Source organism: Streptomyces sp. NPDC042259, assembly GCF_055582085.1.
In genome coordinates this window covers 244,221-298,498 of sequence record NZ_JBVJDW010000011.1, presented here as the reverse complement: position 1 = coordinate 298,498, position 54,278 = coordinate 244,221, and the positions used below count along the sequence as shown (strand labels likewise).

Here is a 54,278-nt window from a genome sequence, read left to right as displayed (position 1 = left end):
CCCGCGGAGCGGGTACCATATCGCTGCGCGATATGCAAGCGAACACTCGCGCTGCGCGCGAGTGTTGCGCTCCCGCTCCGCGGGAGCGCTGGCGGGACGCTGCGCGTCCCGCTCAACCCGAGCGCTGCGCGCTCGGGTTGACGCTCCGTTCGCTGCGCTCCCGGAGCTGCGGGACGTTGTCCCGCAGCCGGTCCTGCGCTGCGCTTCGGACCGGCTCATGACGGGGCCGGCCTCCGGCCGCCCGGTGGCCTCCGCTGCGCTCCAGCCACCCAGCACGCTCCGCGTGCCTAGACGTGCCGAGCTCCGCGCGGCACGCCGACGGGCCTGACGGCCCGAGCTGCAGCGGCGGGAGGGGGTGGCGGGAGTCGAGCGAGTGACGGGCCGCGGGGGGCTCCGGAGAGAGTGAGCCGGACTGAGGGGGCGTCAAGGCTTCGGATTGGGTTGCGATAAGGCAAGACTAACGGCTTTCATCCACGCTAGGGGAATTTCGGCATTCTGTGTGCTTCATTTTTAAGAGCGGGATAGACTCTGGACTCAGAGCACACCACCCCGGACAGCTCCGGAGGGTCATCGACATCCATCACAGGGCCTTGCCGGTGCTCCGGTGAGGCAGAGATTCAGCCGACCATGTCAGTTCAACCGTAGCTCTTGTGGATCTCTCTACGTGCAGGTTCCCGTTTCCCGCCGCCCGAATCGACCCGACGGTACCCCAGGAGAAGGCAGGCGAATATGTCGAGCACAAACCGCGCTGACCAGCGCGAGGCAGCCCAGCGAGAAGCCATTGACGCGGTCGTACGCGCCCTCGAATTGCCTGCAAGATCACTTGTGCCCGAACGAGGGCTTCGAACACAGGTGATCATGGCGACCGGGTCCGGGAAGACCCGGGTGGCGGTCCGCAGCGCGGAGGAGCTCCACGCGGGCCGTGTCCTGGTGCTCGTGCCCTCGCTGGACCTGCTCGCCCAGACCGAGGCCGCGTGGCGCGAGGGAGGCCGCCAGGGCCCGATGATCGGGGTGTCCTCCCTGCGGGGGGAGGAGGTGTCCTTCCCCAACACAACGGCCGTGGACGAGCTGGTGGAGTGGGCGCGGGGCCTGGAGAAGGTGACGGTGTACGCCACGTACGCGAGCCTCGGTCTGGGCACGCTGGAACGGGCGCACGCCGCCGGCCTTTCGGCTTGGGACCTGATCGTGGTGGACGAGGCCCACCGGGTTTCGGGCCGGATCGGGAAGCCCTGGGCGGTTGTCCACGACAACCAGAAGATCCCCTCCCTGCGCCGTCTGTACATGACGGCCACGCCGCGGCTGTGGCAGCTCGGGGACGAGGATGAAGCCGGCGCACCCGGCGAGCTGGTCGCGAGCATGGACGACGACCCCGACGGCCCCTTCGGCAGCAGGGCGTTCACGCTGACCCTCTCGGAGGCCACCGACCGGGGAATCTGCGCCCCCTACCAGGTCGTATGCGTGGACATCACCGACACTGCCCTCCAGGCCGCGCAGCTCCTGGGCGCGGAGGGCCGCTCGGACCAGGTGCGCGGGGCGCGGCTCGCCGCTCTGCAGACCGCCCTGGTGAAGGCGTCGGCCGAAGAGGGCTTCCGCCGCACGCTGGTCTTCCACCATCAGATCCGCGAGGCCGAGGCGTTCGCGGCCGGCCTTCCCGACGTCGCCGCGCAGCTGCACGCCGCCGACCCCGAGCTGTACCCGAAGACGATCTGGGCGGACTGGCTGTGCGGCGACCACAAGCCGCTCCACCGCCGCCGGCTTCTCGGGGAGTTCGCGGCCGGGATCGCCACGGACGGCACCGTGGTGGAGAAGTGCTTCCTGTGCTCGGTGAAGGTCCTGGGCGAGGGCGTCGACACCAAGAACTGCGACTCCGTGTACTGGGCGGAGGTACGCGGGTCCATGCCCGACCTGGTCCAGGCCGTGGGGCGGGCGCTGCGCATGCAGCCCGGCGAGGGCAAGGTGGCCTCCCTCGTCGTCCCGGTGCTGCTCGGGCCGGGCGAGACAGCGGACAACATGCTCACCTCCCGTGCCTTCGGCGGGCTGGCCAAGCTGCTAGAGGCGCTGCGGGCGCACGACGCCAGGATCGTGGAGAGCCTCGCGGAGCAGCAGGCCCCGAGCCGCTACAAGCCCGTAGCCAAGGACGAGCGCGGAAAGGGCACCGGCGGGAGCGGCGAGGGTTCCGGGGGCGTCAGCGCCCCGGCCAAGGCCCTGTTGAAGTTCTCCACGCCGCGCGACCCGGCCGCCCTCGCCGCGTTCATCAACCTGCGCGTCCTCAACCCTGAGCATGAGCACTGGAGGCGGGGGGTGGAGGCCGCGGTCATCTTCGCCCGTGTGCACGGCGACCTGCGGGTGCCGTGCACGTACCGCGTGCCGGAGGGCGAGGAGGCCGAGGGGGTCGGGTGGCCGGCCTCGCTGGCGAACTTCCCGCTGGGGCAGTGGACCGCCGACGCGCGCCGGTTCTATGCCCGCGGCGACATGGACGAAGACCGCATCGCCCAGCTGGAAAAGCTCGGCATGATCTGGTCGCACTACGACGTCGCATGGGAGGAAGGCCTGTCCGCCGCGCGCGGGTGGGCCGCCGAACACGGCCACCTCCTGGCCCCGCTGGACGCCGCCCACCAGGGCTACAAGGTCGGCATCTGGCTAAAGAACGCCCGCGCCGCCGCCCGGCGCGCCCAGGAGCTCGAACAGCGCCAGGCCGAAGGACTCCCCGTCGACTCGTGGGCCAGCGCCCTGTCGCCGGAACGGCGCGAGCAGCTGGAGGACATCGACCCGTCCTGGTGCCCGAACCGGCCGGTCACCTGGCAGCGCTGCTTCCACCTCGTCCGGATGCACCTGGACGCCGGCGAGGCGCTGCCCACCAAGACGGGCGACGTCGTCCGCCAGGGCGAAGACCTCGGACGATGGGTCAAGGCGCAGCGGCTGGGCTGGGAGAAGCTGACGACCGTGCAGCAGTGGATGTGCGAACACATCCTCGGGATCCAGCCCGCCAGCGAGGACGAGAAGCCGAAGCCCCGCCCTACGCAGGCCGACAAGTGGACCGCCAACCTCGCGGCCGCCCGGCAGTTCTTCGAACGCGAAGGACACCTCCAGGTCCCCCGCAAGCACGTCGAGACCGTGCTCTCCGAGGACGGCTGGGAGCTCCAGTTCCGTCTCGGGGCATGGATCAGCAACCAGCGGAGCAGGGCCGCCACGCTGTCCCCGGAACGGGTGGAGCAACTGTCCGCGATCGGGATGCGGTGGTCGTGATGGGCATCGTCGTCACCGCGGCCGCCGCGCTCGCCGCCGGCTATCTCCTCGGGCGACTGCGCCCCTGGCGGCGTGCGGGTGACTGGGCGGCCGATCAGGTCCGCTACATCGGGCCGTGGGTCCGCGGCGGCGCCGCCCGCCAGGCCGTCGTCGTCCTGGTCCACGCCGTCACCGCGCCGCGCACCAGCTGACGCATCATGCGCACCCCAGCCACCAAGACCCGAGCACCCACGCCCAAAGAGAAGACCAATCCGACGCACCCTACGGCACCCGCAGCGGCCCTGGGACGCTCCGACGGGGTGGGGCCGCGAAGGTCAGCTCCAGCGCTGGTGCTTGATGCCGCCGTCGAAGTCTGCGTAAACAGATCCGTCCGGCCTCGCTCCGAGGGTGAAACGCGTGGCCTTGTTCACCAGCCGCCAGCCTGAAGAGTCCTTGACCTCACGCCACCTCTGGTTCTTTCCGCCGTTGCACTTAAGGGTGTAGACGGTGTGGTCCCGCTTGCTGTCGAGACACCACCCGTCGGTGCTGTTCGTGAGGGTATAAGTCCCGTCGGAGTGCTTCGTCTCGCGCCAGTTCGTAACCCGGAAGTGGCACCCATCTGTCTCGACCACATCATGGATCGAGGAAAGGCACTTGCCGGTTTTCTTGTTCTTCCACTGAACGGTCCTGCTGGCGGCCTGCGCCTGCCCAGAGCCCGTGACGATGAACGTCGGGGCAAGGACTGCCGTAGCTAAGAACATGCCTATCAGACGCTTCTTCACAAGTTGCTCCTTTGCATGGTGAGACGCGAGAAAATCTATGGTGCGTGCACCGAAACGTCAACGACATAAGTACGAAGCTCGCACGAACGTGCAGATTGGTGTGCGAAAGCGTCGCAATGAGCCCAACAGCACTGCCGTTCCGACGAGTTGAGCGTGAACGCGCACAGCACGTGGCCTGGTCGCAGGCCGCCGGAATCGGACACGAGCAGGCCGACGACATCGTGGTTCGTCGGTGAAGGCTGGGGCCAGAAGGGGTGGCGGCGTGCCGTCGCTTAAGCAGGACACGCGGCCGCCTAGGGTGTGGCGTACGGGCTGGGACGGTCCGAAGGCTGGCAATCCTGCTGCGCACGCACGGGCCGGGCAGCAGGCCCGCCTCGCACGGCCGGTACGCGCTGATCGGACAGCCCGAGACCCTGGTCATCATCGAGCGGATGAAGAACGCCCCGTTCCTCCTGCGCGGCCAATGGGAGAAGGAGCTGGAGACCGTCTTCCTGGACGACCTCGAGTTCGTGTGGGGGCCGCGCATCCGCCTCAGCCAGTGAGCAGCCGGGAACAACAGCGGGGCCGGACAGGGTGATCCTGGCCGGCCCCGCTGTCATCTGGTCAGAAGTGCCGTTCCCGAGACAGTGGAGCGGGGTGGGGTGTACCGGCCTGTGACAGCTATGGCCGTCGCATGCACCGCGCCACGACAGTCACCCCTCCCTCACTCAAAGCCCAACCAGAGAAAACACACCCATCTGGCATGCCGTCACCGACACCCACCCACTGACACCAAACCGGCACATCGCAGAGAACCCTGAGGGGCCGGTGCGGTGAGGCAGCCGTTGATGAGGTGGCTGCGGTACTGGATCCTGCGGAGGCCGCACCCAGCGTCAGCGGAGGCGGCGGAATACCGCGAGGGGAGCACCCCCAGGCAAGCCCCTTGTCAGACCCTGGTGCGAGACTTCTGGCGTGAGATGGGCAGTGGCGGCGGGGTCAGACGGTGCGGGTGTCCAGCTCTGTCCGCTCGACGGTGCCGGGCGTGCCGCCGGCCCTCTGGTGGTCGAGCGGAGCCTGGCCGAGGCCGTGCGCTCGCGGCCAGAGGTGTATCGGTGGGTATGGAGGTCCACCACGCAGGTGTATGAGGAGTTGCTCTCGGCTGGTGTGCGCGTGGAGCGGTGTTATGACGTGGAGGCTGCCGAAGCGCTGTTGATCGGCCACGAGGAAGGCCAGTCCGGTCAGCCGCGTTCTCTGGCGGCCGCTTGGGCGCGCTTACGCGGGCTGCCGGTACCGGCGGATCCGCCGCTGAGGGCGGCGGATCCGCAGCCGTCACTGTTCGAACCAGGACCGGTTCCCTTGCCGCCCGGGGTCGATGGGTTGGAAGCACTCCTGGAGGTCTACCAGGGCCAGCTGGCCCGTACGGAGCGGCTGGAGCATTCCGGGCGGATGCGGCTGCTACTCGCCGCGGAGTCGGCAGGCATGTTGGTGGCGGCCGAGATGGGGCGGGCTGGGGTGCCATGGCGTGCGGACGTGCATCGCCAGTTGTTGGACGAACTGTTGGGGGAACGATATCCGGGTGGTCAGGAGCCGCGGCGGCTGTCCGAGCTGGCGCAGGAGATATCGCGGGCGTTCGGCGAGCGTGTGCGGCCTGATCTGCCAGCCGACATCGTCAGGGCCTTCGCGCGTGCAGGGGTTTCTTTGTCCTCGACGCGTGCCTGGGAGCTGCGGCGGGTCGATCATCCGGCCGTGCCGGCGCTGCTGGAGTACAAGAAGCTCTACCGGATATACACAGCCCATGGTTGGTCGTGGCTGCAGTCCTGGGTCCGTGACGGGCGGTTCCGGCCGGAGTACTTGCCTGGTGGCGCGGTCTCGGGGCGATGGACCACCAATGGTGGCGGGGCGTTGCAAATTCCCCGGGTGATCCGTCGGGCGGTGATCGCTGATCCGGGATGGCGGCTGGTTGTGGCGGACGCCGACCAGATGGAACCGCGCGTCCTGGCGGCAGTCTCGCGTGACCGGGGGCTCATGGACGTCGCGAGCAGTGGCCGTGATCTGTACGCGGATCTGGCCGAGCACGCCTTCGCCGGTGACCGAGACAAGGCCAAGCTCGCCATGCTGGGAGCGATCTATGGTCAGACTTCTGGGAACGGTCTCAAACACATGGCCGACCTGCGCCGACGCTTTCCCCTGGCCGTCGCCTGCGTGGACGACGCAGCTCGAGCAGGCGAGGAGGGTGGGTTGGTTCGTACATGGTTGGGCCGCACGTCCCCTCCCTCATCCACCGCTGACCACGACGAAGCAGGGCTCCCCCAGGAAGAAGACTCCACAGTTCCTGGCCTCACAGCCGGCGTTCGCGCCCGCGGCCGGTTCACCCGCAATTTCGTCATTCAGGGAAGCGCCGCCGACTGGGCACTGATCGTGCTCGCCGCGCTGCGGCAGTCGCTGGCCGGGCTGTGCGCCGAGTTGGTCTTCTTCCAGCACGACGAGGTGATCGTCCACTGTCCAGAGGAGGAAGTAGAAGCGGTAGCGGAAGCGATACGGATGGCTGGTGACCATGCCGGACGGATCGTCTTCGGCGAAACACCCGTGCGGTTCCCCTTCACCACAGCCGTGGTCGAGTGCTACGCGCACGCCAAGGCCTAACTGCTGAGCTTGGCGCATAAAGTCAACTTCATCCGCCTCCGGTCGCTGTCGGCTGATTCACGGATGATGGAATCGTGGTGCGGAAGAGAGAGGTGTCTGCGCTCGATGGGGGCGGAGGGGTTACAGATGAGATGAGGGGTGGCTCGTTCTTGTCTCACCCCAAGATGCTCGGCTTTCACATCTGTGTGCTTCGTCGCCGTCGCTGCACGCCTGGGCGCATTCGGTTCGCGGCGGTACGCGATGCAATGGCGAAGGGACACCCGTATCCTCGCGGGCACGCCACTCACATTCACTCACCTCTTGGTGGGCAGGGGCTCAACATTGGCCTCGGCGACGCCGTGAACCTGGGTGGAAGCTCGCGGCGGCCGTGAACGACTACGCACCATTTGATCTTGGTCGTCGCATCGCGCCCGGGTCAACGACGGTGGTGCGCGATGCGGGGCTGCGGCAATCGTCACAAGGTGCGGGCGCTGCGAGACCCGGCGCAGCACCTCGCGGGGGTTTCCGTCACCCTGTCGAATCCTGAAGGCGCCACTCGGTGAGGCTGTCTTCCCACCCACCGGGCGCAGAGCTACGCAGCCTTCCTTCGGGTCTGCTGCGGGCTACGCCATTCAATGCCAGGTCCCACACGGCTTCCAGTCGACCCGCGATCTGGCTGTACGGCATACCGCTCCAGGCGTCGGCCTCGGTTCCGGCGATGAAAGCTGCTACCAGGGCTTCGAAGGCCTGGTCCGTTAGCTGGTCTTGCAGTAGCCGCTCTGCTCGGGCTTGGCGGATTAGGTTGCGCGCCGCCATGACACAGAACAGGTGGTAGTCAATGAAGTGGGATTCGTGCCCAACCCGCTCACGGCCGATTCGGATGCTTGCTCGGACTGTGGGTTCGAAGGACACCCAGTACGCCAGCGCGTGCGTCACGTCGATCAGCGTCTGCAGTACTGACTGTTCACGGCGACAAAGTTCGCCGATCGTGACGTTCAGCAATGTACAACCCCGCTTTTGCACCGCTGTCGCCAGTTCGCTCTTCGAGGAGAAGTGAAAATAGACGGCTCCTTTCGTTGCCTCCGCCGCTGCGCTGATGTCACTGAGGCGTGCTTCTGCGTAGCCGACCTTGTCGATCACTTCGGCTGCCGCTGACACCAGCTTCCGGCGTGTCCGCTCTGACCTGTCTTGCATATTGATCACCCAGCCATTAGCGGTTGCCTCTGGTGCTGCTGTGTTGTTTCTTCGTACAGAATCGGTGAAGCGGTGAGCACCGCGTGCTGGAGTTCGCGAAGCTGCATGGACGGTTCGAGCCCGAGGTCGGTGACGAGTCTGCTGCGCAGGCGCTGGTATGCCTCTAGCGCTTCCGTTCGTCTTCCGGACCGGTAGAGGGCGACCATGTACTGGGCGTAGAGGCTCTCGTGGGTGCTGTGTTGCTGGACCAGCACGGAGAGTTCGCCGAGGAGTTCGCGGTGGCGCCCCTGTCTGAGGTCGAGCCCTATCCGCCGGTCGAGGGCGCAGAGCCGCGCTTCCTTAAGTCTGTGTGCTTCCATCTCGAGCAGCGGGCCGACTTGGACGTCCGAGAAGGCGGGGCCGCGCCAGAGGGCGAGTGCTTCTCTCAGCCGGCACGCTGCGCCTGCGGCGTCACCGTCGTTGAGGGCCTTGTATCCAGCAGCGGCGAGGTCTTCGAACTCCTGGACGTCCTGAGTTCCGCCCTGTATGTCGAGGAGGTAGCCGCCGGGGCGGGTGACGAGCACCTGCTTGACGTCCGTCGTCACTCCAGCCTGGCGCAGGGCTGCGGCGACCGCGGCCCGCAGCTGCATGACGTAGGTCTGCAGAGTGGCCTGGGCGCTACGCGGCGGGTTGTCGCCCCAGAGCTCCCTGATCAGTGACTGGGTGGGGACCACCTGCCCGGCGTGGATCGCGAGGATGGCCAAGAGTTGGCGGGGCTTCGCGGCGCTCGGCACCACAGAGGCTCCGCGTTCGCTCGCCTCGAGCGGCCCGAGCACTTGAACATCCATCGTCTCTCCCGTTTCGAACAGCCCCTGGTGTGCGTGACCGCAACCGCCTCTATTAAAAAACCATACAACCGGTTTTTCAAGTCGCACCACGGTACCCGTGGCTCGATCCGACCATCCATTGCGCCCAAGTCGTGCGGAGTACCACAAGCCATGCGAACACGGCATTTCATAGAAAGACGGGCGGAGCGCATGGCATGACAAGGCGCCTGGGAGGCGCCGAACGTCCCGGGGAGTGCGGGTAGAGGTAGGACTTACTTATGCCCACCTGCCGGCCCAGGCCCTTAGCGCCTGGGGGCCGGGCCCGTGCGGGTTGAGCTGGCTGCAGACCTTCTCCACTGCGAGCCGCGGCAGGATCAACTCCCAGAATCTTCCAAGAGTTTCCCGGGAGAGCCACTGCCGGTCCTTGCGCCCGAGTAGCTCGAATCCCAGCGTGGAGGCGACCAGCGTTGACGTGACGTCTCGAGGAGAGATGCCTTCGGTCAGGGCCCCTTCGACGTCCGCACGGGTCGAGACGGCTTCGACCCAGTCCCGCCAGCGTCTCTGAAAGTCGGTGCCGTCCTTGCGCGTCACGTCGCTCGAGAGCTCGAAGCCCGCTCGCACGACGATGTCCTCACGCAGAACGACGGCCAGAGCGTGAGTGGTGTCGATGAGCCGCTGCATGGCGGACTGCGCCTGGTATGGAGGGTGGCTGGTGAGGGACTGCAACACCTCTTCGGTGTAGCCCTCTATGGCCTCGGCCAGGTCGCTCTTGTTGGCGAAGTGAAAGTGCAATGCCCCGTTGCTCACGCCCGCTTGGGAACTGATTGCGGCAAGGGTGGCCGGAGCGAACCCGTCCCGCACGAAGACCACCGCGGCAGCGTTGATCAGTGCCCGCCTGGTTCGGATGGCGCGTTCCTGCTTAGGCACTGCGCACTCCCGCCTTACGGCGGACGCGCAGCTGGACGACCGAGGTGTCGGCTTCGCTACTGAAAGTCCCGGCGGGGTGCTGGACGCGCGGGGACGCCACCTCCAGAGATCTGGACATATGACCTGATACCATCACGAAACGTCCGTTCAAGAGATCAGCGGCGACCCTACGACCCCCCAAAGTCGTTCAGCTGATTACTGTAACAAACCAATGGACCGGTTTTTGAGTGGGTCAGACTGGTGGACTACTGACCGGTGAGAGCCGGCAGGAGCCTCGGCAGCAGGACTCGAAGCAAGGCCGTCAAATCAACTGTAGGGCGGCAGCGCGCGAGCGCTGCCGCCCTACAGTTGATTGCACGTCAGTCGACGACTAACGAAAGTATGCCCGGTGATCGCTGGCCCAGGTGTGAAACACGCGCGGCGCGCAGCCGGTGACCGTCTCGACGTCGTGCTCCACTCGCTCTTTGCTGCCGAGGAGTTGACGTTCGGCACTGTCCAGCAGCGCCTGGACCACAGGCTCCGGGTATCGCTCCAGCATGCTGCTGCGGGCTTGACGATAGGTCAGCTCCTTAAAGCGAAGGGGGCGCCCGAGCACACGCGCCAGCTGTTCGGTCTGCTCATATGGCGAGACGGACTCCGGCCCGGTGAGGCGGTAGACCTTTCCTTCATGTCCCGGTGCCGTCAGGGTTCGCACCGCGACGTCGGCGATGTCGCGGGGGTCGACGCACGCGTTGCGCGCTTCCCCGTGCAATGACCACACCGTCCCGCTGGTCCGGATCGAGGGAGCCCAGGCCAAGGTGTTGGACATGAAGGCGCGAGGGCGAAGCACCGTCCATGCGAGTCCCGAGGCCTGGAGCCTGTCCTCGCACTCCCTGTGCCAGCGTGTGATCAAGTCGTCCGCTTCCGGATCCTCGACCGCCAGGGCGGAGAGGCGCACCACTCGGTGGACTCCGCTCTCGCGGGCTGCTTCGATCAGACGCTCGTCACATTCCGGGTGAAAGGGGTCAGGCACTACCGCGAAGAGGGCCGCGACTCCCTCCAGAGCTCTCTTGAGGACTTCCCTGTCCTTGAAATCTGTTTCGACTACCTGTCCCGGCAGTCCCATGCGGGCGGCTTTGGCCGACTGCCTGGTGAGCACTCGGACAGGATGATTCTCGGCCAGGCGCCGTGTGACCTCACGTCCCACGGTCCCTGTGGCCCCCGTTACTGCGATCACGCTTTCCCCTTTGAGAGCGCTCAGGCGACTCGGACGGTTGCCGGCTTCAGAACGACGGGAAGGGAGGTGTAGCCGTTGGTGATGAACGATTCCAAGGGTTCCAGGGCGCCTTGCGGGCGGGCGAGCGTCATCTGCGGGAAGCGGGCGAAGAGAGCAGGCAGAGCGATGGCCGCCTCCATGCGGGCCAGCGGCGCTCCGATGCAGTGATGGGCTCCGTATCCGAAGGCGACGTGGTCCCTGCGTGTCGCTCGCGTGATGTCGAATGCTTGAGCAGTGGGCCCGTGACGGTCTTCATCGTGGCCGGCGGCGGCGTAGGAAATCATGATCGGGTCGCCCGCACGGATCAGCAGCCCGTCGAGGTCGATGTCTTCGACCGCGTACCGCAGGGGCAGGTGGGCGATCGGTGCCCGGGCCCGCAGCGTCTCTTCCACGGCGTCCTGCCATGACGCCCGCCCGTCTTTGATCAGTTCCAGCTGATCGGGATGGGTGAGGAGTTCGACGATCGTGTTGGCCAGGAGATTCACGGTCGTCTCGTGGCCGGCGCCGATCACCAGCAAGAGGGTGTCGACGAGTTCCTGTTCGCCGAGCCGCGAGCCGTCCTCGGCCTGGGCTGCGGTCAGGGCTGAGGTCAGGTCGTCCGCGGCTTCCGCACGCTTGGCCCCGACCAGGTCGGCCAGGACTGCATACACGGACCTTTGTGCGGCTTGCGCTTCCTCGGCGGTTGCCGATGTACGCATGAACTCGTCGACTCCGGCACACAGGACGGGACGGCTTTCCTCAGGGACGCCGAAGAGTTCGCAGATGACGTGGATGGGGAGCGGGTGGGCAAAACCTGTGCGGAGATCCGTTTCCCTGCCAGCCGGAACCTCCCCCAGGCGAGTCAGCAGGTGCTCCGTAATGGTTTCGACGCGCGGCCGCATGGCTTCTGTCCGGCGTGCGGTGAAGGCTCCCGCGATCAGGCGGCGGAGCCGGGCGTGGTTCTCGCCGTATGCAGTCAGCATGTTCTCGACGGAGACCCAGTGGTACAGCGCCCAGTCGGGGCCAATGCGCCCGTCGGTGAAGGCAGGCCAGTGTTGCTTGGGGTCCTTGGACACTCTGGGGTCACGCAGCACCCGCTTGACGTAGTCGTGGCGGGTGACCGACCAGGCCGTGACACCGCCAGGCAGTTCCACGAGGGCGGCCGGTCCCTGCCGGCGCAAGATCTCGGCTTCGCCTGCCATGTCACGTCCTGCCAGGTCAAGAAGGTGTGGGCAGCGAGAAGAGTTCATGAGCCTGCTCCGATCCTTATGCGTTGCACATTCGGCGCAGGGGAGGTCTCGGCGTAGAGGCGTCAGGTTTTGGCCCGCCCCCCCCTGCGTCAATCGCTCGGGCCTCCACCTGCTCCGGTTCAGAGAACGGGATCGCTCCTACGTGATCTCAGTCTGCGGCGCGACGGCCCGCCTCTTCATCGCCGCCTCGTAGACACGTGCGCCACGGTCGGGGGCGATGTCCAGTTGCACGAGGACCCCCGGCGTGGCGATGGCAGTCATCACGAGTCTGTAGAGCACTGACAGGCGTACGTCGAGGTCTTCGCGGTTCGTCATGGCCTGGGACATCAGCTGGACTCCGCCGAAAGCGCCAACGAAGAGGGCGGCGACCTCCTGCGTGTCGACGTGGGGAAGCAGTTCACCATTGCGCTTGGCGGCTTCGAAGAGCTGGACGCTTTCGTGCGTCCAGGCACGGTAGGGCTCGCTGCGGTCCACGCCCTCGCGTGTGCCCTGCTCCACTGTCAGGCTCACGCTTCCCCGGAGCACCGGCTCGCGCGGGAGGAGGTAGCCGAGCAGCAAGCCGCGGTCTACGGCTTCTTGGAGCACCAGCCCCTGCGGCGGCACCTCGGGGACTGCGTGGACCTGCTCCTCCAGGACGGCTTGGGCGAGCTGTTCCTTGGACGCGAAGTGGAAGTACAGGGCTCCGCGGGTCATGCCCGACCGGGCAATGATGTCGGAGATCGTCGCTGCTTCGTACCCGCACTCGTCGAACACTGCGGCGGCGGCGTTCACGATCGCCTTGCGCGTTCGTACCGCTCGTTCTTGACGCGCCATCGACATACACTCTCATCTCCCCCCAAAATCGGACTTACGTGGCATTAAGCAAACTGGCCACATTGGCTTGATAAGCATACCGGTGAGTACGTATCTTATCGACACGGCGGGACACTCCGCCGCCACCTACGCACTGGGGATTGCGAGAGGTTTATGGCCCTGCTGACGCTTCAGTCCGGCACGACATCCACGCTCATGGGACCGGCCGGGGGGCCGTCAGGTCTTCCCGCGACGCGCGGACTTACGGCCACAGTCCCGAGGGAACTCGTCCATCGCGCCTGCCATGCTGAGGTCTTTCTCAGCAGCTGCACCCGACGAGACGCCGCACACTTCTCCCTGACCGGCCAGTGGCCCAGAGCCCACACCTTCTTCACCTCGGTCGACGGGACGCGGCACGACCCCCTTCAGGCCGCGGAGACCATCAGACAGACCGGGCTCTACCTGGCCCATGCAGAGTTCGGCGTGCCCCTTGGGCACCAGTTCTTGATGTGGGACCTCCACTTCACCGCGTTCGAGGAGCACCTCGCGATCGGGAGCACGCCGAGTGACCTCGACCTGGAGGCCCACTGCACCGATCTGCGCTGGAAGGGGAACCGGCTGGCTGAGTTCCGGATGGAGATCACGATCTACCGGCGCGGGCAGGTTGCCGCCACCGGCGGTGGCCGGTTCAGTTGCCTCACGCCAACTACCTACCGACGCATCCGCGGTGACCTCTTCACCGCCGACTTCACGGCCATGACCCCGCACAAGCCCGTCACTCCCGCGAGCGTCGGGCGCACCCTGCCCGTCGACATCGTGCTCGCGCCCGGTGACGGTCCCAGGCGCTGGCTGCTCAGCCCTGACCCCCGGCACCCGATCCTCTTCGACCACGGCGGGGACCACATCCCCGGCATGGTCCTCCTGGAGGCCTCACGTCAGGCCGCTACCGCGTTGACGGCTCCCCTGCCCGTGACCGTCCACACGGCGTCCACCGTCTTCCACAAATACGCCGAATTCGCCAGCCCCTGCTGGATCGAGGCCGGGCTCTCACCGACGGATGAAGCGGGGAGTCTCCAGGTCAAGGTGACGGGCATACAGGACGGAAGTCCCGTCTTCACCAGCGACCTCGTCGTGCGGGCTTCCCTCTCCTGAATGCACATCCGCCGTTCAGCGCGAGAGCAAGACCGGGCTCGATGACGCCACCCCAGCAAAAAAGAGCGGGGCGGAAGCCCATCAATGCTTCAGCCCCGCTCTTTTGACGCATCCCAGTGCACCACCACCGGGACGTCAGCCCCGGGCTGTCGACAGCAGTAACCAACCAGGCCCCGAGGACCACATAGGGCACCATCCCAGTGGGTCTCACAGAGTTTCAGGGGCTTTGTTTTTCCTGAAGAGAAGACGCCATCCATCATGCAGTACCCAACTATCACCGGCCAGCCCAGGTCGCTTGACGGACGGATCCTTTCCCGTTCGTTTACCGCACCATCTACTTCTGCCGCGCCCCAGCCACCGTCCGGTACACCGGTTCGCAGGCAACGCGTGAAGGTCCCTCTGCGCCTTGTGACCCAGCCGTCCTCATCCGACGTGGCGTTGAGCGTCTACATGAAGGTCGCGGCTCTCGCGCAGCAAAGCGGCGCCTGCACGGCGAAGATAGAAACGATCGCCCGCTACTTGGGCGTGAGTACGTCGTCGGTGGAGCGTGGCTGTGCCGAGCTCTCACGGCCTGGTCCGGACAACGTGGTGGAGCTGACCTCGCAACGCCGTTCGCTTCGTGGTGGGCACGGCACGAGTGCCCTGCGTACGGTTCGCCCGCTCAAATCCGGCGAGCGGTTCGTCTGGCTTCCCGTCATGGCCTGCGAGCGGCTGACACCGCGCCAGCTGCGTGCTTACGCGGTCATCAGCTATGCCGTGACGCGTCGGCTTCCCCTGTCCGAGGCCGAGATAGCCCGGCACCTGCCCCACCACAGGGGCCGGCAAGCCGGCAGACCGGTGACGGCGCACACGGCAGGGCGACTGGTCGACCAGTTGGAAGAGATGCAGTGGATCACGGTCAGCCGTCGTTCCGGCGCCCGAGGACGGCATGTGTTCACCGCCCATTCCAGCCCTCTCGCCGGCGACGCCCCCGTGGGGGAAACCGCAGCGGAGGCGGCGTCTCCTGACCGGCCGACTCCGGTGGTGGATGAGGGGTCGGCTTCCGTCATTCGTGACGGATCGCTCGTGTATAAGGAAGACCCAGGAGATACATCACCTGAAGAGCCGGGGGCCGTCTCGCCATCCGCCGGAGGCGAGACACAGCTCGTAGCGCGCGAGCAGCCTGTGGACGACCGCACAGGTCTAGACCAAAAACAAACCGACCATCCGACCTGTAACGTGAAGCCGAGGTCGCACGGCGCACCCGCGTCGCCGTCTGCCGCGACAAGCCGGCCCTACCGCGGACCTGCTCTGAGTTTCAGCGGGCGCGTCCACCTGGTGCTGGAACCGGTCCGCTGGCTGATGGCGCGTGTCACCAACGTTTTCGTGGCCCGCAAGATCGCTCGGGAGATCGGCCGACAGCTCGACGAACAGGGCGCGACCCCGCAGCGGCTGCGCCACCGCCTGCAGGCGAGGTGGGCCACCACCGACATCCAGGAGATCCGGGACCCCGGACGCTGGATCCTCGGCGCAGCGCTGCGGCGCTGGGGCTGCCCCAATCCCGACTGCGAGTCAGGGATCCTGTGGTCGTCCGGCAACCGGTGTGAGATCTGCGAGGAGCTGCGGAGCCGCCGCAGGCGCGCTGAGGCCCGGCAGGAGCGCTCTCCAGAAGCCTTCCAGCAACGCTCCAGGCCGCGGGATGCCCATGCGACGGCGGCCAGGCAGACTACGAAACCCGAACTGAGGGGAGTGTTCCTATGAAGGTGACCCAGGCCCAGGTGCTGGCGTGGAGGCTCCGGCAGCAGAGCCTGACGCCACGCACCACCGCGACGGTGGAGCAGCTTGTCGGACAGCTAGCAGGCGTGCAGGCGCAGGTCGCCTCATCCGCGGAGCTTGCCGTCTTCACTCGTCAGCGCAAGCCCCGGGCGAGCGCGGTCCGCGATGCCCTGGAAGCACGCTCGGTCGTCAAGACCTGGGCGATGCGTGGCACCCTTCATCTCCTCACGGCGGACCACATGGGGTCCTACCTCTCGCTGATGGCCGCGGCCCGCACGTGGGAGAAGCCTTCGTGGCAGAAGACGTTCGGCGTGACTCCCAACCAGATGAAGGATCTGGGCGCGGCTGTCGATGAGGCTCTGGACGGCCAGGTGCTCACGCGCCAGGAGCTGACCACCGCACTGATCGAGCGCGGTGGCTTTGAGGCCCTGCGCCCGCAGCTCACATCGGGCTGGGGCACGGTCTTGAAGCCTCTGGCTTGGATGGGGCGTCTGTGCCACGGGCCCAGTCAGGGCAATAAGATCACGTTCGTTTCCCCGCGGTCGTGGCTGCCCGGATGGAGCGGCATACCCGACCCGGAGGAGGCGGCCCGCATCGTCATCCCCGCCTACCTGGGATCGCAGGGTCCGGCTACTGCGGAGACGTTCGATGCGTGGCTGACGCGCAACTCGTCCCGCAAGGCGGCTTTGAGGGGCTGGTTCGCTTCGCTGGGCGGCCAGCTGACGCAGGTCGAGGTGGACGGCGTCCCCTGTTACGCGCGGACGGAGGATGTCGAGGCGCTTGGCAAGACCAAGCCCTCTGAGGAGGTCCGGCTGCTGGCCGGCTTCGACCAGTACGTCCTGGGGCCGGGGACCGGTGACACCCGGATCGTGTCCGCCGACCGGCGCAAGGCTGTCAGCAGGACGTCGGGGTGGATCTCCCCCATCGTCGTCCACCGCGGGCGCGTCGTGGGTGTGTGGGAGCTGGAGGACGGCAAGGTCGACGTCCAGCTCTTCGGCGAGGAGACCGAGGTGCCGAAGAAGGCCCTGGAAGCCGAGGTCCAGCACCTGGAACTGTGCACGGGCGTGGTGCGCAACCTTTCCGTACGGACCGTATGACCGGCCGACCCGGGCAGGCTCGCCGGGCGAGGGCGGTCGGGCCGGTGCGTGCGCGGGGACATCATCGGCCCCGGGTCCGGCCTTGGCGGAACGGTTGCCGTCGGTCGCTGATGCGGCTAATGCAGCGTTTTGACCCGCCTCTCGATCCAGCGGCACCGCGCTCCGGGGACTGACCCAGTGGACGCGTGGAGAGGGCAGCGGGGTGGTACGGAGCAACGCGCCGTACCACCCCATCCCGGTCCCTCAGCCGAGGTCGAACGCGGACAGCGGAGTGTCGGCCCCTGTTCCGGTGAGTGCCTGACCCAGGATCGCGAGCACGTCGTCGATCCGGCGCAGTCCGGTCTTCTTCTCCCACAGTTCCGTGTTGAGCTCCACCGCCACGCTCAGCCGGTCCGGGTGGGCCTGTCCGTGGAAGGCCATGTCGTAGCGGGCGGTGCCGTGAGAGACGAGCTCGTACTCGGCGGTGACGCTGGGCAGGTCCAGCGGCATCCACGTGGCCAGTTGCAGCTCGCAGGTGATCTGGAAGAGCGGAAGCCTGTTGTCCGCTCGTTCCGGGCGGACGGCGTCGACGATCTCCGCGAGGGGCAGTCGCTGGTGGTCGTACGCCTCCAGCAGGCGTTCGCCGACGCGGCGCTGGAGTTCCCGGAACGTCGGGTCGCCCGAGCAGTCCACCCGCAAGGGCAGGACGTTGAGGAAGCAGCCGATGAGCTGGTCGGCGCCGGGCTGAGTGCGGTTCTCGCACGGGATGCCGATGACGATGTCGTCCTCACCGCTCATGCGGTGCAAGAGGGTGGTGACGGCCGTGAGGAAGACGCTAAAAGCCGTCGTGCGGTCCTTGCGCGCCGTTGCCGCCATGCGGTCGAAGAGCTCGCCGGGGCCCCAGCCCTGCAGGAACTCCCCCTCGTGGGAGGGCTTGAGGGGCCTGGGCCGGTCGGTGGGCAGGGTCAGCTCCCGCGCTCCGGTTAGCTCACGGGTCCAATAGCGGCGCAACCGGTCGCCCTCGGCACCGTCGAGCAGCGCCTGCTCGTCGGCGACCAGGCCAGCGATGTCCGTGGACAAGGGCGGCAGCCGGTGATCACGACCTTCGGCCCTGGCCCGGTAGAATTCGGACAGTTCTCGCATAAAGACGGTCATGGCCACCTCGTCCGTCACCAGATGGTGGAAGAGCAGGTGCAGTACGTGCTCCTGCTCGCCCAGCTTGACCAGGCGTGCCTGGAACAGCGGGCCCTCGGCGAGATCGATGGGGGTGTGCGCCGTCTGCTGCCGCATCTCAGCCGCGGCTTGAAGCTGTAGGGCCGGCGCGAGGCCGGAGAAGTCCACCACGGGGACTTCGGTCTCCAGGTGGGGGACGATGCGCTGGCGGGGCTCGGCGTCCACCTCGACGAAGGTGGTGCGCAGGGCCTCCTGCCGGTCGACGACATCGGCGACGGCGGCACACAGCGCTTCGGCGTCGAGCGGGCCCCGGAGCGTGAGGAGCATGGGCACGGTGTGGGTGAGGGAGCCGGGTGCCATCTGCTCCGCCAGCCAGATCTGCAGCTGGGACGCGGTGAGGGGGACGAGGCGCGGGCCGGCGGGCTGCTCGCTGGTGCCAGTGGGGGTCTGCGGGGTCTCAGTGGTGTGCAGGGGGTCTGCCTGGGCGTCGGCGATGGCCTGGACGAGTTCGCCGAGCCCGGGATTGAGCCGTTCGAGCTCAGAGTTCAGGAGGGCGGGGGTGGGGTTTTCGAAGAGGGTGCGCAAGGGAACGTCGACGGCCAGGACTTCGCGCAGCCGGCCGACGAGGCGGGCGGAGAGCATTGAGTGCCCGCCGAGCACGAAGAAGTCGTCGTCCGGGTCGGCGGCGTCGAGATCCAGGGTCTGTGCCCACATTTCACAGATGAGGCTCAGGAGTGCCGAGTCGTTGTCGCCCTCGGTCCGGAGGGCCGTCTCCTCGTGCGCGGGAACAGGAGTTTCCACGGTCGTGACGGGAAGCTCGGACATCGGCAGCCGCGGATCGGTTACCCAGGTGCGCAGCACGTCGGCGTACTGGCTGAACAGCTCGGTAACCGCGGTGTGCTCGAACAGTGCGGTGTCGTACTCCACCCAGGCTCGGACGGCTCCGGCGGAGACGGTGATTTCGGTGATGGTGTCGAGTCGGCCGCGGGTGCGGTCGACCTCGACCGGTTCGGCGTGGAGGCCGCCGAAGGCATCGGTCTCCATGGGGGACAGTCGAGGCAGGAACAGGTGCTGCACCAGGGCGTTGCGGGCCGGGGACCGGCCGCCGCCGGGCACGGCGAGCTCGATGATGCGGCCGAGGCTGAGGCGACCGTGACCTGCGGCTTCCATGACGGCGTGGGAGCAGCGGCGGATCAGTTCGTCGTAGGTGGGGTTGCCCGTGGTGTCCAGGCGCATGGGCACCGTGTTGGCGAACTGCCCGACGACGCGCTCCAGCTCGGCGGCGTCCCGGCCGGGAACCATGGTGCCGAGCACGAAGTCGTGCTGGTCCGTGCGGCGTGCGATGAACGCGCTGAATGCTGCGAGCGCCACGACGTAGGTGGAGGTCCGGTGTCTGCGGGCCAGGGCCTGGAGCGGTTCGGCGAGGTCGTCGCCGAGGGAGCATTCGACGCGTGTGCCGTCCGTGCGCTTGACCGCGGGGCGGGTTGTTGCAGGGCTCAGGTCCAGGACGGTCGGTACGTCCTGGAGGACCTTTCGCCAGTGGTCGGCCTCGGCCGGCTCTGCTGCCTCGCGGGTCTCTCGCTCCCACACGGCGTAGTCGCCGTACTGGAGCTCGGGCTCGTCGATGCCGGAGGGCAGACCGTGGGTGAAGGCGGTGTAGTCACGGATGACCTCGTCGAGGACGATCGCTGCGGAGGCGGCGTCGCACACCAGGTGGTGGCAGGCGAGGACGAACAGGAAGTCGTCGTCGGCCAGCCGCACCAGCAGGGCACGGAAGAGCGGGCCGGCGGCCAAGTCGGTGGGACGCTCGACGAAGCCGGTGGCCAGGGCTCGTGCGGCCTCTTCGCGCTGTGCGGCAGGGACGTCGCGCAGGTCGGTGGTCTCCAGGGGCGGATCGGCCGGCGGGGGCAGTACGCGCATGGCGGGCACGCCGTCCTGCGGCAGGATCACTGTGCGCAGGGCCTCGTGCCGGGTGACGGCGCTGAGCAGGGCGCGTTCCAGCGCCTGGGAGTCGAGGGTGCCGGTCAGGCGCAGGGCGCCGGACTCGGTGTAGAGGGTGCGGCCGGTCTCGAGCGTCTCGGCGAACCAGAGTTGGGCCTGTGCCGGGGTGAGGGGCAGGAGTTCTTCGACGGTCTGCTGGGTGTCGTGCGGCATGGTGAGTCCTCGCTGGGGTGAGTGGGTCCGGGCGTCGGGGAGAGACGAGGTCACTTCTCGTCCAGCGCGAAGAGCATGGCGTCGATCTCGGCTTCGCTCAGGCCGGCGAGGGCGGTGTCCTCGTCGACCGTCAGGCCGGGGCCGGCGTCGTAGGCGGTGGCGTCCGAATCGACCGCTGCTGCCATGTCGCGCAGCACGGCGTGCTGGAAGAGCGTGGCGATGGGCACTTCACGGTGCAGGCGTTCCCTGATGCGGGATACGAGCTGGACCACCATCAGGGAGTGTCCGCCGAGGTGGAAGAAGTCGTCGTCCTGGCCGACCCGGGGCAGGGTGAGCAGTTCCTGCCAGATGGCGGCGAGTGCGATCTCGGTGGGGGTGGTGGGGGGTACGTGGACGCGTTCGGTGGTGGTGCGTCCGTTTCCGGGGGTGGGGAGGGCCTTGCGGTCCAGTTTGCCGTTGCGAGTGAGCGGGATGCTCTCCAGAGGTTCGTAGAGCGCGGGCACCATCCAGTCGGGGAGGGTGCGGGAGAGGGCCCGACGCAGGTCCCGTGCGGAGGGCTGCTGGTCGGCGGCCTTGTCGGAGGGCACGTAGTAGGTGATGAGGCGCTGGGTGCCGGTCGCGTCGGGTCCAGCCACGACCACCGCGTCGTCGATCTCGTCGAGCCGGGAGAGTGCGGAGCGGATCTCGCCGAGTTCGATGCGGTGTCCGCGGATCTTGACCTGATCGTCCGCGCGTCCCAGGTAGACCAGTTCCCCGGCGGGGAGGCGTTTGGCCAGGTCGCCGCTTCGGTACATGCGGGCCCCGGGTGTGGGGCTGTACGGGTCGGGGAGCATGCGTTCGGCGGTCAGGTCGGGGCGTCCGAGGTATCCGCTCGCCACGCCGGCGCCGCCGACGAAGAGTTCTCCGGGTACGCCGGGCGGTACCGGCTGGAGGTCGTCGTCGAGCACGTACAGGGAGAGGTCAGGCAGCGCTTCGCCGATGACGGAATCGGTGGTGTGGACGTCGGCCACGGTCACCAGGCGGTGGGTGACGTGCACGGTGGTCTCGGTGATGCCGTACATGTTCACCAGCCGCGGGCTTTGGTCGCCGTGGGCGTCGAACCACTCTCCGAGGGTGGCCGGGTCCAGTGCTTCGCCGCCGAAGATGACATGGCGCAGGGGCAGGCGGTCACCGCGGTCGAGGACGATGCGGCTGACCTGCGCGAAGGAGGACGGTGTCTGATTGAGGACGGTGACCTGTTCGCGGGCCAGTAGGTCGGTGAACTCGTCGGCCGCACGGGTGATCCAGTGCGGGACGACGACGAGTCGGCCGCCGTGCAGCAGGGCGCCCCACAGCTCCCACACGGAGAAGTCGAAGGCGTGGGAGTGGAACAGCGTCCACACGTCCTCGGGTCCGAAGCCGAACAGGGCCTCGGTGGACGTGAACAGCCTGATGGCGTTGGCGTGACTGACCACGACGCCCTTGGGGGTGCCGGTGGAGCCGGAGGTGTAGATGATGTAGGCGGGCGAGTCGGGTCCCACCGCTGACGGCGGCAGCGGGTGGTCCGGCTGTGCGGAGAGCTCTTCGCCACAGGCGTCCAGGAGTAGCGCCGGCGGTGTCGTCCCGTCGTAGCGGGCGTGGAGATCCGAGGTCGTGACGACCGCGACGCAGCTGGAGTCGGTGAGCTGGCGCTCGGTGCGCCGGGGCGGGGTGTCGGCGTCGATGGGCACGTAGGCGGCGCCGGTCTTCAGGACGCCCAGAATCACGGCGGGCAGGTCGGCGCAGCGGTCGAGGTGGACGGCGACGTTGTGGCCGGGGCCGGCGCCGAGCGCACGAAGGGCGTGGGCGAAGCGGTTGGAGCGTCGCTCCAACTCTTCGTAGCTGACCTGCTCGTCCTCGAAAGTCACGGCGGTGCGCTGGGCGTGCTGCGCTGCCTGCTGGGTGAACCGCTCGTGGAGGGTGTCGCCGGGGGGTGCGGAGGCGGTGGCAGGGCGTCCGAGCATGCGCCGGCGTTCCTGGTCGCCGAGCAGGTCGAGTTCGCTGACGGGGGTGCCGGGGCGGCGGACGGCGTCTTCGAGGAGGCGGTGCATGCGGTCGAAGAAGGCGCCGACGGTGCTGTCGTCGAACAGCTCGTCGTTGTAAGGGAGGTATCCGGTGACGGTGCCGTCCTCCTCCCACAGCTCGGCCATGATGTCGTAGTGGGTCGCTCCCCCGCCCAGGTCCGCGAATTCGGTGCCGATGCCGGGGAAGGCGGGCGGGAGCGGGGCCGAGTCGCGCAGGCTGAAGGACGTCTGGAAGACGGGGGTGGAGCCGGGGACTCGGCGGGTGTTGAGGGCCTGCACGAGCATTTCGAAGGGCAGATCCTGGTGGGTGAAGGCCTGCGTGGAGGCGTCCTTGACCCGGCGCAGGAGCTCGGTGAAGGTGGGCCGGTCACTGAGGTCGACGCGGATGGGCAGCCAGTTGAGGAAGTAGCCGATCATCGATTGGACCTCGGGCCTGGTCCGGCCGGCCACGGGCACGCCGACGACGATGTCGTCCTGGCGCGTGTGGCGGGCGAGGGCGGCGAAGTACCCGGCGAGGACGGTGACGTGCAGTGTCGCGCCCTCTTGCTGGGCGAGAGTGCGCAGGCCGCGGGTGAGAGCGGGGGCGAAGCGCACGGGGTGGAAGCGTCCGCGCGTGCGGCGCTCGATCCGCCGGGGCCGGTCGGTGGGCAGTTCCAGCAGGTCGGGGGCGCCGTGCAGGGTCTGTTTCCAGAATTGCAGTTCTCGCTCCAGCCGTGCGCCGGTGAGGGTGTGGCGCTGCCAGTCGGAGAAGTCGGGGTAGTGCAGGGCCGGGGCGGGGGGCTCGGGGCTGCCCTGGGTGTGTGCCGCGTACGTCTCGCCCAGCTCGGACAGGAGGATGCCCAGGGACCAGTAGTCCGAGACGATGTGGTGCTGGACGATGAGCAGCAGGTGCTCTTCGGCGGCGGTCCGGTAGACCCGCACCCGCAACAGGGGGCCTCGGGTGAGGTCGAAGGGTTCGAGCACCGCGGCGGCCGCGCGCTTCTCGGCCTCCTGCCAGGGGGCGTCTTCAAGGGTCAGGTCGTCGAGGGAGACGGTGATCTCGACGTGGTCCAGGACGGTCTGTGCCGGGCCGTCGGGGGTCTCGGTGAAGACCGTGCGCAGGGCCTCGTGGCGTTCGGCGGTGCGCTGGACGGCCTGCTGGAAGGCGTCCAGGTCCAGGGGGCCGGTCAGGCGCAGGGCGGTGGGTACGTGGAAGACCTCGCGGAAGGGCACGAGGCGGTCCATGAACCACAGGCGCTCTTGCTCGTAGGACAGGCGCGGACTGCTGGCGCCGGTGGGGCGCCGGGTGATGGTGTCGTCGGTCGTCGGCTCTGCCTCGGCACTCTCGGCCAGCAGCTGCAGGGCCAGTTCGCGGCGTCGAGGGTCCAGTTCGGCGAGGCGACGGGCTATCTCGTCGTCTATGGTGAAAACGATGTCGGACAAGGGAGGTCTCCGTACGGGCTGGGCGGTCTCGGTCGAGGGGCGATGGGCGTGGTGGGGTCAGCGGGCGGTGAACCCGCCGTCCACCACCAGGCAGGTGCCCGTGACTCCGCCGGCGGTGTCGGCGGCGAGCCACAGGCAGGCCTCCGATACCTCTCGGGCGGTGACGAGCCTGCGCAGTGCGTGGTAGGAGGCGGAGCTGCGCTCGTAGTCCTCCAGAGTGCTGCCGATCGATGCGGCGACGGCGTCGGTGCTGTGGGTGTGGAGGTCCGGATCGGCCTCGACGGTAGTGGGGCACACCGCGTTCACCCGGATGCCCAGGCGCCCGTACTCGAGGGCGAGGGCCTTGGTGAGGCCGACGACGGCGTGCTTGGAGGCGACGTAGCTGGAGAACATCTCGAAGGCGACGAGGCCGCCGGTCGATGCGGTGTTGACGATGGAGCCGGCGCGCCGTTCCACCATGTGGGGCAGGACGGCGCGGGCGCAGCGCCAGGTGCCGTTGATGTTGACGTCCATCACCAGCTGCCAGTCCTCTTCGCTGAGCTGGTGGGACATCACCCCGCCGGGGGTGAGCAGGCCAGCGTTGTTGATGAGTACGTCGAGGGCGCCGAATTCCTCGATGCCGGCGGCTACCGCGTCGTCGATCTGCTGCTGGTCGCGGACGTCGGCGACGGCTGTGACGACTCTGCTGCCCAGGCGCCGGCATTCGCGGGCGGTCTCTTCCAGGAGCTTGCGGCCGGACATGGGGTACGGACCGCCGGTGTCCCGTGCGAGGTCGGTGAGGACGAGGTCGGCGCCTTCCTCGGCGAACAGCAGTGCGTGCGACCGGCCCAGGGCACGGCCGGCTCCGGTGATCATGACGGTCTTGTTGTCGACGCGCCCCATGGCGGCAGACTCCTTCGCGGTGGCGCTCCACGCCCGCTTCAAGCGGCGGCGTGGAGGAGGGGACGGGCGGGCAGCAGTGCGGGCAGGGCGGGCAGGGCTTCGGCCAGGACGTCGATGGACCGGTACAGGTCGGGGATAGCGATGTGTTCGTCGTCGGTGTGGTCCAGGTGCGCGTTGCCGGGGCCGTAGGCGACCATCGGTACGGGCCACTGGGCGTCGATGACGTTCATGTCCGAGGTGCCGGCTTTCAGGCGCAGGACGGGGCGGGCGCCCTGGCGGCGGATCGCGGCTCGCAGCGAGCGGGCCACGGGGTCGGCGACGCCGCGTCGTACGGCGGGGACGCGTTCGTCGAGCCGGGCGACGGCCTGGACGGCGGAGTCGTCCACGAAGCGCTGGAAGCGGTCGAAGTCGAAGCCGACCGGGACCCGGCAGGTGATGGACGCGCTGGCCGCGCGGATGTCGCCGTCGAGCTGGACGAGGGTGGCCGATGCCGCGTCGAAGGAGACGCCTTCGTGTCCGTAGGAGACGTCGTGGATGTATCCCTTGACGCCCTGCCAGAAGCGGTTGGCGGCTTCGACGGCGGTCTCCTCCGGGCTGGAGGTGTGCATGGGTGGGCGCCGGACCTCGTAGTCGACGCCCACGCGGCCCTTGTATCCGAGGCAGACGCCGTCCCAGCCGCTCGGTTCGCCGATGACGACGGCGTCGGGTGCGGCAAGGGTGCGCATCAGGTGTCGGGCGCCGCGGGAGCCGGGGACTTCTTCGCCGACGGCTCCGGCGACGATGATGCGCAGGTCGGGGTTGGCCTGTGCGGCGAGTGCCGCCGCGCAGGCCATGGCCACCAGGGGGCCCTTGGCGTCGACGGTGCCGCGGCCGTAGAGGAGGTCGCCGACCTGGCAGACGGCGATGTCGCCGGGCACGGTGTCGATGTGCCCGAGGAGCAGGATGGTCGGGGCGCCGGGCGGGCCGATCTCGCCGACGGCATTGCCGACCGCGTCGACGTGGGCTCGCAGGCCCAGTCGCTCCATCTGTCCGGCCAGGTGGGCCGAGGCGCGGGCTTCGCCGCCGGAGACGGAGGGGATGGACACCAGCCCACGAAGCAGCCGGGTGGGGTAGTCGCCGAGCGGGTTCACGCCGGGCTCCTCAGGCTTGTCGGGGAGGTGGCCGTCACCAGGCGGGTTCCGGCGTCGCCGCGCAGGGCGGCGCGCACCGGCTCGGTGCCGGTGCCCGGGGCGATGGTCACCACAGGGATGCCGCCGGTGTGGGCCTGGCTCGCTGCGCGGATCTTGTGGCGCATGCGTCCTTGGATGCGGGCCGAGCCGGGCAGCTCCTCGTCGGTGAGGTCCTGCGCGTCGAGTGCACGGATCAGGCTGTGCGCATCATCGGGGTCGCGGAGGACTCCCGGGGCGTTGGTGAGGAGCAAGAGCGCTTCGGCGTGCAGTGCCAGGGCGAGGGCGGATGCGGTCCGGTCAGCGTCGACGTTGAGCAGCGTTCCGTCCTCCGCCGCTGCGGGCGGCGAGAGCACGGGCACGATGCCGGCGTCCAGCAACGCGGACAGCGCCCGCGTGTCGGCTCGTACGACGCGTCCGCTGAGGTCGTCGCGTATGACGCGGACGCGGTCTCCGTCCTGCACGCGCAGGGCGCTCTTGCGGACGGCGGTGAGGATGCCCGCGTCAGCGCCGGAGAGTCCTGCGGCCATGACGGCGCGTCGCCTGAGCCCTGCGACGAGCTGGGGCTTGACGCGCCCGAGGAGGGCCATCGTGAGGGCGTCGAGGGCGTCCTGATCGGTGCGGCGGGCACTGGTGCCGTCAGGGGAGCGGAGCTGTCGCGGAGGTGTGCCGAGCCGGTGGGCGAGCCGGTCGGCCTCCTGGCCGCCGCCGTGGACGAGCACGATGCGGTGCCCCTGCGCGGCCAGTGCCGCGACGTCGTCGAGCACGGGCCCGGTGTCCAGGTCACTGCCGATCTTGATGACGAGAGTCATGGCCAGTCGTTCCCTTTACATCGGGTGGAGTCCGAGGAAGTTGAGGCCTTCCCCTTCGCCCAGTCCGGTGGCGATGTTGGCGCTCTGCACGGCTCCGCCGGCTGCGCCCTTGACGAGGTTGTCCAGCGCGGCGACGGCGACGACGCGCTCGCCGTCCCCGTCAAGGGCGAAGCCGACGTCGCAGAAGTTCGCTCCGTACAGCACGCGCGGCTCGGGCAGCCGGTTGAGGCCGGTGCGCTGGGCGACGAGGCGGATGAACGGCTCGTCGGTGTAGTGCTGCCGGTAGGCGGACCACACCTGGGCCGAGGTGACGGGCTGCGGCGGCCGGACCTGCGCGACGATCTGGACGCCGCGCACGGCGGGGATGCCGGTGACGGTCATTCGCGCACGGATCCCGCAGTGCTGGGCGATCTCCGGCTCGTGCCGGTGGCCCACGGGGCCGTACAGGCGCAAGGCCGAGGCGCGTTCGGCGTGGTGGGAACCCGCTCCGGGCTTGTTGCCAGAGCCGCTGGATCCGGTGCGTGCGTCGACCACGACGTCGCCGCTGACCAGGCCGGCCGCGGCGAGGGGGTGGAGGGCGAGGGTCGCGGCGGTGGCCATGCAGCCGGGCACCGCGATGCGGTCGGCGCCCGTCAGGCGGTCGCGGTAGAGCTCCGGCAGGCCGGGGACGAACCCGCGGGCGGTCTGCGTCTGCTCGACGTCGGCGCCGTAGACCCGGGCGGCCTCGGCCTCGTCGTGGAGGCGGTGGTCGGGGCTGAGGTCGACCAGGACGTCGGCCACCTTGGCGAGTTCCGGAAGGCGGGCGGCGAACACCCCGCGCGGAAGGGCGCTGAAGAGCACGTCCACCTTCTCCAGCCGGTCCGGGTCGGTGAACACCGGCTCGGCGACGCCGCGGAGGTTGGGGTGGGCGCTGTGCAGCGGCTTTCCGGCGTGCTGCCGGGAGGTGGCTTGGACCAGGTCCATCGAGGGGTGTCCATGCAGAAGCCGGACCAGCTCTCCCCCGACGTATCCGGCGCCCCCCAGGACGCTGGCTCTCATGGGCTGTCGCCCTCCTGCTTCGGTGGGACCCGGCTGTCCGGGTGCTGCGGGATGGGAAGGTTGAGGACGTGGTCGACCACGGCGTCCGCGAGGTCGTCGGCGGACATTTGGCCGCCTTGGGCCTCGGCTGTTCCCCGGAACTCGACGCCGCTGTTCACCTCGTTGACCAGCAGGCGCCCGTCGTCGCTTTCCAGCAGGTCCACGCCGAGGACTCCGCCGCCGACCGCTGCCGCCGCCCGGATCGCCAGACTCTCGATCTCCGGTGTCAGCGGGCAGCGGACGGTGTGGGCTCCGCGGGCGGCGTTGCTGATCCAGTGGTCGCTGGTGCGGTAGGCGGCCGCCACGGCGCGGTCCCCCAGGACCATGACGCGGATGTCGCGCTGGGGCGTGCGGACGAATTCCTGCGCGTAGACGAGGTGCTGTGACGGGGAGGGCAGGCTCTCCTTCAGGCCCAGGACGGCTTCCGCCGAGTCCTGGTCGTTGATTCTGCACACTCCGCGTCCCCAGGACCCGTTGACGGGCTTGACCACGGCGGGCAGGCCGACGAGTGCCAGGGCCGTGTGTCCGCCGACGGGGCTGAGGGAGACGGCGGTGTCCGGGACGGGCAGGCCGGCACCGTGCAGGGCGAGCGTCCCTGCGATCTTGCTGTCGCAGGTGGCCGTGGTCGCCGTGGAGTTGGTGACCGGGATGCCGAAGGCCTCGCACATGCGGCTGACCTCCAGGCGCCGGCTGCCCGACAGGGACCGGTTCAGCACGGTGCGCCAGGCCGGACGTGGCCCCCCGACCTGGTAGGCGAGGGTGCGGTCGTCGACGGTGACCACGTCGACGCCGCGCCGCCGGAAGGCTTCGAGGAGCAGTTTCTCCTCGTACCTCACGCGGGAGGCGACCAGCGCCACCGGCAGCGCGTCGTCGGCCCGGGGGCTGTTACTCACCCCAGTCCTCTTCGACCTCGGGGGCGAGCGCCAGGACGATCGGGCCGACCGTGATGACTTCCAGCTCGGCGGTGCACTCCGGGCACACCACGATCTCGGTCGCCTGGGTGTCGGCGGCCAGCGCCACACCGGCGGCGCACTCGGGGCACGCGGGCTTCTCCGCCAGGGTCTCCACAGACATCGCACTCTCCATGTTGATTATTCAAGCCTCTGCTCGAATCGGGCGATGTAGATATTCAAAATCAACAGACACTTCAAAGTCAAGATGGAGTCTATGTAGACTCTAGGGGCCAAGCTCACCCTGTACATGGAGGGCGAAGAAGTGACTCTTCAGATGACCGAATCAGCCAGCGCCAGGCCCAGGGAGGCGAGAGAACACATCCAGCTGCCCGTGGACCTCTCGGCGCTCCTCAACAGCGTCGCGTTCACCGGCACCGACACCCTGGGCAACGGACGGCTGAACGTCTGGGGCAACAGCCTCCCCATCGGCACCCTGCCGCCCGGCCGGATACGCGTCTCCGGCGTCGAGTTCGACCTGCCGGAGCCCGACGGTGTCGCACCCGACAACGTCCGCTGCGCGGCACAGCTCATCCACCTGCCCGACGGCACACCCGCCGACTGGCTGCACCTGCTCATCACCTCCGAGCGCCGCTGCGAGGAGACCATTCACCTGCACTACGCCTCCGGCGCCGTCGACCCCGAGTGGCTGAGGGTCTCCGACTTCTGGCCGGCCAACGGTCACTTCGGCGAAGTCCTCGCGGCCAGGTCGGACGGAATGCACTACCCGCACCACGTCCAGGAGAACCTGGGCGGCCAGGTCTGGTCGGTGCGCGTCCCCGCCGTTCGCCGCGAGGCGTTGCGGGCCGTCCGGCTGCCCGACAACCCCGCGCTCCACCTGTTCGCCCTGACGGTGGAGGGTGTCCGATGAGCGTTCCGGTCACCGGCCCGTACTCGGCCGCGGTCCCCGTGGCGGACACCGCCTGGTACGACGACCTGTGCAGCTGCCTCCAGGTGGACGTCGTCCACGTGCTGAGGCTCAGCGGCTGGGACCCGCTCCAGGCCCTGGGCACGGGCTGGCGGCTGCGTGCCACTCCCGATGCCTGCGAGCCGGTGGAGTTCTTCCACCCCGCGGGCGACGGGCTGGCCGACGCCTTCGGCCTCTACCACCCCCTGCAGATGCACTGGCACCGCCCGGCAACGGCCGAGGAGGGGCACAGCCAGGTCGTCGCGGCGCTCGCCGAGGGCCTCGTGCCCATCGTCGCCGTGGACAACTACCACCTGCCGTTCCGGCCCGCCTATCACGACGTGCACGCAGGCCACCTGTTGATGGTCACCGCGTGGGACGAGGCGACGGACGAGTACCAGGTGCTGGACCCGATGCCGCCCGCCTACCGCGGCTCGCTGCCTCGCACCGTGCTGGACCGCAGCCGCTCGTCGGCCAATCCCGACGACGGCAGCGACCCGTTCTTCGCCGGATCCGGGCCCGCCCGGCGCTGGCTGGAGGTGCGGACCCTCGGCCCCCAGCCCGCCCTGGAGTGGCCCTGGCTGCGGGAGGCACTGGCCACCAACCTGTGTTCGCTGCGCGGCGAGGAGGGCGACGGGCTGCCCGCCCTGGCCGCCTACCTGGAGGCCCTGCCCGCTCTCGTCGACCAGGAGGGCCCCGAAGCGCTGCTGCGTACCTACCGCATCGGCTGGCCGGCGCAGGCAGAGGCAGGGCTGCACGCGAAACTGCTGGCCTGGGCGGCCCAGCGGCTGGAGCGCCCCCGCCTCGCCGAGGCCGCCCGCGCGGTCGAACTCGCCTCCCACTCCTGGACCGGGGTGCGCGTCAGCGCGGCTCACGGCGCGGAACGCCCGCACGAGTCCGCACAGCAGGTGCTCTCGCACGGCAAGACGCTGCTGCGCAGTTACGAGGCCGCCTTCCAGGCCGTCGAATCCGCTTTGGACAAGGTATGAACCGGGGGACCAGATGACAGCCCATCAGGGACAGCAGCTCGCCCTGCTCGGCGGGCCGCGCGCGGTGCCACAGACCACCGCCACGCCTCAGTGGCCCCTGATCACTCCCGCGGATCAGGAGGCGGTCGCCCGCGTGCTGGCCAGCGGCAAGCTCACCGCTTCGGCGGAGGGCGAGGCCGAGGTTCCCGCCCTGGAGCGGGCCTGGGCGGACTTCTGCGGGACCGCGCACTGCGCCGCCGTGGGATCGGGCACAGCGGCCCTGCAGCTGTCCTTGGCCGCGCTGGGCATCGGTCCGGGCGACGAGGTCATCGTTCCCGCCCTGACCATGAACGCGACGGCCCTTGCGGTCACGCAGCAGGGGGCCGTTCCGGTCTTCGCCGACATCGATCCGGTCACGTACACCATGGATCCCCGCTCGGTGAAGGAAGCGCTCACCCCACGGACCGCGGCGCTGCTCCCCGTCCATCTGCACGGCTTGCCAGCCGACATGGACGAACTGGTCACGCTCGGCACGCGCCAAGGCATTCCGGTGATCGAGGACGCGGCCCAGTCTCATGGAGCGACGCAGGGCACAGTCCGCACCGGCGCCCTGGGCACCGTGGGCTGCTTCAGCCTGCACCCCAGCAAGAACCTGCCCACCTGTGGTGAGGGCGGTCTGATCACAACCGACGACTCCGCCCTCTACGACAAGGTGCTCCGCCTCCGTCAGTTCGGCGAGGACCCCAAGCCCCGCCGCACGCGCAGCTACATCTCGCACACCGGCGGGTGGAACCATCGCATCAGCCCCATCGAAGCGGCGTTCGCTCACAGCCAGCTGCAGCGTCTGGAGGAGTACACGCAGCGCCGCGAGCCCGGCATCCGTGACTTCCTCGCCCGGCTCGCCGCCTTGCCCGGCCTGCACGTTCCCGTGGTGCCAGAAGACCGCTCGCACGTGTGGCACATCCTGCGCTTCCGGCTCGTGCCCGAGGAGCTGGGCATGGAAGGACTGACCGGCGCTGCCGTCCGGCAGGCCCTGCACCGGGTGCTGAGGGCGGAGGGCGTTCCCGTCTCCCGCTACCAGGAGGCTCCCCTCCCCTACCACCCCGCCTTCGCCCCGTACGTGGACGACACCGGCCGTTTCCCCATCGCCTCGGCCGTCGTCGAGGACTCCCTGTGCCTGCAGCGGCGGCAGCTCGACCCCGGCGCCGGCGACGCGCTGCGCGCCTACACCGACGGATTCGAGAAGGTCTGGTCCCATCTCGACCTGGTCCGTCGCATGGCGCAGTCCGCCCCGGCCTCCCGGGAGACGGTGTGAGCACGCCCGACCAGGCCCTGATGAGCGCTGCCGCCGACGACGTGGACAGCCGTGAGCTGGCGCAGCGCATGCGGCGTGGCATCGTCGACATGGCCGCGGGCCCGCAGGGGGCACACATGGGCGGCAGTCTGTCCTGCACGGACGTACTCGCCGTGCTCTACGGCGAGGTCCTGCGGTTGCCGTCACAGCAGGCACCGGATTCCGGCGACACCTTCGTGCTCAGCAAGGGGCACGCCGCGCCCGCCTTGTACGCCGCGCTCGCCGCACGCGGGCTCATCGACCCGGCGGAGCTGTCCACCTACGCACGTCCCGGCAGCCGGCTGTTCGGGCACCCGCCGCGGGGACTGCCGGGCGTGATGTTCCCGACCGGCTCCCTCGGTCACGGACTGGCTCTGGGTGCCGGTGTCGCCCTCGCGGCGCAGCTGCGGGGGGCCGAGGGCCGGACCTTCGTGCTCATGGGCGACGGCGAGCTCCAGGAGGGGACGGTGTGGGAGGCACTGATGTTCGCAGGACACCGGCGTCTTTCCCAGCTGACCGCCATCATCGACCGCAACGGTCTTCAGCTTGCCGGGGCCACGGAGGACTCCGTGGCGATCGAGCCGCTGGACGAGCGCCTGGCCGCCTTCGGCTGGGAGGTGCGCACCGTGGACGGCCACGACCACGACGCCCTGCGCGACGTGCTGGGCACTCCATCCCGGACGGGGCGGCCGGTCGCCGTGGTGGCCCGCACCGTCAAGGGCCGTGGCATCCCGTTCCTGGAGGGCCGCGCGGCAAGCCATTACGTCAAACTCAGTGCCGGCCTGCACCGCAGGGCGCTGGCCGGGCTGCGCGCCACCGGGCAGGTAACCTCGTGAACAGCATCCCCGAGTACGTCTCCGACCCTCGCGAGGCCTACCGCGCCGCCCTCACCGACGTGGCTGCCCTGGACGAGCGGGTCGTGTGCCTCGACAGTGACATGGGCGGCCTGGACTCCACGTTCGGGAAGGCATTCCCCGACCGTTACGTGAACGTCGGCATCGCCGAAGCCAACCTGTTCGGTGTGTCCGCGGGGCTGGCTGCCCGTGGGTTGCGCCCCTACGCGCACACCATGGCGGCGTTCGCCGTCACCCGCGCTGCCGAGCAGCTGAAGCTCGACATCGTCGGCAACAGTCTGCCCGTAAGGGTGGTGGCCACCCACGCAGGGCTGTCCGCCGCCCATTTCGGCAGCTCGCACTACTGCCTGGAGGACCTCGCGTTCACCCGCGCGCTGCCGGGGCTGACCGTCGTCGTGCCCGCCGACGCCCGTGAGATCGGTCCTGCTGTTCGGGCACTGCACGATCTGCCGGGGCCTTCGTACCTGCGCCTGGGCCGTTCCGCCACTCCGCCCGTTCACGGCACCGAGGTTCCTGCCTTCCGGCTCGGAGAGGCGGTCCGGCTGCGCGAGGGCAGGGACGTCACGCTCATAGCCTGCGGCCCCCATCCGGTGCGCTTCGCGCTCGACGCCGCCGAGCGGTTGGCTCTGGAAGGGATCGCGGCCCGTGTCCTGCAGATCCACACGCTCGTGCCGTTCGACGAGGAAGCCGTCGCCCTCGCGGCAGCGGAGACGGCGGGCGTCGTGACCGTGGAGGAACACCGCCTCCACGGCGGTCTGGGCGATGCCGTCAGCACCGTGGTCGCCGCACACGCTCCCCGGCCGGTATCGCGTGTCGCCGTCGGCGTCCCGCTGCCCGACCGGGTGGACGACCAGGCCGGCCTCCTGGCGGCCACGGGCGTCAGTGCCGAGACCGTCTACCAGGCCGCGCTTCGAATCCTCCACCACTCCACCGTCAACGAGAGGTACCACGCCATGATCACTGCGAACGCCACCGAGACCACCGAGGCCTACGTCGGGGCCCTGTACGCGCGGTTGCTGCGCGTCCCCCTCGCCGCGCCCGAGGAGGACTTCTTCACGCTCGGCGGCACGTCGCTGTCGGCCATGGACCTCATCAAGCTGATCGAGGAGGAGCGGGGTCTGCAGGTGCCGGTGCGGTCCTTCTACCAGGGCACCACGGTCGCGGAACTTGCCCGCACCCTCGACGAGCTGACCGCGGCCTCCGCCGCCTGACCCCACCGTCCCGCCCTCGCCTTCCACGCCCACGGAGAATCCTCATGCGCCTTTCGACGCCGCCGTTCGCCCCCGCGGACACCGACGTATCGTCCGTAGACTTCCTCGACTCGAGGTATTACACCGACGGAGACCCGCACGCACTGTGGACGCATCTGCGGGCGCACGACCCCGTCCATCACTTCACGCCCGCGGACGGCCGTGAGCCGTTCTGGGTCGTCACCCGCTACGACGACGTCAGCAAGGTCCTCAAGGACCACACGGTCTACTCGTCCCGCCGGGGCACGATGCTGTGCATCATCGACCTGTCCATGCCCGACATCGCGTCGGACATGATGATGCCGGACACCGATCCGCCGCGGCACGGGCAGCTGCGCGAGCCCCTCAACCGCGTCATGACGCCGCGGGCCGTCGCCGCCCAGGAGGAGACGGTACGGGGGATTGTGCGGGAGCTGCTGCGCCCGGCGTTCGACGGCGGGGTGTTCGACCTGGCCCAGGCGGCGCTGATGTTCCCGATGGCGTTCACGGGTTCGATGCTGGGCCTGCCGCGCGAGACGTGGGACCGGATGTCGCGGCTCACCACGATGACGATCGCCTACGACGACCCGGAGTACATGGAAAAGGACCCCAAGTCGACGCTGCGCCAGGCGCACCACGAGCTGTTCGCCTTCTTCCACGACGAGATCACCCGCCGTGACCGCGCGAACCCGGGCAACGACCTGATCGGCATCCTCCTGCAGATGGACCTGGACGGCAGGCCGCTGACCGACCAGGAGATCATGCTGAACTGCTACAGCCTGCTGCTGGGCGCGAACGTCACGACCCCGCACGTGGTCTCCACGACGGCGCTGACCATGGCCGAGCACCCCGACCAGTTCGCGGCTCTGAAGGCGGACCCGAGCCTGCGCGGCACCGCGATGGAAGAACTCCTGCGGTGGTCCTCACCGGCCAGCCACTTCATGCGCTACGCCAAGGAGGACGTGGAGCTGGGCGGCCGGACGATCCGCAAGGACGAGCCGGTCAGCGTCTGGCTCGGATCGGCCAACCGCGACGAGAGCGTCTTCGCCGACCCCTTCCGCTTCGACATCGCGCGCCGGCCCAACCGGCACATCGCCTTCGGTGTCGGCCCGCACTACTGCATCGGTTCGGGTCTCGCCCGCCTGGCGCTGCGCGTCTTCCTCGAGGAGTTCACCAACCTCGTCGAGTCGGTGGAGCCTGCTGGCGAAGTGGCCCACCTCGCTTCGAACTTCGTTGCCGGCTTCAAGCACATGCCGGTCCACTTGGTGCCGCGTGCAGGGGCGCTTGCCGAGGCTTACGGCTCCACGGCCACCGCGGCGGGGGTGGCCGCATGAGCCTCGCGGTTCCTTCCCCCGCAGCCGGTCCGTGGCTGGAGCGTCGGCATCGCGGGGACGGCCCACCGCCTCGGCTGGCCCTCTACTGCTTCCCGTTCGCCGGCGGTTCCGCAGCCTACTACCACCAGTGGGCCTCTCATTTCGGGTCCGACGTCGAGCTCGTCCCAGTCCAGCTGCCCGGCCGCGGCACCCTCATGGGCGAGCCGTACGTGCAAAGCGTCGCTGCCGCGGCTGACCTGGCTGCTCAGGCGATCGCCGCCTCGCCCGTTCCGGTCGCCCTTTTCGGGCACAGCATGGGTGCTGTGCTCGCCTTCGAGACCGCTCGGCGCCTGGAGCACCGGGGCCGCACCGTCCACCACCTGTTCGTCAGCGGTCGTCCGTGCCCGACGGTCCGCCGCCCGGAAGAACCCGTGAGCGATCTGCCTCGCGAGGAGTTTATCGACATGCTCCGGGCGTACGGAGCAGCGCCTGAGGAGGTCCTCGCCCATGAGGAGCTCCTGGATGTCCTCCTGCCGATGGTCCGGTCGGATTTCCGCATCATCGAGCAGTACCGCTACGAGCGGGACCCGGGCTCCCCCGCGCCGCTGACCTGCCCGGTGTCAGCCTGGTGCGGGGACAGTGACCCGGAGGTGCCGCCCGCAGTGATGTCGCGGTGGGAGGAGGAGACGTCTGGTGCCTTCGAGTTCGAGGTGCTGAGTGGCGGCCACTTCTTCCTCTCCGACAACACCGAGCACATCACCGACACCATTCACCAGCGCCTGAAGGGTGCGGTCCGGTGACCCCCCAGACGGGTCTCGTCATCCTGTGGAGCGCGCCTCGCTGCCGCTCGACGGTGTTCTCCCGGGTGATGGCCGAGCGCGGGGACTTCCTTGTGCTGCACGAGCCCTTCTCCCACCTGAAGGACTTCGGGCAGGAGGAAGTCGAGGGTGTGACCTGCAGGACCGAAGCGGAGCTCATCAGCCGCCTGCTGGACCTGGCCGCCGAACGGCCGGTCTTCGTGAAGGACACCACGGACTTCCACTACCCGGGGGTTCTGGCCGACGAACGGTTCCTGTCGCAGGCCCGGCACACCTTCATCGTCCGCGATCCGGGTGAGGCCATCGCCTCTCATTACGGCCTGAACCCGGAACTGGGCCGGGACGAGGTCGGCTTCGCACGGCTGCGCGAGCTCTACGACAGAGTCGCAGCCGTGTCCGGCGCCGGCTCTCCCCCTCCCGTGGTCGATGCGGCCGATGTGGTCGAGCGCCCGGAGGCCATGGTCCGCGCCTACTGCGAGGCCGTGGGCATTCCCTTCCTGCCGGACGCGCTGGCGTGGGAGCCGGGGACTCTGCCAGGCTGGCAGAAGACGGCGAGGTGGCACCGGGACGCGAGCAGTAGCAACGGCATCAGCCGGGCCGTCTCCAGCCGCCCGCGCCTGGACGTTCCCACCCATCCGGTACTGGGGCCGTATTACTGGTACCACTTGCCGCACTACGAGCATCTGCGGGCGCAATGCTTGGTCATTGGCTGATTGCTGGTGCCCTGGGCGGCAGGAATGGGCAGCCGGGTTGATGGTCGGCCTGCCGCTGGGGGAACTGCTTTCACGAGTCGCGGCGAAGGTCCTCGACTGTCCACTCGTCACCCAGTTCCCGGCGCAGGGTGTCCAGTGTGGCGTCCGCCTGCTGCCTGAAGAGGGTCCGCTGCTCGTCGGTCCAGGTCGACGGATCCGGGGGGTAATCCCAGTCGATGGACGATTGGTAGCACTCGGACAGTCTTTCTAGTTCGGCCCGCGTGGCCGTGCTGATGGGCAGTCGTTCCAGCTCGCAGGGAGAGCCATAGGGGCTGTCGACATCCGGATCGCTTTGAGGGCCCGGCCACAGGGGCGTGTGCGGCACGTCGGCTTCGAAGAAGAACCGCAGGTGATAGGGCATGGGGCACTCTAGCGGTTACCACCGGGCCAAGGGCTGCGCCCTCAACGGGGGCCCATCCGGGCGAGAACGGCCCGTTCCGTGTGTACGGTGGAGACGAGGGCCCGGCCGAAGACGGGGTGAATCAGGTCAGGGCTCGGCCAGGCTGCCATAGTTGCAGGCGTGGAAGTCGGTGCAGGCGCGGGCCAGGTCGTCTTGCAGGACGGCCGGGGGTGGTACGGCGAGGCCGGATGTGCGCGGTGCTGGAGGATGTGCCTGGCATCCGTGTCCTGGACCTTGCGGCCACGGCGCTGCCGCTGCGCTACGAACCGGCCGAGCTCGGCGGGCTGCCTATCGAGCGGTTCCTCGACGTCGTCCACGCGGAAGGCGCCGCTGAGGCCGACCGGCCGGGATCGACCTGCCCGCTGCATGCCCATCCGCAGTTCCAGGCCCCTGAAGCCCTGCTCCCTGGCTACGCTGACCGCCAGGACGCCACCGTCGGCGGCTTCCCGGCGGCCGAGTACGTGCACGCCATGACGTTCAAGCTGCCCGTGTGGAGCGGCGCTGACGACATCCGCCTCGCCGACGCCTACAGCACCGCCATCGCCAAAGTCGCCACTCACGCGGAGGACCTGACGTGACCTCCTGCACCGTCACCCCCCGACCTTCTGGGAGACTGGCCTGACCGTGGCCGAGGTCGGGGACTGCCTCGGGCACTTCGTCTACCTCTCCGGCTCGGGCCGCAGCACCGGTAGTACAACTTCACTGCCACCGTCACTGGGAAGACGGTGCAGCTCAGCGAGCACGACGCCCACCGGTAGGCCGATGAAGCCCAGCAGAGCCGGATCTCCAGCGCCGTCCAAGCCGTCCTGGACCCCTGGCGGAAGAGGGCGGCCTGACCACCCTGGCGCGTTCCGGCCGGGTCCCGGTCGCGCTGCCTTCGGCAGCTGCGGACCGGGGCTCGATGCCGTGGGCCCGCTCCCATCCGCGAGCGGCAAGGTCGGCCTGCTGGGAAATATCGCCGCCGCGTCCCTTGGTGCCCCGGAGGGCTCGGTGCGGGCGGTGCTCTTCCCGGCGGCCGGAGGGGAGCAGACGCTTCGGACCTGGTCGCCGAGATGAAGGCCAGGAAGGGTTTCCGGGCAGATGCCGCCCGGAACTCCCCTCGCGCTAGGGTCCGTCTTCAAAGATCATCCGGTTAGTGGATCATGATGGGATGATTCGCCGTCATGAGCTGACTGACCAGGAGTGGGCGTTACTCGCTCCGCTGATACCCAGGGCCGTAACCGGTCGTCCGCGGGTGGACGACCGGCGGCTGGTCAACGGCATGGTCTACAAGATCCGTACCGGGATCTCCTGGCGCGACCTGCCCGAACGCTACGGGCCCTGGCAGTCCGTCTACACCCGCTTCCGGCGCTATGCCCTGGACGGCGTCTTCACCCGGGCCCTGCGGCACATCCAGGCCCGGGCCGATGCCGCCGGCGACATCGACTGGCTGGTCCAGATCGACTCCACCATCGTCCGCGCCCACCAGCACGCCGCCGCCACGGGGCGAAAAGGGGGAAGCACCGGGCGGACGAACCGGACGATCACGCCCTCGGCCGATCCCGAGGTGGCCTGACCATGAAACTCCACCTCGCCACCGACGGAGCCGGCCGCCCCCTGGCCTTCCTGCTCAGCCCCGGCCATCGCAACGACAGCGTCTTCGCCCAGTCCCTCCTCGAACGCATCCGCGTCCCGCGTCTCGGACCCGGCCGGCCCCGTTCCACCCCCGATCGCGTCATCGCGGACAAGGCATACAGCTCCAAGGCGTTTCGTTCCTACCTCCGCCGCCGTCGCATCGCCTGCATCGTCCCCGAACGCAGGGACCAGATCCGCAACCGGCTCAACCGTGGCAGCACAGGCGGCAGACCGCCGTACTTCGACCCGCAGACCTACCGGCGGTGCAACACCGTCGAACGCTGCTTCAACCGCCTCAAAGGCTTCCGCGGCCTGGCCACCAGGTATGACAAAACCGCCACCTCCTACGAAGCAGCGGTCTGTCTCGCATCCATCCTGATCTGGGCAAGATCCGTTTGAAGACGGACCCTAGACCAGCGCCTCCGCCAGCGCGCGTACCGTCGGGTTGCTGTAGAGCGTGGAGATCGGGTGGGCCGTGCCCCACGACTCGTTGATCTTGCCCATGGCTCGCATGACGCGCAGGGAGTCGCCACCCAGGGCGAAGAAGCTGTCGTCGCGGCCGATCCGTTCGACGCGTAGCACCTCCTGCCACGCTGCGGCGATCGTTCGTTCCCGGTCGTCAGCCGGCTCCTCGAAGGCGACGGAGGCCTGCTCGGGCACAGCTGCGCCCGCCTGCACACCGCCGTCGACGTACGGCTGCACGTGCTCGTTGGACGGGTCCGGGCCCGCAAGGAGGTAGGGCAGCGGCTGGGCGAGCGCCGCCAGGAGCAGCTCGACGCCACGGGCGGAGTCGATGGATCGCAGGCCGCGGTGCAGGGCAGCGGCAGCCAGGGGGCTGTCCGCGTTCATCCCGGTGCCGGTCCACATGCTCCACGCCACGCACCGCACGGTCCGTCCCTGGCCCGCCCAGCGCTCGGCGTAGCCGTCCAAGGCGGCGTTCGCGGCCGCGTACGCGCCGAACGAGCTGCCTCCGAAGAACCCGTTGACCGAGGAGAACAGAACGACTCCGGTCGTGGGTCGAGAGGCCAACACGCGCTCCAGGGAGGCGGCGCCACTGGCCTTGGGGCGCATCATAGCGGCCAGGTCCTGGGCGGATTCCGCGGCCAGCGTGTGGGTGTCCAGAGCGTGCCAGTGTGCGCTGATGTCCGCTCCGGCCATGTGGAGCACCAGGTCGGCTTGCCGGCCCCAGTTCTTCTCGGCTGCCTCGACATGGGACGCGAGGGCGTCGGCATCGGCGACGTCCACGGCGGCATAGGTCACGTCGCCGAGGTCCTGGAGTTCTTCCAGCGCCTCGCGCTGCCCGGCGGACAGTTCCTCCACAGGGGTGCGGCCAGTGATCAGCACCCGGGCGCCGAGAGCTGAGACCAGGTAGCCCGTCACCTCGCGGCCGATACCACCCAGGCCGCCGGTGATCAGCACGGTGCCGCCCGGGGGCAGCACGGAGCGCGGGATCGCGAGGCTGTCGGGCACGGCGATCTGACGGAGCTTCTGTACGTAGGCGACGCCCTCGCGGACCGCGCTGACGTCCTCGCCCGGGGCTGTCCGCAGTGCCGCGAGAGCCGCGCTGTTGTCCCCGTGTCCAGGAGCGTCGACCAGGCGGATGGCGGCGACGGTTCGCTCCGCACGCGCCGTGCGCACGATCGCGGTCAGGGCGACCCGAGACGGGTGGACCTCCTCACCGGCGCGGACGGCGGCCGCTCCACGGGTGAGCACCGTCACTGCGGCTTCGGGTGTTGCGGAGGCGAGCGCCTGCAGCGTCAGCACCAGCCCGGTGGCCGCGGTCTGGGCATCGGTGGGACGAGCGTCCAGCTCCCAGCCGTAGATGACGTGGCTGGGCACCGACCCCAGCTCGGCCGCGATGTGGGCGAGCGCCTGGCGGTGCTGCTCGGGGGCCAGGGGGTCGACGGTCACGCTGAGCGGGCCGTCGGGGGTGCACTCGGAGCCGGCGGCGCCCGGACGGATGACGGCGATGTCCCGGGCGGGGTCGTCGTCGGCGATCGTGACGGGAAGGGTGCTGCCTTCCGGTGCGTAGACCAGCAGGGGGGACGTTCCCGAAGAGGTCGGAGCGTCGGCCCGGGACTGCTCCGTGTACGGGACCCAGGCGCGCTCCAGCAGCCAGGAGTCGGTCTGCTCGGGCTCGAACCGGCCCGCGATGAACGCCTCGGCCAGCGCGCTGCGCTGGATCTTGCCGCTGGCCGTCTTGGGGAAATCTTCCTCGGGGACGGCAACCACAGCGCACGGCCGCAGACCGGTGTCCTGTGCGAGGGCGGTGGCGATGCGGTCGGTGATGTCCTGGGGTGCCGTCTCCGTCGGGACGAAGAAGACGGCCACTCCGTCGGTGCCGGCTTCCTTGTCCGGTACGGCGCAGGCGGCGGCCCAGGTGGCCCGCACTCCGGGGACCGACTCGACGACGGCCTCCACTTCGTGCGAGGGGTAGTTCGCGCCGTTAACGATCAGCATGTCCTTGCTGCGGCCGGTCAGGGCGAGCCGTCCGCGCAGCAGGAAGCCGAGGTCGCCGGTGTCGAACCAGCCGTCTTCGGTGAAGGCGGCGGCGTTCGCGGCCGGGTTGGCGTGGTAGCCGAGCATCACGGTCGTACCGGTGATCTGCAGTCGTCCGACGCGGCCCTCCGGCAGAACGCGGCACTCGTCGTCCACGATGCGCAGGGACACGCCTGCCACCGGGCCGCCCACGTCCGTGAAGACGATGGATTCGTCAGTGCCGTGGGTGACCTCGGTGAGTTCCCCGTCCAGGGTGGCGGAGTCCACGCAGAACGTGCCGAGCGCCGGGTCGTCCGGGTCGAGCCGGGAGTAGGTGACGCCGGAGGAGGTCTCGGACATGCCCCAGCACGGCACCATGGAGTCCTCGGGCAGCCCGTGCGGGCGCAGCAGCCGGACGAACCGGCGGGCGGTGCGGGCGACGACCGCCTCGCCCGCGTTGCAGATGTTGCGCAGGCTGGAGAGGTCCCAGGAGCCTTCCGCGATGGCCTCGGCGTGCTCGTTGACGAGGGAGAAGGCGAAGTTGGGTGCCCAGGTGTTGGTGACGCGGTGCCGGTCGATCAGGTCGAGCCAGGCCAAGGGGCGGCCGGCGATCGTCTCGGTACGTGCGTTGACGTGCTCGCAGCGCAGGAAAACGTCGCGGACGGCGAACATGAAGATGCCGCCGACGTGGTCGAGCGGCATCCAGTTGAGCGACACCTCGTGCTCGGTGAAGCCGTTGGCGTCGACGGCCGCGTAGGTACGGGCGACGAGGGAGCGGTTTGCGTGGCGCACGCACTTGGGTGTCCCGGTGCTGCCGGAGGTGAGGAGATTGAGCGCGTCGTGGTCGGCGGTGACGGCCTCGATGACGCCGTGGGTGTCGCTCATGAGGTCGGAGACGGCCATGGCGCGTACGGCCTCGGCGCCGTCGGGCTCGCCCCACAGGGTGCCGAGGGCGCGGACGGGGTCGCGCAGCTCGGTGTCGGTGAGGATGACGGGCCGCTCCAGGAGGTCCCAGACGGCGCGGAGCTTGCGGATCACCGCGTTGTCGCGGGTGTAGTCGCGGGCGGCGCCTACGGGCGTGGGGAGGAATCCGCCGAGCACGCAGGCCCAGAAGCCGGTCATGAAGGCGCGGTTGTCGTTGCACTGGAGCAGCACGGAGTCGCCCGGGCGCAGCCCGAGGTGCTGCAGGCCGTGCAGGGCGCACAGGCTTTCGTCCAGAAGCTGGGCGTAGGTCTGGCGGTCCTCGGAGCCGTCGGGAAGGACGTAGGTGGTTCCGCGGTGCGGGGCGAGTTCGGCTGCCTGGAGCAGGGCCTGCTGCAGGGTGCGGGGCGCGGTGGGGGGAAGGGGCGCCGCCGGTCCCGTCACCTGGGCAAGCCGCGGGATGAGGGTGGATGTCATGGAAGCGTTCTCCAGATCAGCGTTCGGCCAGCGCGGCGGCCACCTGGGCGATGGTCCCGGCCGTCATGTCGTTGATGAAGTAGTGGCTGCCGGGCACTTCGACGACCGGTTGCGGCTGGGTGGTGTGCTGCGCCCAGGCTTCCGCCTCGAAGGGGGTGACCAGCGGGTCGTCGGCGCCTCTGAGCGGTAGGACGGGGAAGGGGAGCTTCTCGCTGTCGCCGGCCTGGTAGGTCTCCCAGAGGGCGAAGTCCGCTCGGATGAGGGGCCGCAGGAACTCGACGAAGGCCTCGTTGGCCAGCAGCTGTTCGGGGAGCCCGCCCATGCTGCGCACCGCCTCCCAGAACTCCGCGTCCGGCAGGGTGTGCAGCGGGGCGGAGCGGGCCGGGAGGTCCGGGGCGCGGTGTGCTGCGGCGATCAGCAGCTTCGGTGGTGTCACGCCGCGGCGTATCAGTTCGCGGGCCACCTGGGCGCCGAGGACGGCGCCGGCGCAGTGGCCGTAAATGGCGTAGGGCACGGTCGTGTACGGGCGCAGGGCTAGCGCGCACGCCCGGGCGAGGCGGTCGACGGTCGCGGGCACGGGCTCCGTCGCGCGGTCCTCCCGGCCGGGTGGCTGCACGGCGATGATCTCGATGTCATCGGGCAGGTGTGCGGGCCAGGACCGGTAGAGGGAGGCGCCGATTCCGGCGTAGGGGAAGCACAGCAGTCTCAGGCGCGGGCGTTCTGTTCGCGCTGCGCGTCGTATCCAGGGTGATTCGGCGGTGAAGGCACTGCCGGTGGGGGCCGTGGCCGTGGTCATGTGGCACGCCTCCGGGTGATGGTCGGCAGGGCTGGGGTCTTCGCGGGCTGGCGGCCGGTGAGCAGCCGGGCGAGGCCCGCGGGGGTGGGGAAGAGGAACAAGTCCTGCAGGGAGACGGTCACCGGCGTGCGCTGGCGCAGCCGGGTGAGCATCCGGCCGGCGTCGAGGGAGCTGCCGCCCAGGTCCATGAAGTCGTCGTCGGCGCCCAGCCTGACTTCTCCCAGGACTTCGGCCCACAGGTCGGCGACGAGTCGCTCGAGGCCGTCGGCGGGCTCGCGGTAGGGGGCGCGTACGCGCCACTCGGTCCAGTCCTCGGGCGGCAGTGCTCGCCGGTCGACCTTCTTGTTCGTGTTGCGCGGCAGGGCCGGCATGGCGACGAAGGCCGTGGGGATCATGTAGGCGGGCAGCCGCTGGGCGAGGAAGTCCCGCAGCTCAGTGCCGTGCGGGTGCGGGGCGTCCTGCCGAGCCACATAGCAGGCAACGAGCTGGGTGTCACCCGCGGGGGTGCGGACCGGGGCCACGGCGACCTCGGCGATGCCCGCGTGTGTGGCAAGTGCGGCTTCGACGTCTCCGAGCTCCACTCGACAGCCCCGCACCTTGACCATGTCGTCGACGCGGCCATGGTGTTCGATCAGGCCGTCGCCGCGAAAGCGGCCCAGGTCGCCCGAGCGGTAGATGCGGCTGCCCGGCGTGCCGTGGGGGTCGGGGCGGAAGCGGTCGGCGGTCAGTGCGGGGTCTCCCCAGTAGCCGAGCGCGGCTTCGGGGCTGTCGAACCAGATTTCTCCGACGGCGCCGGCGGGCAGCAGTTCGCCTTCGTCGCCGAGGACGCGCAGGTTCACGCCGGGGTTGGCGCGCCCGATGGGCGGCGGGGAGAGCCGGTCTTCGGCCGTTGCCGTGGCGGCGGTAAGGCGCCTGTCCCACGGGTGCAGGGGGCTGGCGACGAAGAGGGCTTCGTGGCAGCCGTAGCCGACGGCGACGTCGAACGGCGTGTCGGGCGGGCCCCAGCGGTGCAGCTTCTCGCCGCCCATGATGAGTACGCGCACGGGGCAGTCGTCGGGCCAGGACAGGCGCTGAAGGGTGTCGCCGATGGAGGTGACGGCGAAGACGGAGTGGACGCCGCAGGCCACCACCCAGTCCCGCAGGGCGACCGGGTCGGCGACGGTGGAGGGCTCGGCCACATACGTGGTCGCTCCCACCATGAGCATGCGGGCGACTTCGGCGATGGTGGTGCCGAATCCGGTGGGGGTGGTCCAGCTTCCGCGGTCTGCCCGGCCGAGGCGGGTGGCGTCGGCGAAGGAGAGTCCGGCGTGCGTGATGACGTGGTGCTGTCCGAAGACCGCCTTGGGCTCGCCTGTGGAACCGGAGGTCTGCATGACATACGCGAGGTCGTTCGCGCCGATGCTCAATTCCGGGTTGGTCTCCGGGTAGGTGGCGAGTTCCTCGTCCAGGGCATCGCGTACGACCACGTGCCCGGCGTTGCCGGCCTCTTCCGCGGCGGTGCCGCGGTTGGTGAGGACCAGCTTCGGGGTGAGCTTGTCGAAGGCTGCGGTCAGCCGTGCGGCCGGGGCCGCGGGGTCGACCGGCAGGACGATCGCGCCGGCCTTGTGCACGGCGAGCAGCGCCTCGATCCACTCTGCGGAGCGCGGCATGCACAGCGCGGCGATGTCCCCGCGCTGCAGGCCGAGGGCACGGAGGTGGTGGGCGAGCTGGTTGGCGCGGGCGTTGAGCTGCCGGAAGGTGATGCTGTCGGGGCCGCACACCACGGCCGACAGGTCGGGATCGCGGCGCGCGTGCTCCTCGACGGCGGTGTGCAAGGTGCCGTCGACACGGTAGGGGTCGATCATGCCGCTGAACTCGTACAGCAGCTCCTGTGCGTCGAGTTCGTCGAGCATGTCGAGGGCGTGGTACGGCTCGTCGGGCCGGTCAAGACCGGAGCGCAGCAGCGTCGCGAAATGCCGGGACAGGGCTCGGACGGTCTCCGGCGTGAAGGCGTCGGCGCGGTAGCGCAGTTCGGCTTCGCCGCCGGGGAAGAGCACCAGCTCCAGTTCTGCTTCGGTCGCCGGAGACGCTCCTTCGCTCAGGCGCCATCCCTGCGGCAAGGTGGGAGGCGCGGGCCGCAGGTGGACGGTCGTGGTGAAGGGGCTGGGCGTATGACTGGAGAGGTGGCGGTCGGCGAGCTGGGCGAGCAGCGGCACGGGCACGGTGGCCCGTTCGTGCGCGCGCTGCAGGGCGGCCGCGCACCGCGCGGCTGCGTCGCGCAGGGTGGTCCCGGCGGGCACGCGGGAGACGACCGGCATGAGGTCGGCAACTGCCTCGCGCGGGGCCCGTCCGGGGCGGGAGCGGTCGCTCTCCACGCCGATGACGAGGTCCTCCAGGCGTGACCAGCGGTGCAGCGTCAGGGCCCAGGCGGCGACGGCGACGGCGAAGGGGCCGTCGGTGTCGCCGTGGAGCTGGGCTGCGTCTGCGAGGAGCGGGTCCGGCAGGCTGAAGGGGTGGCATGCCCACTCGGTCGTTCGGGTGCCGGAGGCCGCCAGCGGGCGGCGCGGCAGTGCCGTGTCGAAGGGAACTTCCAGCAGTTCTGCGCGCAGGCTGGACAGTTCCTCGTCGGTGGGCCCGTCCACCGGAGCCGCGAGGCGGTTGACGGGCGTGTCCGGCCCAGGGGCGTCGGGTCCGCACAGTTCGGTCAGGCGGGTGACGAGGCGGCCCGCGTCGGCGTGGTCGACGAGGAGACGGTCCAGCGTGAGCGTCAGACGCAGTCCGTCGTCGGTGTGCTCGATGAGGGCGTGGGCGAGGGAGGGGCCGGGGCCGCCTCCGTCCGCGTCGAGGGACTCTGCGGAGTCGTGGGGCGCGACGGCCGGGCTGCCGGGACCCGTACGGTCAACGGTCAGGGCAGCGGCGGACAGGTCTGCCGCGAGGGAGCCGTCGGGGCGGCGGCGGGTCCCCGCGAAGCCGTGGGGCTGCTCGGTGACCAGCCGGCCCAGAGCCTTCTCCAGCTGCGTGTCGTCGACCGTGGTGGGCAGGTCCAGGCTCAGGGTGAGCCTGCGTACGGGAGAGGTGCGGGCGACGGTGCAAAACCGCTCACGGGCGGGGTCCACAGGGAGCAGGCCGGTGGGCTGCTGCCCGCGGCTGGCGGGGTAGGTGTTCACTGGGTGCCTCCTGCCTGGGTGTGGCCGTCCCGCGAGGCGAGCATCGCGTCGATCTCGTCGTCGCCGCGCTCTTGCACCATGGCGAGGACATCCAGGGCGGTACGGCGGCGGGACTCCCGGCGCTGCAGCAGTGCGTCGATGGCGTGCGCCGTTCCGAAGACCGTGGGGCTGCGGAAGAAGTCCGCGATGGGCAGTTCGACGTCGAAGACCGCCTTGACGCGGGGTGCGATCCGGATCGCCTGCAGGCTGGTGCCGCCGAGCGCGAAGAAGTTGTCGTGGTTGCCGACGCGGCCACCGCCCAGCAGCGGCTTGAACACCTCGTCCGCGACGGCTCGCTCGGTGTCCGTGCGCTCTTCGGTGTCGGTGTCCTCGTCGTCCAACGGCGCGAACTCCACGGCGGGCAGGGCCTTGCGGTCCACCTTGCCGCTCGGGGTGAGCGGGATGTCGTCGACCGGAATCAGGAAGGTGGGCACCATCGTCGGGGGAAGCCGGTCGGCGAGGTTGGCCCGGACGGTGTCCAGGTGCAGCGGAGTGCCCGGTGCGCCCACGAGGTAGGCGACGAGCAGGGTGTCGCCGCGCGGTCCGGTCACCACCTGGGCGACGGCCTGCCCGATCTCGGGCAGCGCGAGGAGGCCCGCTTCGACCTCCCCGAGCTCGATCCGCACGCCGCGGATCTTGACCTGCCGGTCGGCCCGGCCGCGGAAGACCAGGTCGCCGTCGGCCTGCCAGCTCGCCAGGTCGCCGGTGAGGTACATGCGCGAGCCGGGCGGGCCGTAGGGGTCGGGGCGGAAACGGTCGGCGGTCAGCTCCGGGGAGCCGAGGTAGCCGCGGCCCAGCCCTGCGCCCGAGATGGCCAGCTCGCCGCAGGCACCGGCCGGCAGCAGCTCGAGCTTGTCGTCGAGGACGTAGGCACTGTGGTTGCGCATCGCGCGCCCGATGGGCGGCGACGCCTGCCAGGCGCCTTCGCAGCGCTTGGCGACGACGGTGACGGTGGTCTCGGTCGGCCCGTAGCCGTTCCAGAACGCTCGTCCGCCAGCCGCCCACCGGGTGGTCAGGTCACCGCTGAAGGCCTCGCCGCCGACGAAGCACACGCGCAGCTGCGGGTAGCTCTCGGGCTCCAGCAGCTCCATGATTGCCGGGGGGAGATCGATGACGGTGATGCGCTGGTCGGCCAGGACGGTGTGGAGGGCCGACAGGTCGCGTCGCTCGTCCTCGTCGGCCAGGTAGACCTGCGCTCCCGTCAGCAGGGCGCCGAAGAGCTCGAAGACGGAGACGTCGAATCCGGTGGAGGCGAACGCGAGGAAGCGGTCCTCCTCGGTGAGGGCGAACATCTCCTGCGTGGTGCGGATGAAGTTGGTGACGTTGCGGTGCTCGATCAGGACGCCCTTGGGGCGTCCGGTGGAGCCGGAGGTGAAGATGGAGTACGCGAGGGCGGCCGGGTCGGTGACGACGGCGGGAGGCTGTGCTTGCTCCCCGGCGTCCAGGGTCTCGATGTCGATGAACCGCCAGGGCCCGTCGGGAAGCTGCTCCGCAGCGGCGGTGTCTCCGAGCACCAGCGTGACCTGCGAGTCGGCGAGGATGGCCTCGTTGCGGCTGGCGGGGTTGCCCAGGTCGATGGGCACGTAGGCCGCGCCGGCCTTGAGGATGCCCAGGACCGCCTCGGCGAGCCGGGGGGTGCGGTGCAGGGCGACCGCGACCAGGTCCCCGGGGCCTGCGCCGAGGCCGGCCAGCTGATGGGCGAGCGCGTTCGCGCGCTGGTCGAGCTGGGCGTAGGTGAGTTCGCCGTGACGGCCGGTGATCGCGATCCGGTCGGGGTGGGCCGCGGCGGTGCCGGTGAAGACGCCGTGGATGGTCTCGTCGTTCGCGCTGCCGCCGACGGCGGCGTTCCACTCGTTCAGCACGCTGCCGCGTTCGGCCTCGGACGCCAGCGGGTGGGTGGCCATGGCCGCCTGCGGGCGTGCGCACATGGCGTGGAGCTGGCGCAGGTAGCGGTCGAGGAAGAGCCGCGCCGTGCCGGCGGTGTATAGGGAGGTGGCGTAGCGGATGCGGACGAACGGCTCCTGCTCGCCGAGGGAGGCGGCGAGGGCGAACTCGAAGGGTGAGCTACCGGTCTCCAGCTGTTCCAGCGACACGCTCACCGTGTCCTTGGTGGCCCGCTCGGTGGTGGGAGGGAGCGTTTCGAAACCGAGCTGGACCAGCGGCAGGCGACCCTGGTCGGGCTCCACCCCGGCGGCGGCGAGCAGGTCCTTGAAGGGAAGTCCCGCGTGGTCCAGGGCTGCGGTGCGGGCCGTGTGCGCCGCCTGCACCAGCGCTTCGAAGGGAAGGTCGGTGTCGACTTCCGCCCGTACCGGGAGCAAGTGGCCGCAGTCGCCCACGAGGTGGTCCGCGTCGAAGGGACCGGGCACCTCCACGGGCACGCCGACCAGGAGGTCGGGGCGTGCGGTCAGGCGGCGGATCAGGGCGAAGTAAGCGGCGAGCAGGACGTCCTGCTCGCTGACGTCCAGCTGTGCGGCCAGGGCGCGCACGGATGCGAGAGTCGGTGCGTCCAGCGGGGCCTGTACGGTGCCGGCCGTCAGGTCGAGGACGAGGCTGCGCGGGTGGTCGGGGGCGAGCTCGGTGCTTTCCCAGCCAGCCAGGGCCGTGCGCCACCACGTGCGGTGCTCGGCTGCCTCGACGCTGTTGACCCAGCTGCGCTGCCACTGTGCGTACGCTCCGAACCGCGGCGCCTCGGCGGCGAAGTCCGGGGAGGTGCCGGTGGTGCGGGCTGCGTACGCCTCGGTGAAGTCGCGCAGGACGACGCCGGCGGAGCGGCGGTCGAAGACCAGGTGGTGGGTGAGCCACAGCAGGACATGACGCTGCGGCGCGTCGGCGGAAGCGTCGACACGCAGCAGCCGCAGGCGCACCAGGGGGCCGCCGTCCAGGTCGAAGCCGCGGCGGGTCTCCTCGCGGACGATCGCCTCGCAGCGTTCGGGAAGTCGCTGCTGGGTGGTCTCTTCGACGACCAGCTTGGTGCGGGGCTGGTTGCGCACGTGCTGTTCGCCGGAGGGGTGTTCATGGGGGAACACCGAGCGCAGCACCGTGTGGCGGGTAAAGACGTCGTCGAGTGCGGCGGAAGCCGCCTGCACGTCCAGCGGGCCGTCCATGCTGTAGGCGAAGGCGAGGGTGTAGCTACTGTCGCCTGGTGCGACCTTGTCGAAGACCCATAGCTGTTCCTGTCGGAATGTCAGCGGCGCGACGCGGGTTCCACGGTCCACGCTGCCAATGCCTGCCAGGAACTTCTCCCGCTGCTCGGCAGGCAGGTTCCTGAGCCTGCGCAGGAGTTCGCTCTCTTGTGCCATCGCAGCCTTCCCCCAACTCGGGATGTATCGACTTTCACCAACACTCTACGCTGATTGTGTTGACTGTAGTACGGTCTCCAGAGTCTAGACAAGGGTGATGCCATGGACTTCAGTGTTCCGCAGACGACAGTCGAATTCCGCCGAGAACTGCGTGCGGTGCTGTCCTCGTCTGCTGTCAATGACCTGGTCAACAAGGTAGCTGCGCGCGAGGATGGCCTCGATGGGGACGTGCGCGAGCTCTACCGGCTCCTGGGCGAACACCGTATCCTCGCCCCCACTTGGCCCACCGAATACGGTGGCCGCGGTGGCGATTTCACAGAGTCCATCGCCCTATTGGAGGAGATGGTCTCTTGCGGTGTTCCACAGAGTCTCTACTTCATCTCCGTGCAGATCGTAGGGTCCCTCATCCTGCAGGCCGGCACGGACGAACAGAAGCGCACGCTGCTGCCCCGGCTCGCCACGGGTGACCTGGCGGCCTGCATCCTGTTCACCGAGCCCGGCAACGGTTCCGACCTGGCGGGAATCACCAGCCGGGCCGAACGCGACCTCCGCACCGGTACGTGGACCCTCAACGGCCACAAGAAGTTCAACCTCAAGACCGGGTACGCCGATGTGGCGCTCGTAGCGGTCCGCACGGACGATTCCGTCAGCCAGTACGAGGGGATCAGCCTCTTCCTCGTCCCGCTGGACGACCCCGGGGTCACGGTACGCCCCCTGCCCAGCCTGGCCGATGAGCACTTCAACGACGTCCGTCTGGAAGGCGTGCAGCTGACCGACGACAATCTGCTCGGTGCTCCCGGCGCCGGCTGGTCGCTGATCAACGGCATGTTCTCAGCGGAGCGCAGCGGCCTGGACTATTACGCCCGGGGACTGCACTGGCTGCGACTGGCGCAGGAGCAGCTCACAGCAGGCGGCCGGGACGTCAGTGCTGCGGAGGCCTCGGGCCTGGCCCAGCAGTGGGCGCGCCTCGACGCGGGCCGGCTGCTCACCAGCCGGGCTCTGCAGAGGCTGCATGAGGACGAGCCCGATATCGCCGAGGCCTCACTGGCCAAGTGGTACAACTCCGACGCCGCACAGCGCATCGCCTGGTGGTCACTGGAGCATCTCGGTCTGCCCATGGCTGCCGGCGACCCTGAAATCGCGGGCAGTGAGGTGCTGGAGGCTGCGTATCGCGAGGCAGCAGGCATGACCATCTCCGGCGGAGCGTCCGAGGTGCTCCTGGAGATCGTCGCCGGCGCCCGCCTGCACCACGAGGACGACCGGGCGGACGACGGTTCGTCCCGCTTCGGGCACGACCACAACCACGATCGCTCCGGAAAGGCTGCCTAGCCATGGACCTGCACCAGGATCCGATTCAGTCGCGGATCGCCGACGCTGTGCGGCTCGCACTGACCCACACCGGAGAGGTCCGCGACGAACTCGCAGCCGTCGGGGTCCCCACGATGAGCCTGCCGACCACCCAGGGCGGCATGGGACTGGGATTGATCGCGGACACCGCCGTCAACCGGCAACTGGGGTACGGGCTGGAGCCCGTGCCGGAACACCAGTCGACGCTGCTGTGCCTAGGCCTCCTCGCCGATTCCGGCATCGACGCCCCCGATGAGGTCCTCGGCCGGATCCACGAAGGCACCGGCACCGCGGTGGTGATCGGACTGCACGATGACGCGCCGACAGTCCGCTTGGACGCCGACGGTCTACTGTGGGGCGACAGCGGCGTGCTCCCGGCCGGCGACTGGGACCTCGCGCTTGTCCGGGCGGCGCAGGACGGCGGAGAGCACCGCTGGCTGCTCCTGCGGCCCGACATCAACACCACGGTGCGGCAGCATGCGGAACTGCTGGGCGTGCCCGCCGCTCGCTGGCGCTTCACGGCGGCCGAAGGCCTGCCGGTCGCGGTCACGGAGGACGCTCGGCGCCGGGCTGTGGCTGCGGCCCGCATCCGCCAGGCGGCGCTGCTGCTGGGACTGGCCGCCCGCGCTCTGGACGCCGCTCGGGCCCACGCCGGTCGCCGGATGCAGTTCGGCAAGCCGCTGCTGGACTTTCAGACCGTCAGCCATCGGATCACGACGCTGCTGGGTGAGGCCGACGGTTGGCAACTGCTCCTGAACGAGACGGCCTGGGCGCACGACCGTGGCGAGGCATCCGCCTCCTGTGCCCCGCAGGTGCTGGCCGCCGCGGCCGAGCACGCTCTGAAGGCGGGGAGGCTCGCTGTCCAGTTGCACGGTGTGCGGGGCATGCTCGCCCACTCGGTGCCGGCTGCGGCCTACCGCCTCGCCGCGGGCGAGGCGGTACGTCTCGGTCCGCCGGCGGCTCTGTGGGCGGAGGCCGGCCGCGCCCGGCTGGCGGCGGTCGGCGGCTGACGCCCTGGCGCCCCTTGAACACCCCGGGGCGGAGCAATGACCTCACTCCGCCCCGGGTTCTTCGTTCACACCTGCGCGGGTTCCATTTGCGCGGCGAGTGCCTGGACCATGTCCTGCGGGGCGTCCAGGAAGGTGTAGTGGCTGCCGTGCAGCACCGTCTTGTCCGCCCGCCCCTCGGGCGTCCACGGCGCCCAGCCGGTCATCAACGCGTGCGGCACCTCCACGTCCTCGTCCCAGCCGAGCGCGGTGACGGGGCACGGTACGGACCCCGCCGCGTCCTTGCGGTACCGCTTGTTGGCCTCGACATCGGCGATCAGGACCTCCACGTACAGGTCGAGGATCTCGGCGGGAGGCTCGCCGGCCCCCATGGCCGACAGCAGCTGTACCAGCTCGTTCCTCAGCCCGGCCTCGTCCAGTCCGAGGAAGCGCCCGTAGGGACCGTCCTGCGGCGCGACCTGCGAGGAGACGAAGACCCGTTCTGGGGCGCGAAGACCCCGTTCGGTGATGCGCAGGACGCTCTCGAAGGCGGGCAGCGCACCGCCGCAGTGGCCGAAGACCGCGTACGGCCGGTCGAGGTAGTCCGCGATGCCTTCGACGAGCTGGTCCGCCAGCTGCTCGTAGGTGCCGAAGTGGGGCTCACGGGTGCGGTTCTCACGGCCGGGCAGCTGGAGGGGGACCACCTCGGCCCGGCCGATGTACCGCGGCCAGGCGCGGAACATGGAAGCGCCGCAGCCGGAGTAGGGGAAGCAGAACAGCCGCATCGGTGCCTCGGCGTCGGGCGTCGAGAGGAACCAGGGGTTCGCCGGGGAAGCAGGTTTTTTAATCGCCATGCCGACACTCTACAAAAAGCTATACACTCTACAAGTGAAGTCTCCAAAGTATCGCTTCGTACGGTGGGAGACCGGACATGCGTGACCTTCTGCCGGACTCGGTGGCCGTCGCTGTCGCCGACGCCTCCGACTGGTCCAGCACTCCCCTGCCCGAGGAACGAGCCGGCCTCAACGAGCGCGCGGTGTTCGCCCGTCGGTGCGAGTTCGCCGCGGGCCGCTCCTGTGCACGGCGGGCACTGACCTCGCTGGGACTGGGCCGAGTGCCCGTACCGGTTGCCCCCAACCGGGCGCCCCTATGGCCCGAAGGCGTTGTCGGCAGCATCTCCCACACCACGGGATACTGCGCAGCCGCGGTCGCCCGCACCACCGATGCCCGCTCGGTCGGCATCGACGCCGAGGACAATCTGGCCCTCTCCGCCCGGACCCGGCGCCTCGTCTGCCGGGACGAGGAACTGGAATGGTGCGCGGGCCCCGGAGAAGGCGCACCGCACTGGCCCACCGTCTACTTCAGCGCCAAGGAGGCCGTCTACAAGGCGTGGTCACCACTGACCGGCGCCTGGCTGGACTTCCACGACGTCCGGATCGACCTGGATTCCGGCGGTAGGTTCACGGCCTATGTGCTGCCGCGCCAGCTGCCGGCCGCAGTCCCAGGCACTCTGCGGGGGCGCTTCTCTGTGACGGATGGTCTAGTCCGGACGGCTGTGGTGGTGCCGCGGGAGGGCTAGGCGGACTCGAGGAAGTTCCATGCGGTATCGCGTCCTCAAAGGGTCACGGGGAACCGTACGACAGCTGCCGACGGCCCGCAGACGAATGATCACACGTCCCGCGGAGTTCCCGGGCGCTGTCCGGCCGATCACGGACTCCGACCGTGATCGGCCGGACAGCGCCCGGGAACTCGTGGCGGCCTCGCAGGAGCGGGCTCTGTGCCGGTCGCTAGTGATCGACACGACGGCTGCACGGCCCTCGCCACCTCCGGACGGCTTCGCCGTACACGTGGGTCGAAGCGACCACGGGGACCGGTGCGGGGGGGGGCGGTGCGGGGACCGGTGCGAAGGCCGCGGGTGCGCGGAGTCAACATTCCCGCAGACCGCCCTCCCCGCGCGAGGAAGGCGAAACGACCACCACGTGGAACATCCCCGCGCCGCGAGGCTCGCCGGCGGACCGGCTGACGGTGTCCGGGCGATGAGCCCGGCGGGCCGTCAGCGGCTGGCGTACGGCAGCAGCGCCATCTCCCGCGCGTTCTTGATGGCGGTGGCAAGGGCCCGCTGCTGCTGG

Annotated in this window: 41 protein-coding genes and 3 pseudogenes (1 of these 44 only partly in view); 21 read left to right on the top strand and 23 right to left on the bottom strand. The window is 69.5% G+C overall.

Annotated features, from left to right (window positions below; translation table 11 throughout):
- The first annotated feature begins 729 nt into the window (after positions 1-729).
- Positions 730-3,246, top strand: coding sequence for a helicase associated domain-containing protein (locus ACZ6MA_RS27215; RefSeq protein WP_469436703.1), 2,517 nt, complete (start codon positions 730-732; stop codon positions 3,244-3,246).
- On the top strand, positions 3,246-3,437 hold the full coding sequence (locus tag ACZ6MA_RS27210) for a hypothetical protein (RefSeq protein WP_469436701.1): 192 nt from the start codon (positions 3,246-3,248) through the stop codon (positions 3,435-3,437). Before ACZ6MA_RS27215 ends, ACZ6MA_RS27210 begins: the two co-directional genes overlap by 1 nt.
- Before the next feature lie 123 nt (positions 3,438-3,560).
- On the opposite strand, the gene ACZ6MA_RS27205 is transcribed toward ACZ6MA_RS27210, so the two are convergent.
- Positions 3,561-4,007, bottom strand: coding sequence for an RICIN domain-containing protein (locus ACZ6MA_RS27205; protein ID WP_469436699.1), 447 nt, complete (start codon positions 4,005-4,007; stop codon positions 3,561-3,563).
- A gap of 951 nt (positions 4,008-4,958) precedes the next feature.
- Between ACZ6MA_RS27205 and ACZ6MA_RS27200 the strand changes: the two genes are divergently transcribed.
- From ACZ6MA_RS27200 to ACZ6MA_RS27190, 3 genes and pseudogenes are all read left to right on the top strand, one after another.
- Entirely contained in the window at positions 4,959-6,629 is a 1,671-nt protein-coding gene (locus ACZ6MA_RS27200) for a bifunctional 3'-5' exonuclease/DNA polymerase (RefSeq protein WP_469436696.1), read from the top strand.
- Positions 6,630-6,901: 272 nt separating this feature from the next.
- Positions 6,902-7,014, top strand: a pseudogene (locus ACZ6MA_RS27195) (FAD-dependent monooxygenase); the annotation flags it as partial.
- A 1-nt stretch (position 7,015) separates the two neighbouring features.
- Positions 7,016-7,171, top strand: a pseudogene (locus ACZ6MA_RS27190) (CGNR zinc finger domain-containing protein); the annotation flags it as partial.
- Here ACZ6MA_RS27190 and ACZ6MA_RS27185 read toward each other — a convergent pair.
- The 7 genes from ACZ6MA_RS27185 to ACZ6MA_RS27155 form a co-directional block, all read right to left on the bottom strand.
- Positions 7,137-7,802 (bottom strand): ScbR family autoregulator-binding transcription factor, encoded by a 666-nt coding sequence (locus ACZ6MA_RS27185; protein WP_469436715.1) that lies wholly within the window; start codon positions 7,800-7,802, stop codon positions 7,137-7,139. The pseudogene ACZ6MA_RS27190 and the gene ACZ6MA_RS27185 sit on opposite strands and share 35 nt — an antisense overlap.
- A 5-nt stretch (positions 7,803-7,807) precedes the next feature.
- Positions 7,808-8,629 (bottom strand): AfsR/SARP family transcriptional regulator, encoded by an 822-nt coding sequence (locus ACZ6MA_RS27180; RefSeq protein WP_469436694.1) that lies wholly within the window; start codon positions 8,627-8,629, stop codon positions 7,808-7,810.
- 255 nt (positions 8,630-8,884) lie between these two features.
- A complete protein-coding gene (locus tag ACZ6MA_RS27175) occupies positions 8,885-9,535 on the bottom strand; it encodes a ScbR family autoregulator-binding transcription factor (protein ID WP_469436692.1) in 651 nt (216 codons plus the stop codon).
- Positions 9,528-9,653, bottom strand: a complete 126-nt coding sequence (locus tag ACZ6MA_RS27170) for a hypothetical protein (protein WP_469436690.1) — start codon at positions 9,651-9,653, stop codon at positions 9,528-9,530. The genes ACZ6MA_RS27175 and ACZ6MA_RS27170 overlap by 8 nt, the downstream gene beginning before the upstream one ends.
- Before the next feature lie 252 nt (positions 9,654-9,905).
- Positions 9,906-10,751 carry an SDR family oxidoreductase gene (locus ACZ6MA_RS27165; protein ID WP_469436688.1) on the bottom strand — a complete coding sequence of 282 codons (846 nt, stop codon included), beginning with the start codon at positions 10,749-10,751 and terminating at the stop codon, positions 9,906-9,908.
- Positions 10,752-10,771: 20 nt separating this feature from the next.
- The gene (locus ACZ6MA_RS27160) at positions 10,772-11,971 is read right to left on the bottom strand and encodes a cytochrome P450 family protein (RefSeq protein WP_469436686.1); all 1,200 of its coding nucleotides are present in this window, start codon (positions 11,969-11,971) and stop codon (positions 10,772-10,774) included.
- A 186-nt stretch (positions 11,972-12,157) separates the two neighbouring features.
- Positions 12,158-12,838, bottom strand: coding sequence for a ScbR family autoregulator-binding transcription factor (locus ACZ6MA_RS27155; protein WP_469436684.1), 681 nt, complete (start codon positions 12,836-12,838; stop codon positions 12,158-12,160).
- A gap of 147 nt (positions 12,839-12,985) precedes the next feature.
- Between ACZ6MA_RS27155 and ACZ6MA_RS27150 the strand changes: the two genes are divergently transcribed.
- The 3 genes from ACZ6MA_RS27150 (at position 12,986) to ACZ6MA_RS27140 (ending at position 16,815) form a co-directional block, all read left to right on the top strand.
- Positions 12,986-13,963 (top strand): ScbA/BarX family gamma-butyrolactone biosynthesis protein, encoded by a 978-nt coding sequence (locus ACZ6MA_RS27150; protein ID WP_469436683.1) that lies wholly within the window; start codon positions 12,986-12,988, stop codon positions 13,961-13,963.
- A gap of 408 nt (positions 13,964-14,371) precedes the next feature.
- Positions 14,372-15,703 (top strand): helix-turn-helix domain-containing protein, encoded by a 1,332-nt coding sequence (locus tag ACZ6MA_RS27145; RefSeq protein WP_469436681.1) that lies wholly within the window; start codon positions 14,372-14,374, stop codon positions 15,701-15,703.
- A complete protein-coding gene (locus ACZ6MA_RS27140) occupies positions 15,700-16,815 on the top strand; it encodes a winged helix DNA-binding domain-containing protein (RefSeq protein ID WP_469436680.1) in 1,116 nt (371 codons plus the stop codon). The genes ACZ6MA_RS27145 and ACZ6MA_RS27140 overlap by 4 nt, the downstream gene beginning before the upstream one ends.
- Before the next feature lie 243 nt (positions 16,816-17,058).
- Here ACZ6MA_RS27140 and ACZ6MA_RS27135 read toward each other — a convergent pair whose 3' ends face one another.
- Genes ACZ6MA_RS27135 through lysW form a run of 8 tightly spaced genes read right to left on the bottom strand, consistent with a single transcriptional unit; the run spans position 17,059 to position 28,596 of the window.
- Positions 17,059-20,121 carry a condensation domain-containing protein gene (locus tag ACZ6MA_RS27135; protein ID WP_469436678.1) on the bottom strand — a complete coding sequence of 1,021 codons (3,063 nt, stop codon included), beginning with the start codon at positions 20,119-20,121 and terminating at the stop codon, positions 17,059-17,061.
- A gap of 50 nt (positions 20,122-20,171) precedes the next feature.
- Positions 20,172-23,585, bottom strand: coding sequence for a non-ribosomal peptide synthetase (locus ACZ6MA_RS27130; protein ID WP_469436676.1), 3,414 nt, complete (start codon positions 23,583-23,585; stop codon positions 20,172-20,174).
- 57 nt (positions 23,586-23,642) lie between these two features.
- Positions 23,643-24,467, bottom strand: coding sequence for an SDR family oxidoreductase (locus tag ACZ6MA_RS27125; RefSeq protein ID WP_469436674.1), 825 nt, complete (start codon positions 24,465-24,467; stop codon positions 23,643-23,645).
- 38 nt (positions 24,468-24,505) lie between these two features.
- Positions 24,506-25,597: a M20/M25/M40 family metallo-hydrolase gene (locus ACZ6MA_RS27120; protein ID WP_469436673.1), complete on the bottom strand. Its 1,092-nt coding sequence runs from the start codon at positions 25,595-25,597 to the stop codon at positions 24,506-24,508.
- The gene (locus tag ACZ6MA_RS27115) at positions 25,594-26,445 is read right to left on the bottom strand and encodes a [LysW]-aminoadipate kinase (RefSeq protein WP_469436671.1); all 852 of its coding nucleotides are present in this window, start codon (positions 26,443-26,445) and stop codon (positions 25,594-25,596) included. The genes ACZ6MA_RS27120 and ACZ6MA_RS27115 overlap by 4 nt, the downstream gene beginning before the upstream one ends.
- A 15-nt stretch (positions 26,446-26,460) precedes the next feature.
- A complete protein-coding gene (gene argC, locus ACZ6MA_RS27110; RefSeq protein WP_469436670.1) occupies positions 26,461-27,483 on the bottom strand; it encodes an N-acetyl-gamma-glutamyl-phosphate reductase in 1,023 nt (340 codons plus the stop codon).
- Positions 27,480-28,415, bottom strand: coding sequence for a RimK family alpha-L-glutamate ligase (locus ACZ6MA_RS27105; RefSeq protein WP_469436668.1), 936 nt, complete (start codon positions 28,413-28,415; stop codon positions 27,480-27,482). Before ACZ6MA_RS27105 ends, argC begins: the two co-directional genes overlap by 4 nt.
- A complete protein-coding gene (gene lysW, locus ACZ6MA_RS27100; protein WP_469436667.1) occupies positions 28,408-28,596 on the bottom strand; it encodes a lysine biosynthesis protein LysW in 189 nt (62 codons plus the stop codon). The genes ACZ6MA_RS27105 and lysW overlap by 8 nt, the downstream gene beginning before the upstream one ends.
- Positions 28,597-28,749: 153 nt before the next feature.
- On the opposite strand from lysW, the gene ACZ6MA_RS27095 reads away from it, so the two are divergent.
- The 8 genes from ACZ6MA_RS27095 to ACZ6MA_RS27060 are packed head-to-tail and all read left to right on the top strand — an operon-like array spanning position 28,750 to position 36,607.
- Positions 28,750-29,343, top strand: a complete 594-nt coding sequence (locus ACZ6MA_RS27095) for a hypothetical protein (protein ID WP_469436665.1) — start codon at positions 28,750-28,752, stop codon at positions 29,341-29,343.
- Positions 29,340-30,368 (top strand): BtrH N-terminal domain-containing protein, encoded by a 1,029-nt coding sequence (locus ACZ6MA_RS27090; RefSeq protein WP_469436663.1) that lies wholly within the window; start codon positions 29,340-29,342, stop codon positions 30,366-30,368. The genes ACZ6MA_RS27095 and ACZ6MA_RS27090 overlap by 4 nt, the downstream gene beginning before the upstream one ends.
- Positions 30,369-30,381: 13 nt before the next feature.
- Positions 30,382-31,662, top strand: a complete 1,281-nt coding sequence (locus tag ACZ6MA_RS27085; RefSeq protein WP_469436662.1) for a DegT/DnrJ/EryC1/StrS family aminotransferase — start codon at positions 30,382-30,384, stop codon at positions 31,660-31,662.
- A complete protein-coding gene (locus tag ACZ6MA_RS27080; RefSeq protein ID WP_469436660.1) occupies positions 31,659-32,516 on the top strand; it encodes a transketolase in 858 nt (285 codons plus the stop codon). The genes ACZ6MA_RS27085 and ACZ6MA_RS27080 overlap by 4 nt, the downstream gene beginning before the upstream one ends.
- Positions 32,513-33,745, top strand: coding sequence for a transketolase C-terminal domain-containing protein (locus ACZ6MA_RS27075; RefSeq protein WP_469436658.1), 1,233 nt, complete (start codon positions 32,513-32,515; stop codon positions 33,743-33,745). Before ACZ6MA_RS27080 ends, ACZ6MA_RS27075 begins: the two co-directional genes overlap by 4 nt.
- 44 nt (positions 33,746-33,789) lie before the next feature.
- Positions 33,790-35,097: a cytochrome P450 gene (locus tag ACZ6MA_RS27070; RefSeq protein ID WP_469436657.1), complete on the top strand. Its 1,308-nt coding sequence runs from the start codon at positions 33,790-33,792 to the stop codon at positions 35,095-35,097.
- The gene (locus ACZ6MA_RS27065; protein WP_469436656.1) at positions 35,094-35,876 is read left to right on the top strand and encodes a thioesterase II family protein; all 783 of its coding nucleotides are present in this window, start codon (positions 35,094-35,096) and stop codon (positions 35,874-35,876) included. Before ACZ6MA_RS27070 ends, ACZ6MA_RS27065 begins: the two co-directional genes overlap by 4 nt.
- The gene (locus ACZ6MA_RS27060) at positions 35,873-36,607 is read left to right on the top strand and encodes a sulfotransferase-like domain-containing protein (RefSeq protein ID WP_469436655.1); all 735 of its coding nucleotides are present in this window, start codon (positions 35,873-35,875) and stop codon (positions 36,605-36,607) included. The genes ACZ6MA_RS27065 and ACZ6MA_RS27060 overlap by 4 nt, the downstream gene beginning before the upstream one ends.
- Positions 36,608-36,677: 70 nt before the next feature.
- Here ACZ6MA_RS27060 and ACZ6MA_RS27055 read toward each other — a convergent pair whose 3' ends face one another.
- A complete protein-coding gene (locus ACZ6MA_RS27055; RefSeq protein WP_469436654.1) occupies positions 36,678-37,007 on the bottom strand; it encodes a hypothetical protein in 330 nt (109 codons plus the stop codon).
- A gap of 236 nt (positions 37,008-37,243) precedes the next feature.
- Between ACZ6MA_RS27055 and ACZ6MA_RS27050 the strand changes: the two genes are divergently transcribed.
- Together ACZ6MA_RS27050 and ACZ6MA_RS27045 are read left to right on the top strand one after the other, a co-directional pair.
- Positions 37,244-37,624: a hypothetical protein gene (locus tag ACZ6MA_RS27050; RefSeq protein WP_469436652.1), complete on the top strand. Its 381-nt coding sequence runs from the start codon at positions 37,244-37,246 to the stop codon at positions 37,622-37,624.
- 572 nt (positions 37,625-38,196) lie between these two features.
- A protein-coding gene (locus tag ACZ6MA_RS27045; protein ID WP_469436651.1) for an IS5 family transposase occupies positions 38,197-39,059 on the top strand; the annotation gives its coding sequence in 2 pieces (ribosomal slippage) (positions 38,197-38,566 and positions 38,566-39,059; 864 coding nt in all).
- A 9-nt stretch (positions 39,060-39,068) separates the two neighbouring features.
- Here the strand turns inward: ACZ6MA_RS27045 and ACZ6MA_RS27040 are convergent.
- The 4 genes from ACZ6MA_RS27040 to ACZ6MA_RS27025 are packed head-to-tail and all read right to left on the bottom strand — an operon-like array spanning position 39,069 to position 49,816.
- Positions 39,069-42,536, bottom strand: a complete 3,468-nt coding sequence (locus ACZ6MA_RS27040) for an SDR family NAD(P)-dependent oxidoreductase (protein WP_469436649.1) — start codon at positions 42,534-42,536, stop codon at positions 39,069-39,071.
- 16 nt (positions 42,537-42,552) lie between these two features.
- The gene (locus ACZ6MA_RS27035) at positions 42,553-43,332 is read right to left on the bottom strand and encodes a thioesterase II family protein (protein WP_469436647.1); all 780 of its coding nucleotides are present in this window, start codon (positions 43,330-43,332) and stop codon (positions 42,553-42,555) included.
- Positions 43,329-46,478, bottom strand: a complete 3,150-nt coding sequence (locus tag ACZ6MA_RS27030) for an AMP-binding protein (protein ID WP_469436646.1) — start codon at positions 46,476-46,478, stop codon at positions 43,329-43,331. Before ACZ6MA_RS27030 ends, ACZ6MA_RS27035 begins: the two co-directional genes overlap by 4 nt.
- The gene (locus ACZ6MA_RS27025) at positions 46,475-49,816 is read right to left on the bottom strand and encodes a non-ribosomal peptide synthetase (RefSeq protein WP_469436644.1); all 3,342 of its coding nucleotides are present in this window, start codon (positions 49,814-49,816) and stop codon (positions 46,475-46,477) included. Before ACZ6MA_RS27025 ends, ACZ6MA_RS27030 begins: the two co-directional genes overlap by 4 nt.
- A gap of 102 nt (positions 49,817-49,918) precedes the next feature.
- Here ACZ6MA_RS27025 and ACZ6MA_RS27020 point away from each other — a divergent pair, with 102 nt between their 5' ends.
- The gene (locus ACZ6MA_RS27020; protein ID WP_469436643.1) at positions 49,919-51,145 is read left to right on the top strand and encodes an acyl-CoA dehydrogenase family protein; all 1,227 of its coding nucleotides are present in this window, start codon (positions 49,919-49,921) and stop codon (positions 51,143-51,145) included.
- Positions 51,146-51,147: 2 nt separating this feature from the next.
- Positions 51,148-52,173 carry an acyl-CoA dehydrogenase family protein gene (locus tag ACZ6MA_RS27015; protein WP_469436641.1) on the top strand — a complete coding sequence of 342 codons (1,026 nt, stop codon included), beginning with the start codon at positions 51,148-51,150 and terminating at the stop codon, positions 52,171-52,173.
- A 65-nt stretch (positions 52,174-52,238) separates the two neighbouring features.
- On the opposite strand, the gene ACZ6MA_RS27010 is transcribed toward ACZ6MA_RS27015, so the two are convergent.
- Positions 52,239-53,003, bottom strand: a complete 765-nt coding sequence (locus ACZ6MA_RS27010) for a thioesterase II family protein (protein ID WP_469436640.1) — start codon at positions 53,001-53,003, stop codon at positions 52,239-52,241.
- Positions 53,004-53,080: 77 nt separating this feature from the next.
- Between ACZ6MA_RS27010 and ACZ6MA_RS27005 the strand changes: the two genes are divergently transcribed.
- Complete coding sequence (locus tag ACZ6MA_RS27005; RefSeq protein ID WP_469436639.1) at positions 53,081-53,728, top strand: 4'-phosphopantetheinyl transferase family protein; 648 nt, start codon at positions 53,081-53,083, stop codon at positions 53,726-53,728.
- 474 nt (positions 53,729-54,202) lie between these two features.
- On the opposite strand, the pseudogene rpsR reads toward ACZ6MA_RS27005, so the two are convergent.
- Positions 54,203-54,278: pseudogene (rpsR, locus tag ACZ6MA_RS27000) on the bottom strand (30S ribosomal protein S18) (it continues 181 nt past the right edge of the window).

What these genes read in the sequence shown, in the direction of transcription:
- ACZ6MA_RS27215 (WP_469436703.1), top strand. Translation starts at nt 730, where the DNA reads ATGTCGAGCACAAACCGCGCTGACCAGCGCGAGGCAGCCCAGCGAGAA.
- ACZ6MA_RS27210 (WP_469436701.1), top strand. Translation starts at nt 3,246, where the DNA reads ATGGGCATCGTCGTCACCGCGGCCGCCGCGCTCGCCGCCGGCTATCTC.
- ACZ6MA_RS27185 (WP_469436715.1), bottom strand. Translation starts at nt 7,802, where the DNA reads ATGCAAGACAGGTCAGAGCGGACACGCCGGAAGCTGGTGTCAGCGGCA.
- ACZ6MA_RS27180 (WP_469436694.1), bottom strand. Translation starts at nt 8,629, where the DNA reads ATGGATGTTCAAGTGCTCGGGCCGCTCGAGGCGAGCGAACGCGGAGCC.
- ACZ6MA_RS27170 (WP_469436690.1), bottom strand. Translation starts at nt 9,653, where the DNA reads ATGTCCAGATCTCTGGAGGTGGCGTCCCCGCGCGTCCAGCACCCCGCC.
- ACZ6MA_RS27160 (WP_469436686.1), bottom strand. Translation starts at nt 11,971, where the DNA reads ATGGCAGGCGAAGCCGAGATCTTGCGCCGGCAGGGACCGGCCGCCCTC.
- ACZ6MA_RS27155 (WP_469436684.1), bottom strand. Translation starts at nt 12,838, where the DNA reads ATGTCGATGGCGCGTCAAGAACGAGCGGTACGAACGCGCAAGGCGATC.
- ACZ6MA_RS27150 (WP_469436683.1), top strand. Translation starts at nt 12,986, where the DNA reads ATGGCCCTGCTGACGCTTCAGTCCGGCACGACATCCACGCTCATGGGA.
- ACZ6MA_RS27140 (WP_469436680.1), top strand. Translation starts at nt 15,700, where the DNA reads ATGAAGGTGACCCAGGCCCAGGTGCTGGCGTGGAGGCTCCGGCAGCAG.
- ACZ6MA_RS27135 (WP_469436678.1), bottom strand. Translation starts at nt 20,121, where the DNA reads ATGCCGCACGACACCCAGCAGACCGTCGAAGAACTCCTGCCCCTCACC.
- ACZ6MA_RS27125 (WP_469436674.1), bottom strand. Translation starts at nt 24,467, where the DNA reads ATGGGGCGCGTCGACAACAAGACCGTCATGATCACCGGAGCCGGCCGT.
- ACZ6MA_RS27115 (WP_469436671.1), bottom strand. Translation starts at nt 26,445, where the DNA reads ATGACTCTCGTCATCAAGATCGGCAGTGACCTGGACACCGGGCCCGTG.
- argC (WP_469436670.1), bottom strand. Translation starts at nt 27,483, where the DNA reads ATGAGAGCCAGCGTCCTGGGGGGCGCCGGATACGTCGGGGGAGAGCTG.
- lysW (WP_469436667.1), bottom strand. Translation starts at nt 28,596, where the DNA reads ATGTCTGTGGAGACCCTGGCGGAGAAGCCCGCGTGCCCCGAGTGCGCC.
- ACZ6MA_RS27095 (WP_469436665.1), top strand. Translation starts at nt 28,750, where the DNA reads ATGACCGAATCAGCCAGCGCCAGGCCCAGGGAGGCGAGAGAACACATC.
- ACZ6MA_RS27090 (WP_469436663.1), top strand. Translation starts at nt 29,340, where the DNA reads ATGAGCGTTCCGGTCACCGGCCCGTACTCGGCCGCGGTCCCCGTGGCG.
- ACZ6MA_RS27085 (WP_469436662.1), top strand. Translation starts at nt 30,382, where the DNA reads ATGACAGCCCATCAGGGACAGCAGCTCGCCCTGCTCGGCGGGCCGCGC.
- ACZ6MA_RS27070 (WP_469436657.1), top strand. Translation starts at nt 33,790, where the DNA reads ATGCGCCTTTCGACGCCGCCGTTCGCCCCCGCGGACACCGACGTATCG.
- ACZ6MA_RS27065 (WP_469436656.1), top strand. Translation starts at nt 35,094, where the DNA reads ATGAGCCTCGCGGTTCCTTCCCCCGCAGCCGGTCCGTGGCTGGAGCGT.
- ACZ6MA_RS27055 (WP_469436654.1), bottom strand. Translation starts at nt 37,007, where the DNA reads ATGCCCTATCACCTGCGGTTCTTCTTCGAAGCCGACGTGCCGCACACG.
- ACZ6MA_RS27040 (WP_469436649.1), bottom strand. Translation starts at nt 42,536, where the DNA reads ATGACATCCACCCTCATCCCGCGGCTTGCCCAGGTGACGGGACCGGCG.
- ACZ6MA_RS27035 (WP_469436647.1), bottom strand. Translation starts at nt 43,332, where the DNA reads ATGACCACGGCCACGGCCCCCACCGGCAGTGCCTTCACCGCCGAATCA.
- ACZ6MA_RS27025 (WP_469436644.1), bottom strand. Translation starts at nt 49,816, where the DNA reads ATGGCACAAGAGAGCGAACTCCTGCGCAGGCTCAGGAACCTGCCTGCC.
- ACZ6MA_RS27020 (WP_469436643.1), top strand. Translation starts at nt 49,919, where the DNA reads ATGGACTTCAGTGTTCCGCAGACGACAGTCGAATTCCGCCGAGAACTG.
- ACZ6MA_RS27015 (WP_469436641.1), top strand. Translation starts at nt 51,148, where the DNA reads ATGGACCTGCACCAGGATCCGATTCAGTCGCGGATCGCCGACGCTGTG.
- ACZ6MA_RS27010 (WP_469436640.1), bottom strand. Translation starts at nt 53,003, where the DNA reads ATGGCGATTAAAAAACCTGCTTCCCCGGCGAACCCCTGGTTCCTCTCG.
- ACZ6MA_RS27005 (WP_469436639.1), top strand. Translation starts at nt 53,081, where the DNA reads ATGCGTGACCTTCTGCCGGACTCGGTGGCCGTCGCTGTCGCCGACGCC.